Source organism: Amaricoccus macauensis, from assembly GCF_049800915.1.
GTDB lineage: Bacteria > Pseudomonadota > Alphaproteobacteria > Rhodobacterales > Rhodobacteraceae > Amaricoccus > Amaricoccus macauensis_A.
Map to the genome: position 1 here is coordinate 1 of NZ_JBNAFY010000012.1, position 45,082 is coordinate 45,082.

Here is a 45,082-nt window from a genome sequence, read left to right on the forward strand (position 1 = left end):
GGTTCTGTCGCAAACTTTTGTGGTGTCTTTCGCGCCGTCGACTGCGCGGCTATATCCGCCGCGGTGAAGGTCCGGAAAGCGCGTGGGCGGTATGATCGATTTCAAGGGCAGCCATTACCCGAGGGACGTGATCCTGTATGCCGTGTATTTCTACGTCCGCTATGCCGTCTCCTACCGCGATGTCGAGGAGATCCTGCTCGAGCGCGGGGTTCGGGCGGATCATTCCACTCTGAACCGCTGGGTGGTGAAATACGCACCCTTGGTCGCCGAAGAGGCGCAGAAGCGCAAGTCGGCCACCTGCCGGTCCTGGCGCATGGACGAGACCTATATCAAGGTGAAGGGCAAGTGGACCTATCATTACCGGGCCATCGACCGGGACGGCAAGACCCTTGATTTCATGCTCTCGGAGCGTCGTGACGAGGCCGCCGCTTCCGCCTTCTTCGCCCGAACGATCGAAGCCAACGGCTGGCCGGACAAGGTCGTCATCGACAAGAGCGGAGCGAACCTGGCGGGTCTTGAGACCATGAACATCCTGCTGATCCTGAGCGGCTGGTTCTGGCTGATCGAGGTTCTGCAGGTCAAATACCTCAACAACCTCATCGAACAGGATCACCGCTTCATCAAGAAGATCACCCGGCCGATGATGGGCTTCAAATCCTTCGCCGCGGCCCAGGCGACCCTGGCCGGGATCGAGACGGCTCACATGATCCGAAAGGGCCAGCTCGCCGCCAACGGTCAGACCGCCTTTCAGCAGTTCGTCGCTCTTGCAGGATAAGTGTGTCCAGACAAAGGCCTGCCCTCAACCACCACAAAAGTTTGCGACAGAACCCCTGCCGCCTGCTTTCGCGCCGGAATTGGCCGAGCCGGTGGACGGGAACATTTCGCCCGATACTTCCACCGCCAGCCCTTCCTCCACCGCCGCTTCGGTCGAAGGTCGGCTCCTTGGTGTTCCCGCTGGTTATCAAATCGCCCTGGATGCGGCGCCCGGCACTTGGGCCAGCAGCACGCTGACCACGCCATACGGCAGTACTTTGGTCCACGCCGTCCGCAACGAGGCAGGGCGGCACCTGGCCCTGCGCTGCGAACCCGGTACACCGCCGATCCTGATACTGGGTCCGTTCGAAGACGGCGTGCCGGGGCAAGGCGCGCAGATCGTCGTTCTGGGCAACGGCGGCATCGATGGCCGGCTGTTCCAGCAGGGCACGCAATTGATGGGGTTCAACCGTAACTTCCTGGCGGTTGGCGTCACCAATCAGCAATTCCTTGACGCTTTGCGGCGCGGCAACACGGTCGAGCTGCGTCTGGACCAAAGTGGGACCGAAGCCTTTGGGTTAAGCGGCTCATCGAGGGCCATTGAGGAAAGCAGTTGTACCGTCCCGCGCTCGGCCGCCGGGCTTTACCCTATAGGATGGGAAACCACCCGCCACGATCCGTGGCGGGTCGGGCAGGCGCAGCTTCGCAATGGGACGATTATCGATGCTCTGTTTCTGCCAATGGTTCAGGGGATGGCTCCGCATCTGGCGCTGACCTGCGACCGGCGGCTAATCTCCCAAAGCCGGGTATCTCCTTATGGCGGCATCCTCTCCGGCGAGATGGTGCTCTCGACCACTGGCGCAGAGGATGTCAGTTTTCCAATCCAGTTCGAGGCGCAAGGCCATTCGGCACAGTCCCCGGTGCTAGATGAAACCCTCCTTGATGCCATGGCACACGCTGACACCATGTCGCTGACCTTCGATGTGAATGCGGAACCCGGCACGTTCACGACGGTTGTAACCACGATGGCAGGCTTTGCCGAAGGGTTGCCTCAACTCGCTTGCCAGGCACCACCAGGAGCAGCCCTCCCGGATGGCGGGCGCGATCTGACCGGCGCGGGAGAATGGTCGGTCCTCGACATGTCCCGGCCCGGCGAAGACCCCTATCATCTGGCGGTTTTCGAGGCTGAGGGGGCTCCAACGCTGTTTTTGACCTGTCGCGGCGCACCAAGCATTGTTGGAAATTTTACATCCGGCCCATCCGGGCCGGAGCCACATCTGCGCCTCCAAATTGATGGCGACCCTTCCAGAACCATGGATGGCGTCTTCTACGTAGATCGTTATGGCATGGCGCATATGGATGAAGGGCGCGAGAGTTTCGGTTCGATGATCCTGCAAGGTTCCACCTTGCGCATCACGAACCTTAGCGAACCGAACGAGTCGTTTCTCTATCCGCTCAATGGGTTGCCTGATGCGATTGCCGCCTTGCCGCCGCCATGTCGATTTTAACGCAATCCTGCATAGTTTGACGACGGGCCTATAGAAACGGCACCGGCTCTGAGAAACCGGTGCCGTTCGATGTGGCGCGCCGGGAGGGAGGTGGCGCTTATTAACGGGTGGCCCTCAATCACCAATCGGCCGCCCAAGATGGTGATACTGCCAGAAGACTTGACGGAAATACAGAAATCGTTCGACAACTAACCGTTTTTGACAATCAATTTCCTGCCTCCGACATCATGAGTTTTCGTTTAGGTCTTTCGATTACGCCGAAGGCGATAGGCTGGTGCCTTGTCGATCTCGATGCTGCTGGCCGCGCAACCTCGATCCGCGATCTCGGGACACGGGTATTCTCGCCGAACGATGCCGCAGGACGAGACCCGGCGAATGGAGAGTCGCTTGCCGCACAACGACGCGAGGCGCGCCGACAGCGGCGGCGTCACAAGCGGCGCAGACTACGCAAACGGCAGCTGATGCGGTTGCTCATCAAGGCCGGTCTGATGCCGGCCGACGAAGGTGGGCGAAAACGACTGGAACTGCTCGATCCCTACGAGCTTCGGGCACGCGCGGTGACGGAAGCGCTCTCACCCCATGAGGTCGGCCGGGCGGTGTTCCACCTCGGCCGACGCCGGGGCTTCAAATCTGGCCGGATGGAACAACAGGACAGTCACAGCACCGCACGGCGCGAAGCCGCTGCCCGGCTGGAGACAGCGATCGAGAATACCGATGCCCCGACGCTCGGTGCTTTTCTGGCGGATCGTCACCGACACAATCAGACGAACCGGCAGGGGAAGACCATGCCGGTTCGCTTCCGTCCCCGGAGCGAGAGCGAGGGGCCGTTGTGGATGCCGCGCCGGGACATGACGGCAGCGGAGCTGGCCGCAATCTGGATGGAGCAGCGCAGGCACCGACCGGAAATTTTCACGGATTCGCTGCATGGCCGGATTCATGCCGTGCTGCTGGACCAGGCTGCGCCCGCCCGCGCGCCGGTTGGCCGATGCCGGGTCCGACCCGATGACGAGCAGGCCTCGCGTGGCCTGCCTTCGGTCGAGACCTTCGAGCTGCTGTGTCAGCTGGCATCGCTTGAGCTGGACCGTGGCACAGCCGGATACAGGCGATTGCGGGTGGACGAACGAAACTGCCTGAGAACACTGATCGAAGAGCGGCGGGGAACCGTCGGGTTCCCCGCCATGCGGAAACGGCTGGGGATCTCCGATACGTGCCGTTTCACCGCTGAGCGACAGGGGTTGCGCGGCATCGAGCCGCCGCGCCTGACGCATCGGCTGGGCGCGATCCTTGGCCCTCGCTGGCACAGTATGCCGCTGGCGACACAGAACGACCTGGCGGCTCTGCTCGTGGAAGCGGAAGACGATGAAACCCTGACCGGCCATTTGCGGGAAAGGTATGGCTGGCTCGATGAAAAGCGCTGCGCCAAACTCGCCGAGCTATCCCTGCCCGGCGGGCACAGCGCCTTCGGCCGTGCGGCCATTGACGAGCTGCTGCCCCTGCTCGAAAACCAGACAATCGAGCGAACGGACCCCGATACCGGACGGCGCTACAAAAGTCCGGTGACACTCAACGAGGCCCTGGCGCTGCGCGGATGGACGACAGACACCGATCCGGAGCGCCATAGCCGCCTGCCGCCCTATGGCGATGTAGCCGCGATCCGGGGCAGCCTGGTCAACGGGCGTGTCCGTGACCCCAGCCTGCATGTCGCGCTCGGCCAGCTCCGCCATGTGGTGAATGCACTCATCGACTTCCATGGCGCACCCGAGGGCATCGTCGTGGAAATCGACCGCGAGCTGAAGCTGAGCCGACAGGCGCTGCTCAAGCGGAGAAGCGCCGCCCGGAAGGCCAAGAAGAGCGAGGCGGCACATGAAGCGTGGCTGCGCGCGCAGGGGCTGCCGGAGAGTTGGGAACACCGGCTGATGCTCCGGCTCCATGACGAGCTGCCCGAGGGCCGAAAGCTCTGCATCTATACCGGTCGGGCGCTGGATCGTGCCAACCTGTTCGACGGCACAGTCGCAGTTGATCACATCCTGCCAATGGCGCTGACGCTTGATGACAGTCTCGCCAACAAGGTGCTGTGCTGCCGGTCTGCTTGGGCGGTAAAGCGAGGCCAGCTCGTCGTCGAGGCCTTCGGCGGCGCATCGAGCGCGATCTTCGGGGAGATCATCGCACGGGCCGATGCGCTGCTGCCGGACAAGGCATGGCGGTTTCGGCCGGATGCGCTGGAACGCCTCGGGAAATCCGGCGAACCCCTCCTGCGGCATCTGGCGGACCGCCAGCATGTCGCCCGCATGGTCCGGACCTATCTTGAGACGGTCTGCCCCTTTCCAGCGACGGTCGCTTCTACCGGACGGCTCCGCCGCTGGCTCGAACATGGCTGGGGCATCGCCGATCTGCCCGAGCGGCAGGACTGGGGTCTGCGCGAACATGCGGCTGATGCGGCCATAGCCGCCTGCCTCGACGGCGGGATATTGCAAGGGATCGCGGCCGCATTCGAGGGCGGCGCGGCGTCAACGATCCCCGAGCCTTTCTCCGGGTTCTCGGCGCAGCTCCAGGACGAGCTGGGAACCGTGATCGTCAGCCACCGGCCGGATCACGGCGTGAGCGGCGCTCTGCATCGTGAAACGGCCTTTGGTCAGGCCAATGATGAGATTGACGGCAAACGATTCAACCTCGTCACGCGGAAACCTGCCTCGTCGCTTTCTGCCAGGGACATCGCGCGTATCCGCGACCCGGCGCTGCGGGCAGAGCTTTCGGATGCGCGGGAGAAAGGCACAGCGTTGGCCGGTATCCGGCATGTGCGTGTGCTCGACCTCGGGGACACGATCACCGTCAGGCATGGTCCGGATGGGCGCTTCGAGAAGGCGTTTCAGCCCCATGGCAACCACTGCATTTCAATCTTCGAGCGACCAGATGGCCGTTGGGAGGGCAGGGCGGTGACGCTGTTCGAAGCGGCCCGACACACCGGCGAACGGAACCATGCCGAACATCGGCGACCGGTCATGCGGTTGCACAAGGGCGACATGCTGCGCCTCTCTGAAGAGGACGGCGCGGCAACCTTCTGGGTGGTGCGCAAACTCGATCCTGCAAACAATCGGGTCGGCCTGGTCGCACATCACCGCATTGGACCCTTCCCCTCCACGGCCTACCGGCAGGTATCCTACAACGGGCTGAAGGCGCTCGAAGCGGCGCTTGCCGGGATCTCGATTCTTGGGAAAACTTCGCGCGGCTGAGCCGGGAAAAAGGAACGGGCACCGACGCGATGCCAGTGCCCGTTATCCAAAATGCGGGTCAGCCGATTGGCGATGGAGGGCCAGCCGCAATCCGCCTTCTTGCTTGGAAAGCCCGACAACATAGCATAGCAGGTGGGTCTGCTGGCAAGGCTGCAAGCATACTATACTTCTATTTTCGACCGCTGATGACCGAATAGCGCCCGTCAGCCGTCAGGAAACGCTGCGACGGCATCCCGGTTGGAGGCGGCGGCACTAAGCCGCCAGCCTCTTGGCTGCGATGCGGTGATAGTCCGCATCCAGCGGATCGGGCAGGTCCTCGAGCTCGACAGCATCTTCTGCCCCTGCGGCTGCGGCGAGATGGTGAAGGTCGGTGCCGAACGCACCGAGCGGCGCGATGTCATTCCGGCACGGCTGCGCGGGCTGCCGACCGAGGCGCTGGTGGCGCACAACATGGTCTCGATGCCAAAATGACCACCGCGCTCCTCGCCCGGCTCACCCATCGCTGCCACATTCTCGAAACCGGCAACGACAGTTGCCGCTTCAAGGCCAGCGCCGAGGCAGCATGAACCAGCAAGGAGAAATGACCGGCATCGACCGCCTCCTGAGCCGGGCACGATAGACTGCAGGCGGGGCAGTTCTCGAAGGAGATCAACAGCCGGTCCTCCGATCGCTGGCTGGCTCACATGTTGGGATAGTTGGGCCCGTCGCCGCCCTGTGGGGTTGTCCAGGTGATGTTCTGGCTTGGATCCTTGATGTCGCAGGTCTTGCAGTGGACGCAGTTCTGGAAGTTGATCTGGAACCGCGGGCCCGCCTCGCCCTGGGTCACCTCGTAGACCCCGGCCGGGCAGTAGCGCTGCGCCGGTTCGTCGAATGTGGGCAGGTTGACCCGGATCGGAACCGTCGGGTCGGCCAGATGCAGGTGGCAGGGCTGGCTTTCCGCGTGGTTGGTGGCCGAGAAGGCGACGTTGGTCAGCCGGTCGAAGGACAGCACGCCATCGGGTTTCGGATAGTCGATCGGCGGGAACTCCGCCGCCCTGCCCGTGGACATCGCGTCGGTCTTGCCGTGGGCGAGCGTCCCGAGCGGGTTCCAGCCGGTCAGGCTCGCCACCCACATGTCGAAGCCGCCGAGCCCGAGCGAGGCCTTGAGCCCCCAGCGCGACCACAGCGGCTTGACGTTGCGCACGGGCCGCAGATCCTGCGCGATCGGGCCTGCGCGCACGGCCGCGTCATAGGCCGTCAGCCGGTCGCCCTGCCGGCCGGCGGCGATCGCGGCCCGGGCCGCCTCGGCCGCGGCCTTGCCCGACTGCATCGCGTTGTGGTTGCCCTTGATCCGGGCGACGTTCAGCAGGCCCGCCGAGCAGCCCAGCAGCGCGCCGCCGGGGAAGGCCAGATCGGGGATCGACTGCCAGCCGCCCTCGCTGATCGCGCGCGCCCCATAGGCCACGCGTTTGGCGCCCGCGAGCAGTTCGGCCACCATCGGGTGGTGCTTGAAGCGCTGGAACTCCATGTAGGGATAGAGGTGCGGGTTGGCGTAGTCGAGATGGACGACGAAGCCGAGGAAGACCTGGTTGTTCGCCGCGTGGTAGATAAAGGACCCGCCGCCGGCGTTCGAGCCGAGCGGCCAGCCCATGGTGTGGATCACCCGGCCCTCGCGGTGCTTCTCCGGCGCGACCTCCCAGATCTCCTTCATGCCGAGGCCGAACTTCTGCGGCTCATGGCCGTCCGAGAGGCCGTAATGGGCGATCACCTGCTTCGCGAGCGAGCCGCGCGCGCCCTCGCCCAGCAGCACATACTTGCCGCGCAGCTCCATGCCGGGCTCGTAGGCCGGGCCGGGGCTGCCGTCGGCCTCCTTACCGAACTCGCCCGCGACCACGCCCGCGACCTCGCCGCCCTCGCCAAAGACCAGTTCCGAGCAGGCCATGCCGGGGAAGATCTCGACCCCCAGTTCCTCGGCTTGCCCGGCCAGCCAGCGGCAGACATTGCCCATCGAGACGATGTAGTTGCCGTGGTTGTGCAGCAAGGGCGGCATCGGCCAGGTCGGGATCGCCCGCTGCCCGGTCTCGGTCAGCCGGAAGAAGCGGTCCTCGGTGACCGGCACCTCGAGCGGCGCGCCTTTCTCCTTCCAGTCGGGGATGAGGGCCGTCAGCCCCGAGGGATCGAGGATCGCGCCCGAGAGGATATGCGCGCCCACCTCGGAGCCCTTCTCCAGCACCACCACCGAGAGTTCGGGATCGAGCTGCTTCAGCCGGATCGCCGCCGACAGGCCCGAAGGCCCGGCGCCGACGATCACCACGTCATAGTCCATCGCCTCGCGTGCGATTTCGCTCATTGCAGCCATCCTTCCAATGCCTGTGCCAGGTGCGCCGCGCGGCCTGATTTCACAACTTCTCGGTAAGTTCTGGCAGCGCCTGGAACAGGTCTGCGACGAGGCCGTAGTCGGCGACCTGGAAGATCGGGGCTTCCTCGTCCTTGTTGATCGCCACGATGACCTTGCTGTCCTTCATCCCCGCCAGGTGCTGGATCGCGCCCGAGATGCCGACGGCCACATAAAGTTCGGGGGCCACCACCTTGCCGGTCTGGCCGACCTGCCAGTCGTTGGGGGCAAAGCCCGAGTCCACGGCGGCGCGCGAGGCGCCCACGGCGGCGCCGATCTTGTCGGCGAGTGCCTCGATCAGGTGGAAGTTCTCTTCACTGCCCACGCCGCGGCCGCCCGAGACGACGATCCCGGCCGAGGTCAGTTCGGGGCGGTCGGAGACCGCCACCTTGTCCTCGACCCATTCGCTGAGACCCGACGCGCCCGCGCCCGCGACGCTCTCGACCGGCACCGGGGCGCCTTCGCCCGCCGCCTCGAAGGTCGCGGTGCGGACCGTCAGCACCTTCACCGGATCTTTGGACCTCACTGTCTGAATGGCGTTGCCGGCATAGATCGGCCGCTCGAAGGTCTCGGCGTCGACCACCCCCGAGATGTCCGAGATCACCATCACGTCGAGCAGCGCCGCGACCCGCGGCAGGATGTTCTTGGCGTCGGTGGTGGCGGGCGCAACGATGTAGCTGTAGCCGCCCGCGAGAGAGACGATCAGATCGGCGGTCGTCTCGGCCAGCCGGTGGCCGAGGCCCGGATCCTCGGCCACCAGCACCTTCGCCACGCCGTCGATCTTCGCTGCCGCCTCACCCGCGGTGGCCGCCGAGGCGCCGGCACAGAGCACGGTGACCTCGCCCATCTGTTTTGCCGCCGTCGCGGCCTTGGCAGTGGCGTCCCACGCCAGTGCGCCATCCGTCACTTCGGCCAGAAGAAGAACCGCCATCAGAGAACCCCCGCCTCGTCCTTGAGTTTCGCAATCAGCTCGTCGACCGATCCGACCATCACCCCGGCCTTGCGCGCCGCCGGCTCGCCGGTCTTCACGATCTCCAGCCGCGGGCTGACGTCGACGCCGTAATCGGCCGGCGTCCTGGTCTCCAGCGGCTTCTTCTTCGCCTTCATGATGTTGGGCAAGCTCGCATAGCGCGGCTCGTTCAGCCGCAAGTCCGCAGTCACGATCGCCGGCAGCGTCACCTTGATGGTCTGCAGGCCGCCGTCGACCTCGCGCGTGACAACCGCGCTCTCGCCCGCGACCTTGAGTTCCGAGGCGAAAGTCGCCTGCGCCCAGCCGAGAAGGGCGGCCAGCATCTGGCCGGTCGCGTTCATGTCGTTGTCGATCGCCTGCTTGCCGCAGATGACCAGGCCCGGCGCCTCCTCGGCGACGATCTTCGCCAGCAGCTTCGCCACCGCCAGCGGTTCGATGTCGGTGTGCACATCCTCGGTCGCCTCGACCAGGATCGCCCGGTCCGCCCCCATGGCGAGCGCCGTCCGCAGCGTCTCTTGCGCCTGCTTCACCCCGATCGACACCACCACGACCTCGGACGCACCCCCCGTCTCCTTCAGACGGATCGCCTCCTCGACCGCAATCTCGTCGAACGGGTTCATCGACATCTTCACATTCGCAAGATCGACGCCGCTCCCGTCCGCCTTCACGCGGACCTTCACATTGTAGTCGATCACCCGTTTCACGGGCACAATGATCTTCATCGCAGGTCCCCCTCAGAAAAACGCCTGCAGCCCGGTCTGGGCGCGGCCGAGGATCAGGGCGTGGACGTCGTGGGCCCCCTCGTAGGTGTTCACCGTCTCGAGGTTGACCATGTGGCGGAAGACGGGGAATTCGTCCGAGATCCCGTTGCCGCCGTGCATGTCGCGGGCCATCCGGGCGATATCCAGCGCCTTGCCGCAATTATTGCGCTTGATGAGCGAGATCATCTCGGGCGCCATCTTGCCTTCCTCGAACAGCCGGCCGACGCGCAGGCAGGCCTGCAGGCCCAGCGTGATCTCGGTCTGCATGTCGGCCAGTTTCTTCTGGTAAAGCTGCATCTGCGCCAGCGGCTTGCCGAACTGCTTCCGATCAAGTCCATACTGCCGCGCCGCATGCCAGCAGGCCTCGGCCGCCCCCATCGTGCCCCAGGCAATGCCGAAGCGTGCGCGGTTGAGGCAGCCGAAGGGCCCCGCCAGCCCCTCGATCTCGGGGAACATGGCGCTTTCGGGCACCTCGACCCCGTCCATCACGATCTCGCCCGTCACCGAGGCGCGCAAGCTGAGCTTGCCCTCGATCTTGGGTGCCGACAGCCCCTTCATGCCCTTTTCCAGCACGAAGCCGCGGATCGCCCCGCCATGGGCCTCGGACTTGGCCCAGACCACGAAGACATCGGCGATGGGCGCATTGCTGATCCACATCTTCGAGCCGGTCAGCACATAGCCGCCCTCGACCTTCTTCGCGCGGGTCTTCATGCCGCCGGGGTCCGAGCCCGCATCGGGTTCGGTCAGCCCGAAACAGCCGATCCACTCGCCCGAGGCGAGCTTCGGCAGGTAGCGCTGCTTCTGCTCCTCGGAGCCGAAGGCGAAGATCGGATAGATCACCAGGCTCGACTGCACCGACATCATCGAGCGATAGCCCGAGTCGATCCGCTCGACCTCGCGCGCGACAAGGCCATAGGACACATAGCCCGCGCCGATCCCGCCATAGGCCTCGGGCAGCGTCACGCCCAGGAGGCCAAGCTCCCCCATCTCGGCAAAGATCGCCGGATCGGTGGTTTCGCTGCGGAAGGCCTCGCGCACCCGCGGCGCCAGTTTCCCCGCGGCATAGGCCCGCGCGCTGTCACGGATCATCCGCTCTTCCTCGGAAAGCTGCAGCTCCAGCAGGAACGGGTCGTCCCATTGCAAGGTGTTGGTATCTTTCATTGATGTCATCCTTCAAGAAGTTGCGGGATCAGACCCGTTCCAGCAGCAGCGCGGCACCCTGGCCGACGCCCACACACATCGTGGCCAGCGCATAGCGCCCACCCTTGCGCGACAGTTCCAGAGCGGCCGAACCGGCGAGGCGGGCCCCGCTCATTCCCAGAGGGTGGCCGAGCGCGATCGCGCCGCCATTGGGATTGACCCGCGGATCGTCATCGCCAAGACCAAGCCCGCGCGTCACCGCCAGGGCCTGGGCGGCGAAGGCCTCGTTCAGTTCGATCACATCCAGATCGTCGAGCGTGATACCCGTCAGTGCCAGGAGCTTCTGCACCGCCGGCACCGGGCCATAGCCCATCAACCGCGGCGCAACGCCGGCCGAGGCCGCGCCGACGATCCGCGCCAGCGGGGTCAGGCCCTGGGCTTTTGCCGCCGCCGCGCTGGCGACAAACAGGGCGGCCGAGCCATCGTTGACGCCTGAGGCGTTGCCTGCGGTCACCGACCCGTCGGGGCGGGTGATCGGGCGCAGTTTCGCCAGCGCCTCCAGGCTCGTCTCGCGCGGGTGTTCGTCCTGCGAAACTTCGGTGGTCTTGCCGCGACCGAGGTCGACCGTCACCGGGACGATCTCGGCGGCCAGCCGCCCATTCTTCTGCGCGGCCGCCGCCAGCGACTGCGAGCGCAGCGAGAAGGCGTCCTGGTCCTCGCGGCTGATACCGTGCTCGTCGGCAAGGTTCTGCGCCGTCTCGGGCATCGAATCGATGCCGTATTGCGCCTGCATCTTCGGGTTCACGAACCGCCAGCCGATCGTGGTGTCGAAGACCTCGTTCGACCGGCCCCAGGCCGAGGCTGCTTTCGGCATGACGAAAGGCGCCCGCGTCATGCCTTCGACACCGCCCGCGACGGCCAGTTCCATGTCGCCGGACCGGATTGCGCGCGCCGCAGCGGCGACCGCCTCCAGCCCCGACGCGCAGAGCCGGTTCACGGTGACGCCGGGCACCGTCTCGGGCAGGCCCGCCAGCAGCAGCGCCATGCGCGCCATGTTGCGGTTGTCCTCGCCCGCCTGGTTGGCGTTGCCGTACCACACCTCTTCGATCGCAGCCGGATCGAGGCCCGGATTGCGCGCAATCAGCGCGCGAAGCGGCACCGCCCCCAGATCGTCGGTCCGCACCGGCGCCAGCGCGCCGCCATAGCGGCCGATCGGGGTGCGGATGTAATCGCAGATGAATGCGTCACTCATGTCGTCCTCACGTCTTGTCCAAGTTCGTCCTGATCCGCCCTTGCCCGGGCAGACGATGATTCAGCCGGTCGCCACAGCCGCGACGATGACCGGGCGTGGGTGTCACAGGCGGTCTGCGAAAAATTCCAGAAGCTTGTTTTTCAAAACTTTTCCGGTGGGTGCGGCGGGCAGTTCCGTGGTGATGACAATGCGGGCCGGACGCTTGTACGGCGAAAGCCGATCAACGACGTGCTCCACCAGTTCGGCTTCGGTGACGTCGCTCTCATGCACGACCTGACAGAACGCCAGGACGTCTTCGTTGCCTCCCTCGACGGTGCGTCCGACCACGGCGGTCTGCACAACCTTGGGATGGTCGTTCAGCGCCGCCTCGACCTCGGGCGGATAGACATTGAAGCCACCGCGAATGATCAGTTCGCGAGACCGTCCGACGATATGAAGATTGCCGTCCTCGTCGATACGACCGAGGTCGCCCGTGCACAGGAAGCCGTCGGCATCAAAGGCGTCGCGCGTCGCCTCGGCGTTGCGAAAGTAGCCGGGCGTCACATGCGGTCCGCGTGTCAGCACCTCACCCACGCCGTCGGCGCCGACATGTCCCAAGCGAAGTTCGACATTCGGCAAGGGCCGGCCCACGCTGACATCCGGTACGCCGATGGGATTCGTCGTGAGCGTGACACCGGCCGAGGTTTCCGTCATGCCGTAGCCGTTCTGCAGCGCGATCCCATAGAACGCCTCTGCCTTGCGCTTCCATTCCGGATCCAGCGGTGCCGCGCCCGAGGAGACATAGCGCAGGCGCCCGACCGGGGCATGGTCCAGTTCGCGCTTGGCGGCTTCGGCCATGATCAGGGCGTGGATCTGGGGGACGGCCGGCAGGACCGTGACTCCCTCCAGCAACGCATCGATGACTGCCGGCGCCGAGAAGCGAGACATGAGCCACAGGGTGGCACCCGCCGAAAGGCCGCCCACGCACATCGAGGTCAGGCCGAAGACATGCGTCATGGGCAGCACTCCGAGGATCAGATCCCCCGGGCCCATGCCACGCATCAGCGCCGACATCTTCCCGCCATAGAGCAGGTTCGAATGCGACAGCATCACACCCTTGGGCGTGCCGGTCGTGCCGGTGGTGTAGAGGATCACCGCGATCTGCCCTGCGCCGTCGCGGACAGGTTCGGGGGTTGAAGACATGGCGCGCGGTGAAATGTACAGCGTGCCCAGGGGCGTCTCCCATTCAACCGCATCCGCGACTTCGGCATGGGTGCGCGCGGGGCCCGACACATTGCCCAGATAGACGACAAGCCGCGGGTCTGCATGGCTGGCGATGCGGTGAAGCTCGTGTTCGGTCATCCGTGCATTCACGGGCACCGCGATGGCGTCCAGCCGGGAGGCCGCGAGAACCAGCCCGACCTGTGCGGCCGCGTTCTCCGCCGGGATCAGCAACCGGTCGCCGGCGCGCAGGCCCCGCGCGCTCAATTCTGCACTCAGCCAGTCGACGGCCTGTCCCAGCCGCTCGTAACTGTACTCGGTGCCATCGTGGTCGCGCAGGGCGATGGCCTCCGGCTGTGCCGCCCGTTGCTGGCCGAGTAGGTCGTGGACCCGCCGTTCCGTCATGTATTTTTTCCTCCCCTGTGATCGGTCAGGCGTCGCCGCCGCCGCCGACGTCCAGCGCCGGTGCACGCTTGAAGACGCCGCTTGCTGTCGCGATGAGTGTCCCGTCGTCCTGAACGAGTTCGGCCGCGATGAATTTCAGGGCGCGGCCGCCGCCGACAATGCGCGCGGTGGCCGTCACCATGCCGGGCTTGCCGGCTGCCAGAAAATCCGTGTTCAGCGACACGGTCAGGAACGGCGTGCGCCCGCTGCTGTCCACTGTCAGGCTGGCGGTCACCCCGCAGGCATTGTCCAAGAGCGTCGCGGCGATGCCGCCGTGCAGAACGCCATGGCGGTTGGTGTGCCTTTCATCCACGATCAGGTGGCACCGTGCGCACCCGTCAGGATGACCGACGTCGATCGTGTAGCCGATCAGACGCTGCGCGCCTGTCTCGTCGATGAGAAGCCTGTCGCTCATGCCGCGGACAACGCGATGAAGCGCTCAAGATGATGATCGCTGTCGCCAAACCGGGCATCTGCAGCCAGCAGCCGGCGCACCATCGCGGCCAGTTCGTATTCCTCGGTCATGCCGATGCCGCCGTGAAGCTGCACGGTTTCCTCGGCCACGCGGCGCGCGATCTTGCCGACCAGCGACTTGGCCGCCGCGACATGGCGGTCGCGATCCGCGTCGTCCAGATGGCCGGCAAGGTTCCACACCGCCGAACGCACCTGTTCGACCTCGGTGACCAGATCCGCCATGCGATGCTGCACGGCCTGGAACGATCCGATCGGGCGGCCAAACTGCTTGCGGGTCTTCAGATACTCGGTTGTCAGCTCGGTCGCGGCTTCCATCACGCCAAGGGCATCGGCACAGACCGCCAGAATGGCCGCCGCGACGGGCCGGGCCAGAAGGTCGCTGTCGCCGATCCGGCGCGCGGGTGTCTTCACCAGCCTGACCTCGCCGGCCCGGCCGCCAGCCATCAGCGGATAGCTGGTGACGGTCAGGCCCTCGGCATCGCCATCGACCAGATACAGCCCATCGGTCGCGCTGACGACGAGATGGGTTGCTGAATCCGCCCCCGAGACCATGGACTTCTCGCCGCTGAGCAGGGAATCCCGGGCCACCGTCGCCACCGTGCCATCATAGCGCTGCCCCGGCTCGTCCAGGCCGACCGCGACCTTTATCGCGCCGACCGACGCCTGCTCGGCCAGCTCGCTCTCGCCGGCCAGCGCCAAGACGCCGGCGCCAAGCACGACCGAGTCCAGCAGCGGGGTCACGGCAAGCGCTCTGCCCAGCGTCCGGAACACCATGAGGATATCGGCGCCGGTGCCGCCGAACCCGCCATCCGCTTCCGACAGCAGCGCGGCCCCCGCGCCAAGATCCATCAGCGCCGCCGGATCCTTGTCCCGGGCAAGCGTGCGCGAGAGGCTGTCGCCCAGCATCGTCTGTTCTTCGGTAAAGGTGAATTGCATCAAACTGGCTCCTTCAAAGACCGAGGATCTGCTTGGCGATGATGCTGCGCTGCACCTCGCTGCTGCCGCCGTAGATCGACAGCTTGCGGTTGTTCAGATAGGCGCGGGTCGCCCCGGCGGCCTCTGCCGGGCCGGGCACGGTATTCTCGTTCGCGCCCTCGATGCTCTCGGAGGGGAAGGCCAGCGCCCACGGCCCGACGGCGCGCCGCGTCAGGTCGTTGATCGACTGCCGGATCTGAGTGCCCTTCAGCTTCAGCATCGAGCTTTCGGCACCCGGGACCTGCCCCGCCGCGGCCTGCGCCAGCATCCGCAGGTTGGTGGTCGCCATCGCCATCAGTTCGATCTCGACCTCGGCGATCCGGGCCGCAAAGATCGGGTTTTCGATCAGCGGCTTGCCGTTGGCGACCTGCGCGCGCGCGATCCGCTTCAGAGCCGCCAGGCCGGCGGTTGCAAAGCCCACGCCGGCGATGTTGGTGCGCTCATGGGTCAGCAGATACTTGGCGTAGGTCCAGCCCTCGTTCTCGGTGCCGACCAGGTTTTCGACCGGCACCCGGACGTCGTCAAAGAACACCTCGTTCACCTCGGGCGTGCCTTCCAGCAGCACGATCGGGCGGACCGAAATGCCGGGCGTGTTCATGTCGATCAGCAGAAAGCTGATGCCTTCCTGCGGCTTGCCGTCGGTGCGGGTGCGGACCAGGCAGAAGATCCAGTTGGCGTGCTGCCCGAGGGTGGTCCAGGTTTTCTGCCCGTTGACGATATAGTGGTCGCCGTCGCGCACCGCGGTCGTCTTGAGCGAGGCCAGGTCCGATCCCGCGCCCGGTTCGGAATAGCCCTGACACCACCAGTCCTGGCCGTTCAGGATGCGCGGCAGGAACGTGTCCTGCTGCTCCTTGCTGCCGAACTTCTGCAAGACCGGGCCAAGCATCGCGATGCCGAACGGCAGGACGCGCGGCGCAAAGGCGGTCGCGCTTTCCTCCTCAAAGATGTGGCGCTGGATCGCGGTCCAGCCGGCGCCGCCGAACTCCTTGGGCCAGTTGCCGGCCAGCCAGCCGCGTTCGTTCAGAACGGCATGCCATTCCTCGATCTCGGCCTTGGTCAGCTCCTGCTGCAGGCGGACCTTTTCGGACAGGCGCTTCGGCAGACGCTCTGCCAGAAACTGGCGGATCTCGGCACGAAACTGCTGGTCCCTGGACGAGAAGCTCATGTCCATGGTTGTTTCCTCTCTAGGTTTTCGATGTGAGCGTCGGTTACTTCCCGTCCACGTTCAGGTCCGAGAAGCTGCGCCCTTCGTTGGCAAGTCGGTCCAGGAGCGGTGACAGCTCCCAGAAATACGGATCGTCGGCGGCATAACGGCGGATGTTGGCGACGATGTGCGCCAGTCCCGCCGCGTCGGCCCAGTGCATCGGGCCGCCCTTGTATCGCGGAAAGCCATAGCCATGCAGCAGCACGGCATCGATGTCGGAGGGTTTGGCGGCGATGCCTTCGTCGAGGATCTTCGCCGCTTCGTTCACCATCGCCGCCATGTAGCGGTCGCGGATTTCCTCATCGTCAAAGCCGCGCGGCGTCAGCCCCAGGTCGCCCCGAACCTGCGCGACAAGCGGCTCGACCTCGGGATCGGGCCGGCCTTTCGGCGACTGCTCGTCATAGAGGTAATAGCCGCGCCCGGACTTGCGGCCCAGATGCCCGGCCTCGACCAGACGATCGGCAAAGACGGGGACACGTTCACGCGGGTCCCGGGTCGCCGCCTTGCGCTGGCGCGTGGCATAGCCGATGTCCAGCCCCGCCAGATCGCCGACCTGATAGGGCCCCATCGGGAATCCGAGCCCGATGATGGCGCGATCCACCTGGAACGGCGACGCACCGTCCAGCACCATGTGATCGGCCGCGGTACGATAGGCCAGCATCATGCGATTTCCGATGAACCCGTCGCAGATGCCCGAGGGCACGGCGATCTTGCCCATCGACTTTGCCAGCGCGAAAGCGGTTGCCACGACGTCCCTGGCGGTGGCGTCGGCGATGACGATTTCCAACAGCCGCATCACATTGGCGGGCGAAAAGAAGTGCAGCCCGATGACATCCCCGGGCCGGCGCGTCGCCTGGGCGATCAGGTTGACGTCCAGATACGAGGTGTTCGTCGCCAGGACCGCGCCCTCGCGGCAGACCTGGTCGAGTTGACGGAAGACCTGCTGCTTGACCTCCATGTTCTCGAACACCGCCTCGATCACCAGATCGACATCCGACAGGGCGGCATAGTCCGAGCCTGTCCGGAAGCGGTCGCGCAGCATCGCGTCGCGGTCGGCCTGCGAGAGCTTCCCGCGCCTGACCGCGCCATCCTGCATCCGGCCGATGCCCGCGGCAGCCTTGTCGGCGGCAGCCTGATCGCGTTCGATCAGGGTCACGTCGAGACCGGCGCTCAACGCCGCGGCAGCGATGCCCTGGCCCATGGTCCCGCCACCGATAATGCCGATGCGCGCAAAACTGCGGGGCCGGGCATCTGCCGGCATCTGTCCCGCGGCGCGCTCGGCAAAGAACGCGTGGATCAACGCGGCGCGTTCTGGCGTCTGCATCAGCTCCAGAAAGGCCGCGCGTTCGTGCTGCATGCCCTCGGAAAAGGGCATGGCGAGGCCCTCCACCATGGTGTCCAGCGCGCGCAGGGGCGCCACCTGGCCACGGGCCGCCGCGCCGACCCTGGCGCGCAGGGCCGCCAATGCGTCGTCGGCGATGGTCGGCGCCGGCACTTCCGAAAGACGGCGGGGCGCGCGATCGTCGTCCAGCCACCGTTGGGCTTCCTCGGTGCCGGCCGTCCGCGCATCTGCGGCGGCGGCGACGGCATCGAGAATGCCCAGATTCCGGGCTTCCCGGGCACCGATCTGGCGGCCCGACGTGATCACCTCGGCGGCCTTTTCGATGCCGATGGCGCGGGGCAGGCGCTGCGTCCCGCCGGCGCCGGGCATGAGGCCCAGGGTGACCTCGGGCAGGCCAACGCGGGTTCCTGCGAGCGCAACGCGACCGTGCGCCCCCAGGGCGACTTCCAGCCCGCCGCCGAGCACGGTTCCGTGCAGCGCCGCGATGACCGGCTTTTCGCTGGCCTCGATTGCGGCGATCACATCGGGCAGGAGCGGGGGGCGTGGCGTCTTGCCGAATTCGGAAATATCCGCGCCGGCAATGAAGGTCCGACCCTCGCAATACAGCACGGCCACCCGCGCATCATCGGCGGCAAAAGCCTCGATCGCATCGACCAGACCCTGGCGCACCGCTGCCGACAGGGCATTCACGGGCGGATTGCTGACGACAATATACCCGATCTGTCCGGCAGCCTCATAGCGTACGACGCTCATCATCAATCCTCGTAGTCAAACTTGGGCGTCTGGCCGGTCAGACGCTCCAGCGTCAGAACGGCTTCGCGAAGTTTCGGGCCGACCTCATGTTCAAATTGCGCCACCGACCCTTCGGAGATCGGTGCGCCGCAGCTGAAGACCACGGGCTCGTCCAGCTCGGCCGCGCGGAACGGCACCGACACCGAGCGGTAGGTCTTCGTCGGTGCCGAACCGCCGGGGTTCAGGATGAAGCCCCGTTCCGCCAGTTCGGCCCGTGCCTGCTGGTATTCCTCGGGCAGAAGGCGGTGGTTCCCCAGGGGCTGCAGCTTGTGGTCGATCTCGGCGAACTCGGCCGGCGACAGGGCACCGGCAAAGGCCATTGCCGTCGAGCGCTGCTGCAGCGGCAGGCGATGGCCCACTTCCATCCACCGCGAATAGACATTCGTCGGCTTCCACGTCCGCACGACGATCATCCGGTCGAAATTGCGCACGGCCAGCAGGACCAGTGTGCCGCTCTGGGTGGCCAGCTCGTTCATCAATCCCTCTGCCGGCTCGATGAACGACAGCGAGCTGGCCGCGACGTGACCGACCGCGACGAGCGAAGGCCCGGGCCGGAACCGGTCTTCCCCCTCGGCTCGGGTGAGATAGCCCAGTTCCCGCAGCGTCCATGTCAGCCTCGAGATCGTCGATTTCGGCAGGCCGCAGCGCGCGGCCAGCTCGGCATTGGTCAGACCGTTGTCCGTGGTGCGGAAGGCGCGGAGCACGGAGAGGCCGCGTGCCAGGGTCGTCGCCATGCGGGGATCATTTCGTTCCATCGTCTCACAACCCGTTCAGTATCAACGTCGAGATGATAGGAAAGGCGATCAGGAGCGCCAGCACGACAATGTCCATTGCGAGAAAACGCAGCACGCCGCTGAAGATGTCGTCCACCTTGACGCTCTGACCGGTCACGCTGCCGATGACAAAGACATTCAGGCCCACCGGCGGTGTGATCAGCCCGATTTCCAGGAGTTTGACCACAATGACCCCGAACCAGATCAGGTTCATGTCCATGTGCTCGACCAGCGGGATCACGAAGGGAAGTGTCAGCACGATGATGCCGACGGGGTCCAGGAGCATGCCGAGGAAAAGGTACAGCAGGACGATTGCGACCATCAGCATGAGCGGCGAAAGGTCCATACCCGCCACCCACCCCGCCACTGCCGCGGCCGAGCCGGTCAGCGCGACAAAGGAAACGAAGATCTTGGCGCTGGCAGCGATCAGGAAGATCGCGGCGGTCTGCACCAGGCTGTCACGCGTTGCCGACCACATCTGACGCAAAGTCAGGGTGCGCTCGAATATCCCGATCAGGGCGGTCAGCACCACGCTGACTGCAGCGGCTTCGGTTGCGGTAAAGAAACCGCCGTAAATGCCGCCGATGATCACCGCGAACAGGACCACAGCCGGCCAGGCAGCGATCGCCGCGCGCCGCCGTGCGCCCGGGGGCAAGGGCGTCGGGTCGACCGGGGCCGCTTTCGGATCGCGCGCGACCCACCAGCTGATGACCGCCACATAGCCCGCCAGTGTCAGCAGACCCGGAAGGATGCCGGCAAGGAACAGCTTGCTGATCGAAATTTCCGTGAAAATTCCGTACAGGATGAACAGGACCGAAGGCGGGATCAGCGAGCCCAGAGTACCACCCGCGGCCACCGAGCCGGTCGCAAGACGCCGGTCATAGCCAAGGCGCAGCATTTCGGGCACGCAGATCCGTCCCATGGTCGAGGCGCAGGCGACCGAAGAGCCCGAGATCGCCGAGAACCCGGCACAGCCCATCACCGACGCGATACCAACACCGCCGGGCATGCCGCGGAGCCAGACATTGGCCGAATTGTAGATCCGCGTCGTGATCCCTGCCTGATAGGCGATATTCCCAAGCGCGACGAAAAGCGGGATCATCGACAGGTCGTAGCTGTGGATCAGCTCGAAGAAGCTGTTTACCACCATCGAACTGGTCGGATTGAGCGCCCGCTCGGGCATCCAGTTGCCGCCACGTGTCGCGAAGACAAGGAACGATCCGAGACTGGCCACGCCGGCCAGGACGAAGGCGATGGGGACCCGCATCGCCAGCAGAACGATCACCAGAACGAATGCGTAGATGCTGATGCTCGAAGGATCCATCTAGATCGCCTCCTCATCGATATGGCTTTCGATCCGCACCGTGCCGGTGCGGCGCAACTCGATGAAATCTTCGACGGCAATGAGCGCCAACCGGATCGCCATCATGACCAGGCCGATCAGAAAGACCGCTTTCATCGGCCAGCGCTTGATACCCAGAATGCCGTCGTAGAATTCGCCGGACGACCAGGACGACGCCAGACTGCGATAGCTGGCGTAGATCAGCGGCACCATCGCCAGCAGGGCGAAGACCCAGCCGAAAACAATCAGCGCACCACGCAGGCCGGGCGACGCGCGGTCCGTGACGAATGTCACCGCAATATGGGCCCGGTGGGTCGTGGCCGCGGCCATCGGCAACAGAATTGTCGGGATCATCAGTTCGCGCACGATGATGACGACATCCGGCAAGGAGGTCCCGAAGACCTGCCGGGAGACGACGGCGGCCGTGATGAAAATGGCAAGCAATATCGCGGACAGCGTTGCGAATTCAAGCATGAGGCGTTCGATGGCCTTCATGGTCTCTGCTCCTCCCATGTGGAACGGATCGTCGGCACCCCTCCCGGGCGCCGACGTCTTTCCGGCTTACCTGGGGTTCCAGGGATATCCCTGCTCATCGCGCTGCTTGGCATAGACGCCGATCAGTTCGATGTAGCGGTCGACGAGCGCCTGGCCATTCAGCCCGGCCGCGTCGGCCCGGGCGATCCACTCGTTGACATAGGGCGCGCCAGTGGCCGCGAACCTGGTCTTGTCTTCGTCCGACAGCTTGTAGATCGGGGTGCCCTGATCGACCAGAATCTGCAGCGATCGCTCGTTGGCGGCCTCCACCAGACGGCCGTAGTGATCCGCCAGTCCCTTTCCGGCCGCCATGAGGGCATCCTGCTGCCCGGGCGACAGGCTGTCGTAGGTTTGCTTGTTCATGAGCACGCCGAGCGAACCGATCTGGCCGAAGTCGACTTCTGTAAAGCTGTCCAGGACTTCGTTGAATTTCAGAGATTCGATCAGATAGGTGTAGGTCTGCGTACAGTCGATGACGCCGGTTTCGAGACCCTGATAGGCTTCGTAGACAGACATATCGACCGGCGTTGCACCAAGATCGTGGAACATCTTGCCATAAGCGCCGACGCCGCGGACTTTCACCCCCGGAAGGTCGTCCAGCGACTTGATTGCCTTCCCCTTGCAGCCGACCTGCACCGGCGAGGTCGTGAACGTGCCGACATAGACCAGGTTTTGCGCCGCAAGGTTCTGAACGATCGTTTCGTCGGACCGCATGATCTCGTCGATTGCGCGCATGCCGACCCACGGATCGGAATTGGGCAATGGAAGATCGGCGAGACCGTAAGCGATCATGTCCTGCGGGAAATAGGCGCCGATGACGGTTCCCATGTCCGCAACACCGTCACGGATCGACTGGACCGCGACCTTGTCTGAAAACAGCGCGCCCCCCCAGTTCACATCGATCAGGAGATCGCCGTCGGATTGACGGGCAACCTCGTCAACCAGCCACTTCGTGGCTTCGGCACGCACGCCGCGATTGGGGCCGCCTTCCGAGTAAAACAATGTGGTTTGCGCGCTGGCGGCACCGGCCATCAGCAAAAGGGCAGTCGTCGCGGCTGTCTTTGACAGGCGTTGCATGGCGTTCCTCCTCCGTCTGATCGCGACCCGCTGCGCTTCGTATGGCGCAGACAATGGCCGTGATTCGTCCTGTATTTTAGTATGTAGCATAGTGTTCCATAGAATAGAATACAGTTGCGATATGCGGTCTTCCATCTGTACATTGCCGCCTGGATACCCCCGCCCGATGAGGGAGCCGGGGAGTCGCTGAGGAGGGGACATGGACAGAAGCCGTCGCGCTGTGCTCGCGAACGTCACGGCGTCGGTCGCAATCGTGCTGGTGATCCTGAGCACCATCCTTTCGGTTTTCGTGCCTGTGCCTGCGCCGGGGGTCATCTCGGCAGTCGGCCTGACGGTCTATTTCTCGTTGTGCTGGCGGCGTTTCAGTGGTGCGGCATGGCTGACCTTGAGCCTCTGTGCGCTGCTGCTGACTGCGGAACTGCTCGTTGGCGTTCGGCCCGAGGCCCTGATCGAGGGGATGAACCGGATGGGGTTCCTGGCGGCCTTCCTGGCGGTCATGGGCATGCTGCGCGTCGCCGCAAGCAACGACCCCGAGATACGGCGCGCGGGAGAATACCTGACCGGCCAGCCTCCGGGCCACCGCTACATCGCCATGACCTTCGGCGGTCAGTTTCTCGGCATGCTGATCAATTTCGGCGGACTGGCGATCCTTTTGGAAATGACCCGGCGCGCGATCGACACGCAACGCGGCGCGGTTCCCGAGACAACCCTCGAATGGCGGCTTCGGCGAATGACGACGGCGACGCTACGCGGCTTTTCCCTGCTGCCCCTGTGGTCGCCCATCGGCATCGGCGTGAACGCCCTGCTTCTTGCGATGCCGGGGCTGCGCTATGTCGACCTGATCGGCGGCGGGCTGGCGGGATGCGCATTGTTCATAGCCTGGGGCTGGTTTCTGGACCGCATCTCGTCCCCGAGACCGAAATCCCCGCTTGCGCCGCGGACGCCATCCGGCGCTCGGCCGCTTCTGACCCTGGCGGTGCATGTCGTCTTGCTGCTGCTGACCATCGCCGTCATCAGCGCGCTGACCGGCGCATCGTTCCAGTCAGCACTGCTCATCGCCATTCCGATCTACAGCCTGTTCTGGTCGGGTTGGTCCTTGCGCCACACGGTCGGTCCGACCCGTGCCGCAAGACAGATGCTTGCAACAAGTTTTTCCAGTTTCCCGCGCGCAGCGGCCGAGATCGGCGTCTTCGCCTCGGCCGGCCTGTTGTCGGTCCTCGTTCTCGAGGTTCTCCCGGCCGATCTCATCGAACACTTCCTGCATCAGCTCGGAAAGCCGTGGCTGATCATCGTCATGCTCAATTCGGCGTTGTTCCTGCTGGCGGTGATCGGTGTGAACCCCATCATCTCGGCGTCGGTCATGGCCACCATGACAGGTCAGTTTGACATTGTCGGCCTTGATGATGTGCCCGTTGCCCTTGCCCTTGCCGGTGCCTGGGCGGCAGTGATGGGCTTTGCCCCGGCCATGACGACGGTGACATTCGCCGGGTCTCTCATCGACCGGCCGGCATCCACGGTCGGGCCGCTCTGGAACGGGCCGTTCTGCATCTCTGCCTTTGTCCTCTGGACCACGACAATCGCCGCGTGGGTTGCATTTTCCGCCTAGGATGCAGCGCCCCGGCCTTGTCGCGGCAATCGGCGCCAAGGCTGGCGAGCCCTGCCCCGCAGGCTTCCGGCGACGGCTTCGATCTCGGCCCGTCCGAGGACCGGGCAGAGGTTCATGACCGGGCAGGCTTCGGCTGGTGCGGTCAAGGCAGAGACGCCATGGCCGCGGACTGCCGAACAGCGCCACCACGAGACGGACGGCCCCATCCTCGGGCAGATCGACATGCCGAAAGAAGTGCTGCCGCCGACGGCAGGACGCGGCCGAGGTGCCCTGACGTTATCCCCCCGTCATCCCGCCGTCGAGCAGGCTCCTGGCCCGTGCGGCCTGGCGATATTGCGATGGCGTCATGCGCACCACCGCCCGAAACCTGCGGTTGAAGTTCGAGATATTGTTGAATCCCGCCTCGAAGCAGATGTCGGTGACAGGCTTGTCGGTCTCCAGCAACATCTGTCTCGCAGTCCAGATCCGAAGCGAATTCAGATGTTCGGAGAAGGTGTTGCCTGTCTGCGCCTTGAACAGGCGCGAAAAGGCGCTTTGCGACAGGCCGACCATGCGCGCCACGTCCGAAAGCCGGGGGGCGGCGTGAAAATTCTCTCGGATGTACTCCAAAGCCGTCTCCAGCGCCGCCTGGCGCTGGTGGCCCTCGGGGTGGAAATGGTCGCGGAACTCCTTTGTGGCGAGGATGCGGTAGTCGCCCGGCGGACAGGCGGCAAGCCGGGCAAGCAGGTCGAGCAGATGCGCAAACCGTGCCAGGCCCGTGGTCACGCCCATAGCTTCAATTATCCGCCGGCCTTCATCCGCGACCGGTCCGGTGAACTCGATCCCCAGCGCCGCCCGCTCGAACAGCGAGGACAGTTCGCCGAATTCCGGCATCTGTGTCGCTGCGTCCAGAAGCACATTCCCGTCGAACTGCACGACCACATCGCGTTCTGGCAACCGGGTTCCCGCCGGTGCCGGCGTGATCCAGTTGTGCGGCAGGTTCGCGCCGACCAGCACCACCTGACCGGGCTCGAACCCGCCGATGTAATCCCCGACATAGGCGATCCCGGAGGAATAGCGGATCAGGTGGATCTCGAGTTCGGGGTGATAGTTCCAGACCGTCCGCTGCCATGGAAAATCGTCCTGCCGCCACAGGCAGGTCTCGCCCGGCGGAATCGTGATGTGCTCATAGTACGCACTGTTGAACCTGTCTTTGGGCTTTTCATGCATGGTCATCCTGGAATGGCGCCTCTTTTTGGGCAGCAGTGCCGCTTTCCATGCAAGAAAGTATAGATCACGCGCATTTGCTGCGCTAGTCACGCGCGCCGCAGAAGTGGACATTACGCTGGCGTTCGGCGCCCGCACCACTGCGCCGGCCAACGATAAATTGGGAGGAGCCAATGAAACGAACTATTATCGGACTCGCGGATTTGCCGTGAGCCAAGCCGCTCCGGGACAATGAATACCATCTTCCACGAGATCATTCTGATCGGTGAAGCCGACGCCATCATGAGACCGCTGTTCGACCTTCTCTCGGCCCGCAGCCATGAGAGGGTGCGCTACTTCTCGCGCCTTCAGTTGTCTGTCCCGATCCTCGCAAATCACCGGCGTACCTTGATTATCATCGACCTTGATGCCCACCCCTTTCGCGGTGTTGCAGGCCATCAGCAGTTCCAGTCCGGGGGCTGATGTCGATGTGATCGGCCTGACGGGCACCCCGTCCCAGGGGCTGATGCAGTATGCGATCAAGTCCGGGATAGGCGCCATCCTGACGAAACCGGTGTCGCCAAAGCAGTTGCTGGATCGCATCGACCGGATCTTCCGTCGGGAAGTGTCGTGAAATGACAAAAACTCCAATATCTTACAGGTCCAACGGATAATCTGCCTTATGTAAAGTAAGTGATGCCAGAAGCGGTAAACCTTAAGACCCCGCACGGTCAAAGAGACCGGCGGGGCGTGTCGCACCGAGGCATGAACAGAAGTTCGGAGAGGCGGGTGCGACCATACTGTTTATATTGGAAAAACTGCCTACTCGCCAGTTGTCTTTGTTGAGAGACCGCCTCAGGCGGCGGCCTCGTCATCTTCGTCGATCAGTGGCTGACAGCCGTGGAGGTAGTCCACGGCCCGCTGCGCATGGGCAGCGGCCTGAAAGATGAACCGCTTGTCATCCTTCAGCGCCTTGAGCCAGCTGGCGATATAGGCGGCGTGCTCGTCGCGGGGTTCCGGGGCAAGACCCAGGTCGGCGCAAAGGAAGGCGGCGCCGAGCTCGGCCACCAGCTCCTCCTGGGCATAGCCCTCGTCGCCCCATTTCTTGCGGCCGAATTCTCGCTCCAGCCGGGTCGGATGCCGGGTCCAGTGCGACTTATGCCGATATCGGCATAAGACCCATAATGCCGCGTTTTGGATTATGCCGCGCGGACAGCGTATTGCCCTGATCCGTCAGGGGTGCCCGCGCGACAAGGCAGCATAGTCAGAGGTTTTCGAGGAAGCTGAGCAGGTCGTCGGGTGGCTGGTATCTTCCTGCGATTTGGTCGATTGCCTGAGTTCTTTCCATGGCGCGTTCCTTCAACTCGATGTCGGCGTGGAGGTATATCTGGGTCGTTTCCGTGGACTCGTGACCCAGCCACAGCGCGATGACGGTTCGGTCGACGCCGCTCTGGAGAAGCTGCATGGCCGCGGTGTGCCGAAGCACATGCGGCGTTACGCGTTTGGCTCGAAGGGACGGACAGGTCGACGCAGCCGTAGCGACATGCCTGCGAACCAATTGCTCCACGGCGTCCCGGCTCAGCCGTCGACCCGCCTTTCCTACGAATAGCCAGTCATCGTCGTCCGCTTGCCGTTCGTTCAGCCAGCCTGACAACTCGGAACGGCTGTCGGAGCGAAGCGGAGTGGCGCGTGACTTTCGCCCCTTGCCCTTGCATCGGACATGGGCACCGGTCCCAAGCTTGATGTCCCTGATCCTCAGCGAGATCATTTCGGACACCCGGAGGCCGGTTTGCAACATCACGGTCAGGATGGTCCGGTCCCGCCGGCCGAACCACAGGCTCGTATCGGGGGCGCCGAGAAGCGCATCGATTTCGTCACGAAGTAGGAAGTCGACGACGCGCTTCTCATAGCGTTTGGAGGGCATTGCCAGAATTTTCTGGCAATGCAGGAGCAGTTGGGGCTCATTGACGGCGACGTACTTGAAGAACGACCGGATCGCCGCGAGGCGGGTATTTCGGCTCCGCGCCGAGTTCCCGCGCTCCTTCTCGCAGAATGTCAGGAAGCGGCCAATCAACGCGGCGTCGAGATCGCCCACCCGCAGGTCGGTCGGCAGGCGGTCCAGTTCGCGCGTGGCAAACCGCAACAAAAGCCGGAACGTATCCCGGTAGCTGGCGACGGTGTTCGGGCTGGCGTCGAGCTGGCCGAGCAGCCGTTCCGTGAAGAACCGCTGGACATAGACCGGCAGGGGATACGCGGCGATCATGACGCGTATCCCCGGTAACGCCGTTCCGCACGGTCGGCGGCGAGCTGCATCAGTTCCGGGACGGCCTCGATATACCAGTAGGTATATTCCGGTTGGACATGCCCGAGATAGGCGCTCAATTTGTACATCTCGCGGTCGATCTCGCGCCCCTCGCGGAACCATCCGAGGATCGTCCGGACCGCAAACGTGTGCCGTAGATCGTGGATGCGGGGTCCCGTCCCGTGACGTTGATAGAGTTGCGGGCCTCTCAATCCGACTACCCGGCTGATTTCCGCGAAGTTGTACCTCGCTCCGCAATCTCCTGCCGGCGTTCCGTTCTCCTTCAGGAAGAACCGGCCGTCGGTCGGACCGAGGATGCGATCCCGGACCGCCGCATAGCTGGTCAGACGTTCAGTCGTACTTTCATGGATCGGGATCAGCCGGCCGGTTCCGTTCTTGCTCTTTTCGACCTGGAGGAAGCCGCGATCAAGATCCACGTGCTTCCGATCAATGTTCAATGCTTCGTTGATACGTAGCCCGGTGACGGCAATCAGGCCGAACACGGTCTGCCAAACCGCTGAACGGAGACCATAGACCGACGGCAAGGCCGCCGCCGCCGCCACCAAAGATCCAATCTCTTCCCTGGTGTAAATATAAGGGGCGGGCCGAGTGTGCTTGCGGCCCGGGATCAGTTCGGCGGGAAGAACGTGCGTCAGCGCGTCGTGCTCCGCCAGCCACCGGGAGAACCCGCGAACCATGCTGAGCCTGTTGGCCCAGGTGGCATTGCTGGCGGAGCCGTAGGCTGCCTTCCACGTCAGGAATAGGTCCGTGGTGATGTGGCGATCACCACGGTCATCGGCGAAGGCTGTGAACTTGCGCAATACGCGTTCCGGGAACGCCAGGTCGAACCCGAAGCTCCGGCGCAGGGCGAGGTATTGATCAAGCCGCTGGGACAAGGAGATCATCGTACGTCCCCCTCGATCGGCCATGGCTGAGCGAGCCCCCGAAGCGCTTCGACATCATGCTGAGCGTAGATGGTGGTGGACATCTGTGACCTGTGGCGGAGGACATCCCCGATCTCTTCCAAAGACGCCCCCTTGCGTAGCAGGTCCGTCGCTAAGCTGTGTCGGAGGATGTGAGAGCCGATATAGGATTGCGGGGGAGCGATGCCGGTGGCGTCGTAGACATTCTTGAGGATCAAATTCACGATCTGCCCGTTCTTGAAGCGGCTGTACGGGGCCCGGGACAGAACGAACAGGGCGCGGTCGGATCCCCGACGCTCATTCTGGATGTAGTCGACGATTGCTCTGCCCACCTCGTCGGTGAGGGGCATGCGATCATGAAGTTGACGCTTTCCACGGATCAGGATTTCACCGCGCCGCCAGTCGATATCATTTAGCTGGATCGCGACCACTTCCGGGGACCGCAGCCCAAGACGAGAGAGGAGGAGCAGCATCGCATAGTTCCTCCGCCCGGTGTTCGGCGTAACCCTTGCGGCCTCGATGAGGCGCTGAATATCCTCCGGCGGCAGATACCTCGGAATTGCGGTCGGCTTGGGTTGCCGGCTGGGCGGTATGCTTCGCCCGAGATTGCGTTTGGTTTGACCGCTCCAGAACAGGAACACGAACAGATTGCGCAGGTGTGACGGGACCGTCTTCTCCCGCGGTGCTGCCCCGGCCCTCCGGCGCTCCAGGATGAAGGACACGACATCCTCGGGGGTGATCTCGTCCAGATCCCCGAGGGCCGACCCAAACATGTAAGTAAGGAACAGGTCGTAGTACCGAATGCAGTGGTAGATCGTGCTGTCAGCGAGACCGCGCTCCTCATGAAGATAGGCCTCGTATTCCCTCCTGAGACGAGCTCGGCGCGATGTGTCGAGAGAAGAGGGACCCCGTCCGGGTGCGCCGGCATTCTCGATCAAGTAATCGCGGAACCGTTCGAGCCTGTATTTGGCGTGCGTGCGGTCGCCGGACCGGACCTTGGTGACGCATCCTGATATGATCTGCGTGGCCGTAGGATCGTCTAGATCATATATCGCTAGATGTTCTTGTTCGAGGTGCTGCCAGAAGGCGTGGGCGCTATCGCCATATTTACGCACCAAATCAGCGCTGTAGCCCTGACCAGCGATGAATTCGGCAAACGTGCATGCGATAGTTGTAAGTGGTTCGGGCGTTTTCGGTTGCTTCGATGAGGTTTTCAAGGGTGGTCCTCCAGTTTGATGGAGGGCCATCGTAGGCCGGATTTCGCGGAACCGAGGGGGACTACCGCCAGAACCTCATCGGCGGCAGTTTCGTCGCTGTCATGGGTGATAAGCTCGTTTGCGAGACGGCTTGGAGAACCGATTCAGACGTTTGCCGCGCCTTGCTCGAGCGGCGACACCGCGGACGAAGCGGCCGTTCAGAAATCTGAATACAACGGCCTCGTCAGATACCGACTTTTCGCTGATCTCCTACGACGCCAAACAGCAAGAATGGCTCACTTCTGCGAAGCCGCGGCAACGCTCTCCCCCATCGCTCGGAGAGAAGTTGCGGCGTTGTGATCTGCGACAGCTTGCTATATATCAGCGCCCGCTGATATCTTATTCCTTCCAAGTATTGGCGGCAGGCTATGAGTTCGAAGGATAACCAGGAAGAGCGGCACCGGAGGGGGCGGCTGCTTGCGCTCTTGCCGCTGGCGGTGTTCGGCCTGCTGGGTGTGGCTTTCTACTGGGGCCTCTGGAACAACGACGACCGGTTGCCGTCGACGCTGATCGGAAAGCCGATCCCGGAGTTCGCGCTGCCGCCCATCGAAGGGAGGCAGGACGGGCTGTCGTCGGTCGACTTGGAGGGCCAGGTTTCTCTCGTTAATGTCTGGGCGTCGTGGTGCGTCCCCTGCCGCGCGGAGAACCCGCTTCTCGTCGAGCTGGCCGAAGCGGGCATCGTCCCGATCTACGGGATCAACTACAAGGACGATCCCGAAGCGGCGCTGGCATTCCTCGACGAGCTCGGCGATCCCTTCACCCGCATCGGCGCGGACCAATCAGGCCGCGTTGCGATAGACTGGGGCGTCTATGGGGTGCCGGAAACATACGTAATCGATGCCGAGGGGCAGATTGCATACAAGCATGTCGGCCCCTTTGATCAGGCCTCGCTTGAGGAGGACATTTTGCCGGTCGTGCGCCGGTTGCAGGCGGAGAGCGACCCGTGAGGCGGCGTGACGTCCTTGCCGGAGTCCTGGCGCTTGCGGCAAGCCCTGCCTCCGCCCGACCACCGATTCCTGTTCACGGGACTCCTCGTGATCTCCTGTCGCCGCCTTTCGTGGACGGAGATGGGCGGGATCGGACGCTGGCGGATTTTGAGGGACGTGTCTTGCTTGTGAACATTTGGGCGACCTGGTGCCCGCCCTGTCGCGAGGAGATGCCGACGCTCGACGCGCTGCAAGCGCGCCTCGGCGGACCGAATTTTCATGTTCTGCCGCTGTCGATCGATCGGGCCGGTCTCGAACCCGTGCGCCGCTTCTACCGAGAGACCGGCATTCGCAACCTCGATCTCTATATCGCGGAGGATACGCGCGCGATGCTGGCCTTGGCCGTGGTGGGTCTGCCAACAACGATTCTGATCGACCGCATGGGGCGCGAGCACGGGCGCCTCGCAGGCCCGGCCGAATGGAACAGCCCCGAAGCCGTCGCGCAGATAAGCGCTCTTATTAACGAACGGAAACAATAGGACATGGAAAAGCACGACGACCGCACCTGCGGCGCCAGCCGTTCCACTCCGCGCGCACACGTGGCGGCGGTCTCGATCAGCGCGGAAATATGGATATGATTGACCTTTCGGCTCTGGGACTAATGGCGGCATTGCTGGCCGGTGCTGTTTCCTTTCTGTCGCCCTGCGTGCTGCCGCTCGTGCCCGGCTACGTATCCTACGTTGCTGGACGTACGGTCTCCGGCAGCGCAGCGCCTTCGAAGGGGCGGGCCGTCTGGCTCAGCCTCTGCTTCGTCCTCGGCTTCTCTACTATCTTCATCCTGCTCGGCGCCTCAGCGACCGCGCTCGGCCAAACCTTGCTGCGGTGGCGCTACGAACTCAACATCGTGGGCGGCGCTATCGTGATTTTGTTCGGCCTGTTCATGATCGGGGCAGCGCGCCTATCGGCCATGGAGCGCGACCTGCGCTTCCATCTCGACCTGCCGGGCGGGCAACCGGTCGCCTCCTACGTGCTCGGGCTCGCCTTCGGTTTCGGCTGGACACCGTGCATCGGGCCGATCCTCGGCGCCATCCTGACCGCCAGCGCGACGAGCGCGACGATTGGCGAGGGCGTCGCACTGCTTGCCGTCTACTCGGCCGGCCTTGGGATTCCGTTTCTGGTCGTCGCGGGGTTCACCGACAGTATTGCCGGCAGGCTGCGCGGCATCGGTCGTTGGGGTCGGCGCCTGCATCAGGCTGCGGGCGGCATCATGATCCTGATGGGCTTGGCGATGATGACCGGTCGTTTGAGCGCCTTGGCCTACTGGCTGCTGGACACCTTCCCGGTCCTTGGGCGGATCGGATGAACACAATCCAACATTCGGAACATTTACGGCGTCGAGAGTCCAAGATGGCAAAAAACCAAGATAACCGGCAGACCAATCTCAAGCGCGGCATCCGCGTCGAGATCGCCAGCCTCGTCTACAACGTGATCGAGGTCGTCGTATCCGTCACCGTAGGACTTCTGACCGGAAGCGCGGCGCTGGTGAGCTGGGGTCTCGACAGCACGGTCGAGGCTACTTCGGCTGCGACGCTGATCTGGCGCTTGAAGGGTGAAAAGGACGGTGGCGACAAGCGCACGGTCCTGCATCGCAAGAAGGTCGCGCTCTACGTGGTCGCCTGTGCTTTCTGGATCGTCGTCGCGGCGATCCTCTACGAGGCGGTATCCGCGTTCATCTCGCAGGAGGCACCGGGCTTCAATTGGTGGGGTATCGCAATCCTGTGTGCTTCGCTCGTGGTCAACCCGTTCCTCGCTTGGGGCAAGTATCGCTACGGCAAGCGGCTCGATGCACCCGCCCTGAAATACGATGCCAAGGACACCATGATCTGCCAGTATCAGACAATCGTGGTGTTGGCGGGGATCGGTCTGACGCAATGGATGGGCTGGTGGTGGGTTGATCCGGTCGCGGCGCTTCTGATCGTGCCCTACGTTGCGTGGGAGGCGTTCGAGGCCACCAAAGATGCGCGGTCGGTCGATCCGGACGAGGCCGAAGCTACTGCCGACGCCTGACGTTGCGCATGATGAACCGGGATTTAGGCATGGGTGGCAGTTCGCCGGTTTCCAGATCCAGAACCTGATCCGGCACTTCGAAGTTGATGGCGTTCACCAAGAAACTGCAAAACGCCTTCATCTGGCTGATCGCGATCCACTCGCCAGGACAACGGTGGTTCTTGTGGTGATCACCACCGCCCTGCGGAATGAAGTCGTAGGGGTTGTCTTCCCGATCCTGAAACCGCTCGGGCCGGAACTCTTGCGGCGCGTCCCACGAACGAGCGTCGGTATTCGTGCCGTAGAGGTCGAGCAGAACCCTGTACCCTTCGGGGAAGCGATATCCGCGCCACTCGAAATCCCTCTTCACCCGTGCTGCGACCGCGGGAAAGAACGGATAGAACCGCCGGACCTCTTGCACGAAAGGTTCGAACTGTCCCTCGTCGTCCTTCAGCTTTTGCCGCCACTCCGGATGCCGATGCAGGGCATGCGCAGCCTGGGCGATGAACGCCGAGACCGCGACGATCGGGCGTACGACGTTCAGAAGCTCCACGGCGGCCACTTTGGAAGTCAGCAGCTCCCCGTTCAGGTCGCGCCAGGTCGCGACGACATGGGCTGCGCTTTCCTGTCTTGTCTGAAGGCTTCCGTCGCGCACCCGTTCGATAATCCCGGCCGCCCAACGCTCTGCGCGATGCCGCGCCAGACGCGCGCCCCAATGCTTCCAGCCGACGGCCCCGGCGTCCTGGAAAAGCGCCGTCATCTGCGCCGTCCGCGTCTCCACCTCTGCTTCGGGAAGCGGCACGCCCGACCAGTCGCAGGCGATTCTGGTGAGGATTTCGCGCGCTTGGTCGTAGAGAACGACCTCGTCCGCCGCTTCCCAGTCCCGTGCGTAGCGGTCCAACAGGTCCCGCGTCGTGTTTTCGAGAGCTTCGATCCGCTCCGACGCCATGAGTGACATGAACATCTGCTTCCGATGACGGTGGGCCTCGCCATCGAGCCCCTGGATGCCCTTTTCGCCGAGCAGGGTTTTCTGGATACGCTTCGGCATCGAGCCTGCGCGCACGAGCCCATCCTCAGAATAGAAGACCTCCGCTGCTGCGGCGCCTGTCATGCAGATCGTCTTTTGAAAGAGGATGCGGGTTTCGAACAGGTCTGTGTGGAGCGCGTGGCAGGTTTCCGCGATGAACCCATACGGATTGCTCAACAGAGAGAGGGTGCTGTCGAAGCCTTTTGAGGATGGAATGCTGGACATTGATTACTTCCCCGTAGCGCTCTCTTTGCGGTGGTTCTGTCCGGGTTTGATCTTCGCCGACCGAAAGCTGTCCCGGAATAGCAGGGCCGCGCCACAGAAGATCGCAACATCCGCAAGGTTGAAGGACGGCCAGTGGTATGACCCGTAATGGAAGTCGAGAAAGTCCGGAACGGCCTGATAGCGCACGCGGTCGAGAACATTGCCGAGCGCACCGCCGATGATCAGACCGAGGGCGGCGGCCGTCAGCCTGTCCGGCGCGCGCCACAACCAGATCAGCAGCCAAGCCACGATCACGGCAGCAAGTGCGATGAGACCCCACCATGGCACGACTCCGCCGAGCATACCGAAGCTGACCCCATCGTTCAGAACCCGCACGAGATTGAGGAAGGGCAGAACCTCGACGCCGCGCTCAAGCGCCGGGGTGTTCAGGGCAAGCGCCTTGGTGCCCTGATCGAGACCGAACGCCGTGACGGCGCAGATCGCGCCCAGAACGCGGCCGTTCATGCCGCCGTCTTCAGATCGGCCCGCGCGTCGCGGATGATTGACCAGGACGAATGCAGGAACAGCCCTGCGATGCCAAAAGCGACGATGAGGTCTGGCCACGAACTTCCCAGCCACCATACAAGGCCCGCCGCGATAACGACGGCCGCGTTGCCGATGGCGTCGTTGCGCGAGAACAGCCAGACGGCCCGCATATTCGCGTCGCCCTTGCGGAACCGCAGCAGCGGCAGAACGGAGATAACGTTGACGACAAGGGCGATCATGCCGAGTAGGCCCATGAGGCTCGCATCGGGCGCCGTCTGCTCGAAGACCCGCACGATCGTCGTGCCGAGGACGCCAAGACCGAGCAAACCGAGGAAGATGCCCTGAATCAGGGCCGACCGCGCCCGCCATGCAAGGCTCCAGCCGATGGCCAGGAGGCCCAGGAACGTGATTGCGCCGTCACCGATAAAGTCGAGCGCGTCGGCCTTCACCGCCTGCGATCCGGCGATGAACCCGCCGACCATCTCGATGACGCCGTAACCGACATTCAGGATCACGACGATCCAGAGGGCGCGCCGGTAGGCGGGGTCCTGATGGGCCGGGTTCGGCGGGATGTCTCCATCGCCCTCAATCCTGTCGAAACCGTAGCCGGTCACGGCAACGGCCTTTTCGATGTCAGGCAGGCGCGCTTCGGGGGCGTTCAGTGTCATGATGTGGGTCGCCGCCGACACCTTCACATCGTCAGGTGCGACTCCGGCCGAGTGCGCCGCCCGCTCGATCTGCGCGGCATCCTTCGCGCAGTCCATACCGGAAACCCGGTAACGGACGGGCGGGGCATCTGCCGTCGATCCGGCACTTTCGGTGTTGGCCATGGTCGCGCTATTCCTGTTAGGATCGATTGAAGAACGACATATCAGCGGGGAATGATATGGTGCAAATCGTCGATGACCGCAAGAGTGCGACCATCGAGCGACGGGCGAAGCTGTTCCGCGGCTTCGCGGACCCGAGCCGCCTGGCCATCCTCGGTGCACTTTGCAACGGGCCATTGGCCGTCCACGAGCTCGTCGAGCGGACGGAACTATCGCAACCCAACGTCTCCAACCACCTCAGATGCCTGCTGGACTGCGGGCTTGTCGCGAGCGACCGCGATGGGCGCTTCATCCGCTACCGTATCAGCAGCCCGCGCATCACGGTCCTTCTGAGCGATGTGGACGCACTTCTCGACGTGGTTGCAGAGGGTGTTGAGGCGTGTGACAACTATCGTGGGGCATAAGAGATTGAAGTTAAACGGACTCCGTTGGGAACGACGCAACCCTTCCAGTGACAGGGTATCACTGTGAGACGCCGAGAGTTTCTTAGCCTCGCCGCAGCCTCCCTCGCGACCCCTGCACTGAATATCAGCCGGGCGTGGGCCGCCGAGCCCGGCGCGCCCTTGCTGATACCGGAAGTCATGGACATCGCCCCCGGCGCAGGCAACGCACTCGATGCGAGACGCGGAACACGTGACTTCATCGCAGGTGCGGCGTCGGAAACCTGGGGGTACTCGCAAGAATACCTAGGACCGCTGCTGCGGTTCCGGCGCGGGCGCATCGCAAACATAAGTGTCACGAACCGTCTCGATGAACCGATCACGGCTCACTGGCACGGCATGCACGTGCCGGGCTATCTCGACGGTGGGCCGCAACTTGCTTTCGGCCCGGGCGAGACCTGGGCGCCGGAGCTGCCGATCGATCACCCGGCGGCGACGCTGTTTTACCACAGCCATATTCACGGGCGCACAGGCCCGCAGGTCTATCGCGGGCTGGCGGGCATGATCATCATCGACGACCCCGGCATCAAGGACCCTCTGCCGCACGACTACGGCGTAAACGATTTTCCACTCATCGTGCAGGATCGCCGCTTCGACCGGTCAGGCCGTATGATCTATGGTCTCGGCATGATGGATCGGATGCACGGGTTTCGGGGGGACCAGATCCTCGTCAACGGTGTGGTCCGTCCCAAGCTTACAGTTCCGGCGGGTCTGGTGCGTCTGCGTATCCTGAACGCTTCGAATGCACGCGTGTATGATTTCCGTTTCACCGATGGCAGGCAGTTCCACCAGGTCGCGAGCGATGGCGGCCTTCTGGACCGCCCGCTTGCCATGGCCAGCCTCCAACTTGACGGCGCCGAACGGGCCGAGATCGTGGTCGATTTCTCGGACCGGTCACCTGTTTCTCTCGTCTCGCGCGACATCAGGATGGGTGGCATGATGAACGGGGGCATGATGGGTGACTGGGGCGGCTCCATGATGATGGGCGATAGAGGCATGATGGGAGATCGCGGTAGGATGGGCGACCGCGGTATGATGGGGATGGGTGGAAACAGTGGTACGCCGCTTGAAATCATGTCCTTTGATGTGGGCGAAGCTGCGCCCGCCGGCCCCACCCGCCTGCCCACCTCGCTGCCTTCGGATGCCCCTGCACTCGGCGATCCGGTCCGCAGGCGCGATTTCACCCTCAACATGCACACTAGGGGCATGATGCGCGGCGGCATGATGGGTGGCGACGGTCAGATGATGGGGATCAACGGCGAACCTTACGTCATGGACCGCATTGATGAGACCATCCGCGCAGGCGAAACCGAGCTTTGGCGCATTAATACCGATATGATGATGCGGCACACGTTCCACGTTCACGGGACTTCCTTTCGGGTCGTGAGGCAGAACGGGCGGCCGGTCGACTCGGCACGGATCGGTTGGAAAGATGTCGTTCGTGTGCAGGGTCCGACCGAAATCCTGCTGAGGTTCGACAAGCTGGCCTCGGAAGAGACACCATTCATGTATCACTGCCACATCCTCGAACACGAGGATGTGGGCATGATGGGGCAGTTCACAGTTACATAAAAGAACCCCACCTGCCTGACACCGTTTCACATGGGCGTTATCGAGAGCTAACGTCTTCTTGCAGCGTTCTATCAGGTGCCGGTGCCGCCTTGTTGAAACGTATCGCGGATTACGTCTAGACCCGAACGGAAAACATCTCGCTAAGCTGCGGGTCCGCCGAAGCGGCCGTTCATTCGCTCCGCATCATTGGTCGGTGAGGGCTCTTCGGCAGCCCTCGCCGCGCGCTGTCCGAGTGACCGGTGTCGGCTTAGCGTAGGATTTCACACTCTCCCGCAAACGACCCGGTTCACTGCCCTCCTCGACCAGAACCTTGTAACCTGAGACCGATTCCGCCTGTTGGCGTGTAGAAAACCAGCCCGGCGTCCGATCGGATTGCATGCGGAACTTCAGGCCCTGTTCACGGGCCTCGGCTTCGTCCAGCCCGACCCGGGCGAGGGGCGGCAGGGTGAAAGCGACAGACGGAACGCCATCGTAGTTCGGCGTGCTGTGATTTCCCTCAAGCAGGTTCGCCGCGACCACCTTGCCGTCGTGATTGGACACAGGCGTGAGAGGCGGCCCCATTTGCGCCGTATCACCGGCCGCATAGACGGCCGGGTTCGACGTGCTTTGCAGGTATTCGTTAAGAACCAGTTTGCCCTCTTGTAGTTCTACGCCTCCGGCCTCGAGATCGAGCGCCGCGAAATCAGGCTTGCGGCCCGCGGCGTGGACGACAAGATCCGCTTCAAAAGTCTTCGAGCCCCCCTCGCCGCCAGTCGTGATGCGGAAGGTGTCGCCGGTCTTCTCGACGCGCTCTACCTCGGTGTTGGTGTGCAGCGTGACGCCGATCTCGTCGTATTTTTCCATCAGCCACTCGACCAGGTCCGGATCGAACCCCTTAAGCATCCTCTCGCCATGCTGGAGGATCGTTACCTCGGCCCCGGCGCGCGCGGCGATGTGCGAGAACTCCGCAGCGATGTAGCCTCCGCCAACCAGCACGATCCGGCGCGGAAGGCTTTCCATTTCGAGGAAACCTTCGTTGTCGATCAGATGCTCTTCGCCGGGTATGCCCAACTTCATCGGCTCCGCTCCGGTCGCCAGAACAATGTGTTTTGCTTCCAGCGTCTCCCCTTCGACCTCAACAGAGTTCGGGCCAACGAAGCGCGCCCGTCCGTGGAAAGTCGCGATGCCGCTTTCGGAGAAACTCTTTTCCTTCTTCCCAGGCACCGGATCGGTGAAGCCGCGTTTGAACTCCAGCAGGTCGCGCCAATCGATCTGCACGTCGGCCTCGACACCTTTGCCCCGCATTCGTCGCGCGTGGTCAGCGGCAGAGGTGCCTCCGATCAGCATCTTCTTGGGGTCGCAGCCGCGTAGGGCGCATGTGCCGCCATAGGGACGGAAATCGGTCACGGCAACGCTGCGGCCCGCGGCGCTGACACGCTTGGCCACCGTAGTCGCGGCAGTGCCGCTGCCGATGACGATTACGTCGTAGGTCTTGCTCATGACATGTCTCCTTGTGCTGATACCAAGTGTCGTCCCGCGCCCCCGTGACGATGTGTTTGCTTCAGCTTGGAAATAGCCTGATGGGCGCGGTCAGCATGGCGCGGTGCAGAGCCTGCGGAAAAAGCAGTTCCATCGTGCCTATCGAGGTCGATGGTGCTGTTGGATGGCGCCGTAGGCGCGCATGCCCATGAGATATTCCGCCCTTGGCTCCAGCCTCTCCCCGTAGACGGACTGGAGCCAAGGGAGAAACCGTTATCCGGCGCAGCAGCTGAGCATGGCCACATCCTTGTCGAAGGTCTGCGCGGCGAGCTTCAGACCTTCGACGGTTGTCAGATAGGGGAAGATCGTTTCTCCGAGCGCCTTCGTGGTCATGCCCGCCTTCAGCGCCATAGCCAGCGTCTGGATCGTATCGGAGCCTTCGGGTGCCACGATCTGCCCGCCGAGCAGCCGATCCGTTCCTCGGTCTGCCACGAGTTTAATGAGGCCGCGCGTATCACGTGCCGCCTGGGCCCGCGGCACCTGGTCGAGGGGCAGCACCGAGGTCTTCACCTCGTGTCCCGCATCGCGCGCCTGCTGCTCGCTGAGGCCAACGCCCGCCACCTGCGGGTCGGTGAACACGACCCAAGGCATCGCGGTGTTGTCATAGTGCTCTATGCTGTCCGCCACGGCGTTGCGGGCAGCGATCTTGGCACCGTAGGCCGCCATGTAGACGAATTGATCGCGGTCGGTCACGTCGCCGGCCGCAAAGGTGCCGGGGCGCGACGTCTGCATGTCGGGCCCCACAACAATCCCGCCACGGCTGTCTGTCTGCACGCCCGCAGCCTTGATGCCGAGGCCTTCGGTATTGGCCTGTCGACCGGCAGTCACAACGATCCGCTCGGCCGTGACATCCTGTGTGATCCCTTCCTGCGAGGCTCGCAGGGTGGCGCCGTCGTCCGAGGCGCTGACGCTATCGTATTGCAGGCCGGTCAGGAGGGTAACGCCCTCGGCTTGCAAAGCCTCGCCCAGGGCCTCAGAGACCTCCGGTTCGGCTCCCGGTAGTAGACGCGAGCGGGCCACGAGGGTCACCTTGACTCCAATTCGGGACATCATCTGCGCCAGCTCTGCGCCGATATACCCAGCACCGATGAAGATAAGGCTTTTCGGCAGAGTCTCGAGTTCGAGAAGCGAGGTGCTGTCGAGCGGTTCAACATCCTCGATCCCGCGGATCGCCGGGAGAAGCGAACGGCTTCCCGTGGCGATCAACGTCCTGGGGGCTGTGATCCTGCGTCCGCCCACCTCGATGCCGCCATCGACCAGTGTTGCCGGTCCCTCGTCAATGTAGTCGATCCCCTCGTATGCCTGCAGAAGATCTGCGTATTTTTTCTGGCGCAGCGTCGCCACGAGGTCATCCTTGCCGGCGATCAGCGCGGCCCAGTCATCGACCTGAACCGAGCCGGAGAGCCCAGGAAAACGGGCAGCGGCCTTGGCGCCATGCACGGCCTCGGCGGCACGTATCATCGTCTTGGACGGCACACAGCCGACATTGACGCAGGTCCCCCCGATCGTTCCGTGGCCGATCAAGGCTACGCGCTTGCCTGCTTCGGCTGCGGTGATCGACGCGGAGAAGCCAGCAGACCCCGCCCCTACGACGATCAGATCGTAAGCTCCGCTTTCGTTCGAGCAGCAGTCTTTCATGGTTCAACTCACTTCCGTCGTCGGGTCGGCCTTCGGCTTGGCGAAGATCAGATAAAAAATGGCGCCGGTCGCCAGCAGAGGCGTGGCCATCGAGAACAGGCCGATGAAAAGGCCGGCAGGAGAACAACAGGCAGCCGCCATCATGGTCGGACCTCCTTTGCGTTGCGATTGAGGTAGAGAGCGTAAGCACCGGTCAGCGCTGCGGCGAGGAGCGTAAAGGTCACCGCCCCGCGAAACTCCAGGAAGATGATCAATATCGAGAGCAGCACCGCGATGAGCGTGGCCCAGATCTTGGGGGACGGCCCAGGCCGCGCGGCACGCAACCACAGAGCTTGAGCGACCACCGCAAGGCTGACGAACAGCAACGGGAACAGCGCGTAATCCAGCCATCCCGTCACCGCCGACAGGCCTGCGCCGGCCAACACGACAACCAGAAGCGGCGTGAAGCAGCACAATGCTGCAAAAAGGGCGCCGCCAAGGCTGCCCTTCAGCAGACGGTTCCCCTGGACCTTGTCCGGCTGCTCTGACAGTCGATCCGGATTATCGAGGTCCTGCCTCATGAGCCCTCACCACTCATCGGATTTGCAAGTAGCGCTGCCGGGTAGCCGTTTTCTTCGACCGCCGCGATAAGGGCGTCGGTGGAGGTCGCTTCGTCGTCAAAACGGACCGTATATAGCCCCTTGCTCGCGGCCTTGCCTTCGGCGAAGTCCTCAATCACCACGCTTTCCACGGATTTCAGTGAGTTGCCGACAATGAACGAGCACGAGGGGCAGGTCAGTCCGCCGACCTCGAGGCGGACGACCTGCTCGGCGGCGAATGCGGGGGCAGCGATCAGCGTGGACAGCGCCAAGATGCCGGACAGGAAGTGTTTCATGTCAAGGCTCCTTCAGAACGAGAGTATGTAGGGGGAGACGTAGGGAAACAGCATGGCGATCAGGATCACCGCGGCAGCGCCCCAAAGAACGGCGCGCATCGCGGTTCGGTTCATCGGCCGTGCACAGGTGCCATCGGCGCAATGGACCGGCCGATAGGCCTTATAGAAACCGTAGCTCAGGAACGCAGCGGCAACTGCGAACGTATACCATTTGTAGGCGTAGAGCGCGCCCATCTGCGCGATGAAGACACCGCTGACGCCAAAGCTGACCAGCACCAGGGGCAAGATGCAGCAGGACGTCATGGCCAGGGCCCCAAGGGCGGCAAGCGTGGTGGCCGTCCAGCCGCGGTTCTCATTGGCGTCTGATGTTTCACGTGGCGGTGCAGGGTCCGTGGTGTCCATGCGGGGTCTCCTTGCGATCATCTGGCAGGAGACATACGGTCTGTAGTAGATACAGGCTCAAGAGGTATTCTGATGATCGAAGGTCACGCTCACGTGAAGCCTTTGCAGCGGGCTGCCCTCGCACGGGCAACTGGATGCAACCTTGAGACCATCCGTTACTACGAAACGATCGGCGTCATGCCAAACCCACCACGAGACGCCAACGGCTATCGCAGCTACAGCGAGGAACATGTGCGGCGGCTGCGCTTCGTCATGCGCAGCCGTGATCTCGGGTTCTCTCTCGAGGAAATCCGGGGATTGCTCAGCCTCGTCGACAGCCACAGCCAGACTTGTGCCGAAGTGGAGGGTATTGCCTCAGCTCACCTTCGTGATGTCCAGGATAAGATCGCTGACCTACAACGGATCGAGAAAGTACTGAGCACCACCGTAGCTCAGTGCAGCGGAACCGACGCCCCAGAGTGCCCCGTGCTCGACGCATTGCTGGATTGAACGCCCGCTGTTGCTGCATCCGTGGCCTACGTCGTGTTCTCCTCGCGCTGCTAACCCAAACACAGGTAGCGTTCGAAAGGTCGGACCATTGCGTCGGCGGCTAGCGGCGCAATCATAGATAGCTGACATTCATACCGAATGCAGCGATGTGTAGGCTGGGGCTCTCCGCGAACCTTCGCCGCGCGGCCCACGAATGGCCGCTCTGGCATCTGACTATGCCGCCTTGTCGCGCGGGCACCCCTGACGGATCAAGGCATTCCGCTGTCCGCGCGGCATAATCCAAAACGCGGCATTATGCGTCGCCTCATGCGCCAGGGTGGCATAGTAGGCTGCCGGGTCCTCGAAAGCCTCGAAGGGCGGCATCTGCACGTAGTCGGGCTGCAGCGCATAGTAGGCGCGGTTGCCACCGTGACGGATGTCGGCGCCAGTGGCGGCGAAGAAGGCCTCGGCCGCCACGTCGCGCTCAATGCCCTCGGGCATCTGCTGGGCGGTGGCATAGTAATGCTCGGGCAAGCCCTCGACCTGCTCGACGTTGAAGACCGTGTAGGCCTTCAGGAAGGGGATGGCGACCTCACGCTCTTCGCCTTTGTCGTCCGTCTCGGTGCGGCGGAGCTTGTCAGCATAGACGACGGTCTCTCCCTTCGAGCCCTTGCGGACCTGGCCGCCGAGTGCCTGCGCTTGGCGGTAGGTCATCCAGATCGGGGCGGTGTAGCCGGTGGCCACCGAAGCGGCCCAGAGCAGGATGATGTTCAAGCCGCGATAGGCGACGCCGTTGTGGCGGAGCGGCCTCGTGATGCGGCCGGCGAGATGTTCCGCGTTCCAGGGCTGGTGCCAGGTGCGGACCCCGGTTTCGAGATCGGCGATGATCTTGTTCGTCACGCGGGTGTAGATGTCGGGTTTCTGAGCCATGTTGACCTCCTTTCGGCTGGTCCCGTGCGGGACGCGGAGGTCAGGGGCGGGCGCCTCAGAGCCGGCCGGGCATGGTCAACACGGGGAGCGGCCAGGGACGCAGACGCGAATGGAGCGGGCAGGCCATTGCGCGGGCGGCGGCGCCCGTCACATTCCGCGGTCCCTTCCCTGCACGGGCCGGGCGACAGGAGCGGCAGAACAGGCCAACCCGACTCGGTGTGTGAAGTGACGAAAGATCAGGCGGCGAGATCGAGGCCGTCTTCAGTGAGCCAGCCCTCAGGATCGTAGAGCGACCGGCAGCGATAGGCCGTGCCCAGACGGCGTGGCGCGGTCAGACGTCGCCGCAGCACCTGCCGCACTCTGGCCCGCACAGCCCCAATCTCATCGACCGCATAGCGCAGGTTCCGACCGGGGGCTCCAATCCGGCCGAAGGTGACCTCGACGACAAACATGCCGAACAGATCCCGAGAGACGACGACATGATAGGCGCGCGCGAGGTTGCACGCCGGCAGTCTGGCTTCCAGGTCGCACTCGAACAGGGTCATGTGCCTGGCCCATCTTCAACGGCGCTGCGACCGCCCGGTAGATGCCGATAGAGCGTGGACGGTACGACGCCGAGACGCTTCGCCACCTGCTCCATGGTGATCTCCGGATCACGCAGCAGCGCCCGCGCATGCGCGAGGTCCTCGGCCGACAGTGCCGGGGGCCGTCCCCCGAGCCGGCCACGGGCCTTGGCCGATGCCAGTCCGGCCATGGTGCGCTCTCGGATGATCGACCGCTCGAACTCGGCCAGCGCGGCGAAGATGTGGAAGACGAGGCGCCCGCCGGAGGTGGTGGTGTCGATCGCCTCGGTGATCGACCGGAAGCCGATCCCCCTGCCCTCCAGTGTCTCGACCGTCTCAATGAGCTGTTTGATGGATCGTGCCAGACGATCGAGCTTCCAGACCACCAGCGTGTCGCCATCGCGCATATACTCGATCGCCGCTGTCAGCTGTGGTCGGTCGCGCTGTGCGCCCGAGGCCTTCTCTTCGAAGACCTTCTCGCAACCGGCCGCCTGCAGCGCGTCGAGCTGCAGCTCGGGCTTCTGGTCCTGAGTGGAAACGCGGGCATAGCCGACAAGCACGGGCAATCCTTCCGAAAACTCATCTACATGATAGCTTTTCGGAGGCTACGTTTCAAGATATAGTTTTCGGAGACATGCCCGCATGAGAAAGCCCGCAAGAAGCAGGCTGTCACGGAATATCCGAGAAACGACCGTTTTCGAGAGGTTCGACTAGTGACTTCGGCAGGATTGCGGGCGGTTATGGGTTCAGCCCCTGATCCGATGAAAAACTAGGCTAGTTGCGAACCGTTCTTATCAGAAGCGGTACGGAAACCGCATTTCCCCCGTTTCGCGTCATCAGGATGTTGCAGCCCGGGGTTCTGTCGCAAACTTTTGTGGTGGTTGAGGGCAGGCCTTTGTCTGGACACACTTATCCTGCAAGAGCGACGAACTGCTGAAAGGCGGTCTGACCGTTGGCGGCGAGCTGGCCCTTTCGGATCATGTGAGCCGTCTCGATCCCGGCCAGGGTCGCCTGGGCCGCGGCGAAGGATTTGAAGCCCATCATCGGCCGGGTGATCTTCTTGATGAAGCGGTGATCCTGTTCGATGAGGTTGTTGAGGTATTTGACCTGCAGAACCTCGATCAGCCAGAACCAGCCGCTCAGGATCAGCAGGATGTTCATGGTCTCAAGACCCGCCAGGTTCGCTCCGCTCTTGTCGATGACGACCTTGTCCGGCCAGCCGTTGGCTTCGATCGTTCGGGCGAAGAAGGCGGAAGCGGCGGCCTCGTCACGACGCTCCGAGAGCATGAAATCAAGGGTCTTGCCGTCCCGGTCGATGGCCCGGTAATGATAGGTCCACTTGCCCTTCACCTTGATATAGGTCTCGTCCATGCGCCAGGACCGGCAGGTGGCCGACTTGCGCTTCTGCGCCTCTTCGGCGACCAAGGGTGCGTATTTCACCACCCAGCGGTTCAGAGTGGAATGATCCGCCCGAACCCCGCGCTCGAGCAGGATCTCCTCGACATCGCGGTAGGAGACGGCATAGCGGACGTAGAAATACACGGCATACAGGATCACGTCCCTCGGGTAATGGCTGCCCTTGAAATCGATCATACCGCCCACGCGCTTTCCGGACCTTCACCGCGGCGGATATAGCCGCGCAGTCGACGGCGCGAAAGACACCACAAAAGTTTGCGACAGAACC

Annotated in this window: 45 protein-coding genes and 2 pseudogenes; 15 read left to right on the top strand and 32 right to left on the bottom strand. The window is 63.7% G+C overall.

The window, feature by feature from the left end:
* The first annotated feature begins 91 nt into the window (after positions 1-91).
* The 5 genes and pseudogenes from ACP15W_RS20450 to ACP15W_RS20470 all read left to right on the top strand — a co-directional run.
* Positions 92-775 (top strand): IS6 family transposase, encoded by a 684-nt coding sequence (locus ACP15W_RS20450; RefSeq protein WP_424934706.1) that lies wholly within the window; start codon positions 92-94, stop codon positions 773-775.
* A 91-nt stretch (positions 776-866) separates the two neighbouring features.
* Entirely contained in the window at positions 867-2,261 is a 1,395-nt protein-coding gene (locus ACP15W_RS20455; protein ID WP_424934735.1) for a hypothetical protein, read from the top strand.
* 227 nt (positions 2,262-2,488) lie between these two features.
* A complete protein-coding gene (cas9, locus tag ACP15W_RS20460) occupies positions 2,489-5,491 on the top strand; it encodes a type II CRISPR RNA-guided endonuclease Cas9 (protein ID WP_424934736.1) in 3,003 nt (1,000 codons plus the stop codon).
* 294 nt (positions 5,492-5,785) lie between these two features.
* A pseudogene (locus ACP15W_RS20465) lies at positions 5,786-5,947 on the top strand (IS66 family transposase); the annotation flags it as partial.
* Between the two features lie 2 nt (positions 5,948-5,949).
* Positions 5,950-6,057, top strand: a pseudogene (locus ACP15W_RS20470) (ATP-binding protein); the annotation flags it as partial.
* Positions 6,058-6,170: 113 nt separating this feature from the next.
* Here ACP15W_RS20470 and ACP15W_RS20475 read toward each other — a convergent pair.
* The 14 genes from ACP15W_RS20475 to ACP15W_RS20540 form a co-directional block, all read right to left on the bottom strand.
* Complete coding sequence (locus ACP15W_RS20475) at positions 6,171-7,820, bottom strand: electron transfer flavoprotein-ubiquinone oxidoreductase (RefSeq protein ID WP_424934737.1); 1,650 nt, start codon at positions 7,818-7,820, stop codon at positions 6,171-6,173.
* A gap of 49 nt (positions 7,821-7,869) precedes the next feature.
* Positions 7,870-8,796 carry an electron transfer flavoprotein subunit alpha/FixB family protein gene (locus tag ACP15W_RS20480; protein ID WP_424934738.1) on the bottom strand — a complete coding sequence of 309 codons (927 nt, stop codon included), beginning with the start codon at positions 8,794-8,796 and terminating at the stop codon, positions 7,870-7,872.
* A complete protein-coding gene (locus tag ACP15W_RS20485) occupies positions 8,796-9,557 on the bottom strand; it encodes an electron transfer flavoprotein subunit beta/FixA family protein (protein ID WP_424934739.1) in 762 nt (253 codons plus the stop codon). Before ACP15W_RS20485 ends, ACP15W_RS20480 begins: the two co-directional genes overlap by 1 nt.
* A 12-nt stretch (positions 9,558-9,569) precedes the next feature.
* Positions 9,570-10,757 carry an acyl-CoA dehydrogenase gene (locus ACP15W_RS20490; RefSeq protein WP_424934740.1) on the bottom strand — a complete coding sequence of 396 codons (1,188 nt, stop codon included), beginning with the start codon at positions 10,755-10,757 and terminating at the stop codon, positions 9,570-9,572.
* A 28-nt stretch (positions 10,758-10,785) separates the two neighbouring features.
* Positions 10,786-11,988: a 3-oxoadipyl-CoA thiolase gene (pcaF, locus tag ACP15W_RS20495; protein ID WP_424934741.1), complete on the bottom strand. Its 1,203-nt coding sequence runs from the start codon at positions 11,986-11,988 to the stop codon at positions 10,786-10,788.
* A gap of 102 nt (positions 11,989-12,090) precedes the next feature.
* Complete coding sequence (locus tag ACP15W_RS20500; RefSeq protein ID WP_424934742.1) at positions 12,091-13,593, bottom strand: class I adenylate-forming enzyme family protein; 1,503 nt, start codon at positions 13,591-13,593, stop codon at positions 12,091-12,093.
* Between the two features lie 25 nt (positions 13,594-13,618).
* A complete protein-coding gene (locus ACP15W_RS20505; protein WP_424934743.1) occupies positions 13,619-14,047 on the bottom strand; it encodes a PaaI family thioesterase in 429 nt (142 codons plus the stop codon).
* Positions 14,044-15,042, bottom strand: coding sequence for an acyl-CoA dehydrogenase family protein (locus tag ACP15W_RS20510; protein WP_424934744.1), 999 nt, complete (start codon positions 15,040-15,042; stop codon positions 14,044-14,046). The genes ACP15W_RS20505 and ACP15W_RS20510 overlap by 4 nt, the downstream gene beginning before the upstream one ends.
* Positions 15,043-15,055: 13 nt before the next feature.
* Positions 15,056-16,252, bottom strand: a complete 1,197-nt coding sequence (locus ACP15W_RS20515) for an acyl-CoA dehydrogenase family protein (RefSeq protein ID WP_424934745.1) — start codon at positions 16,250-16,252, stop codon at positions 15,056-15,058.
* Positions 16,253-16,289: 37 nt separating this feature from the next.
* Positions 16,290-18,383 carry a 3-hydroxyacyl-CoA dehydrogenase NAD-binding domain-containing protein gene (locus ACP15W_RS20520; RefSeq protein ID WP_424934746.1) on the bottom strand — a complete coding sequence of 698 codons (2,094 nt, stop codon included), beginning with the start codon at positions 18,381-18,383 and terminating at the stop codon, positions 16,290-16,292.
* Positions 18,383-19,153 (bottom strand): IclR family transcriptional regulator, encoded by a 771-nt coding sequence (locus ACP15W_RS20525; protein WP_424934747.1) that lies wholly within the window; start codon positions 19,151-19,153, stop codon positions 18,383-18,385. Before ACP15W_RS20525 ends, ACP15W_RS20520 begins: the two co-directional genes overlap by 1 nt.
* Before the next feature lie 25 nt (positions 19,154-19,178).
* Positions 19,179-20,516, bottom strand: a complete 1,338-nt coding sequence (locus tag ACP15W_RS20530) for a TRAP transporter large permease (protein ID WP_424934748.1) — start codon at positions 20,514-20,516, stop codon at positions 19,179-19,181.
* Positions 20,517-21,029 carry a TRAP transporter small permease gene (locus ACP15W_RS20535; protein ID WP_424934749.1) on the bottom strand — a complete coding sequence of 171 codons (513 nt, stop codon included), beginning with the start codon at positions 21,027-21,029 and terminating at the stop codon, positions 20,517-20,519. It lies immediately after the preceding gene.
* Between the two features lie 66 nt (positions 21,030-21,095).
* On the bottom strand, positions 21,096-22,145 hold the full coding sequence (locus ACP15W_RS20540) for a C4-dicarboxylate TRAP transporter substrate-binding protein (RefSeq protein ID WP_424934750.1): 1,050 nt from the start codon (positions 22,143-22,145) through the stop codon (positions 21,096-21,098).
* A gap of 199 nt (positions 22,146-22,344) precedes the next feature.
* Between ACP15W_RS20540 and ACP15W_RS20545 the strand changes: the two genes are divergently transcribed.
* Positions 22,345-23,751, top strand: coding sequence for a hypothetical protein (locus ACP15W_RS20545; protein WP_424934751.1), 1,407 nt, complete (start codon positions 22,345-22,347; stop codon positions 23,749-23,751).
* Between the two features lie 276 nt (positions 23,752-24,027).
* On the opposite strand, the gene ACP15W_RS20550 is transcribed toward ACP15W_RS20545, so the two are convergent.
* A complete protein-coding gene (locus ACP15W_RS20550; RefSeq protein WP_424934752.1) occupies positions 24,028-24,960 on the bottom strand; it encodes a helix-turn-helix domain-containing protein in 933 nt (310 codons plus the stop codon).
* 228 nt (positions 24,961-25,188) lie between these two features.
* On the opposite strand from ACP15W_RS20550, the gene ACP15W_RS20555 reads away from it, so the two are divergent.
* Positions 25,189-25,419, top strand: a complete 231-nt coding sequence (locus tag ACP15W_RS20555) for a hypothetical protein (RefSeq protein WP_424934753.1) — start codon at positions 25,189-25,191, stop codon at positions 25,417-25,419.
* Between the two features lie 7 nt (positions 25,420-25,426).
* Positions 25,427-25,570, top strand: coding sequence for a hypothetical protein (locus tag ACP15W_RS20560; RefSeq protein WP_424934754.1), 144 nt, complete (start codon positions 25,427-25,429; stop codon positions 25,568-25,570).
* Positions 25,571-25,791: 221 nt separating this feature from the next.
* Here the strand turns inward: ACP15W_RS20560 and ACP15W_RS20565 are convergent, their stop codons facing one another.
* From ACP15W_RS20565 to ACP15W_RS20580, 4 genes are read right to left on the bottom strand one after another with little or no spacing between them, the layout of a single operon-like run.
* Entirely contained in the window at positions 25,792-26,166 is a 375-nt protein-coding gene (locus ACP15W_RS20565; RefSeq protein WP_424934759.1) for a zincin-like metallopeptidase domain-containing protein, read from the bottom strand.
* Between the two features lie 34 nt (positions 26,167-26,200).
* Complete coding sequence (locus ACP15W_RS20570; RefSeq protein ID WP_205620784.1) at positions 26,201-27,199, bottom strand: tyrosine-type recombinase/integrase; 999 nt, start codon at positions 27,197-27,199, stop codon at positions 26,201-26,203.
* Positions 27,196-28,143: a tyrosine-type recombinase/integrase gene (locus ACP15W_RS20575; protein ID WP_205620785.1), complete on the bottom strand. Its 948-nt coding sequence runs from the start codon at positions 28,141-28,143 to the stop codon at positions 27,196-27,198. The genes ACP15W_RS20570 and ACP15W_RS20575 overlap by 4 nt, the downstream gene beginning before the upstream one ends.
* The gene (locus tag ACP15W_RS20580) at positions 28,140-29,378 is read right to left on the bottom strand and encodes a tyrosine-type recombinase/integrase (RefSeq protein WP_205620786.1); all 1,239 of its coding nucleotides are present in this window, start codon (positions 29,376-29,378) and stop codon (positions 28,140-28,142) included. Before ACP15W_RS20580 ends, ACP15W_RS20575 begins: the two co-directional genes overlap by 4 nt.
* 407 nt (positions 29,379-29,785) lie before the next feature.
* Between ACP15W_RS20580 and ACP15W_RS20585 the strand changes: the two genes are divergently transcribed.
* The 4 genes from ACP15W_RS20585 to ACP15W_RS20600 all read left to right on the top strand — a co-directional run bounded on the left by ACP15W_RS20585 (position 29,786) and on the right by ACP15W_RS20600 (position 32,410).
* A complete protein-coding gene (locus tag ACP15W_RS20585) occupies positions 29,786-30,364 on the top strand; it encodes a DsbE family thiol:disulfide interchange protein (protein WP_051487970.1) in 579 nt (192 codons plus the stop codon).
* 110 nt (positions 30,365-30,474) lie between these two features.
* Entirely contained in the window at positions 30,475-30,882 is a 408-nt protein-coding gene (locus tag ACP15W_RS20590; RefSeq protein WP_262504532.1) for a TlpA family protein disulfide reductase, read from the top strand.
* A gap of 95 nt (positions 30,883-30,977) precedes the next feature.
* A complete protein-coding gene (locus ACP15W_RS20595; protein WP_043847339.1) occupies positions 30,978-31,706 on the top strand; it encodes a cytochrome c biogenesis CcdA family protein in 729 nt (242 codons plus the stop codon).
* Positions 31,707-31,750: 44 nt separating this feature from the next.
* Positions 31,751-32,410, top strand: a complete 660-nt coding sequence (locus ACP15W_RS20600) for a cation diffusion facilitator family transporter (RefSeq protein WP_081749901.1) — start codon at positions 31,751-31,753, stop codon at positions 32,408-32,410.
* Here the strand turns inward: ACP15W_RS20600 and ACP15W_RS20605 are convergent.
* Genes ACP15W_RS20605 through ACP15W_RS20615 form a run of 3 tightly spaced genes read right to left on the bottom strand, consistent with a single transcriptional unit; the run spans position 32,394 to position 34,996 of the window.
* Complete coding sequence (locus ACP15W_RS20605; protein WP_043847341.1) at positions 32,394-33,641, bottom strand: cytochrome P450; 1,248 nt, start codon at positions 33,639-33,641, stop codon at positions 32,394-32,396. The two genes, ACP15W_RS20600 and ACP15W_RS20605, sit on opposite strands and share 17 nt — an antisense overlap.
* Positions 33,642-33,644: 3 nt before the next feature.
* Positions 33,645-34,145: a signal peptidase II gene (gene lspA, locus ACP15W_RS20610; protein WP_043847342.1), complete on the bottom strand. Its 501-nt coding sequence runs from the start codon at positions 34,143-34,145 to the stop codon at positions 33,645-33,647.
* Positions 34,142-34,996 carry a cation transporter gene (locus ACP15W_RS20615; RefSeq protein ID WP_424934755.1) on the bottom strand — a complete coding sequence of 285 codons (855 nt, stop codon included), beginning with the start codon at positions 34,994-34,996 and terminating at the stop codon, positions 34,142-34,144. The genes lspA and ACP15W_RS20615 overlap by 4 nt, the downstream gene beginning before the upstream one ends.
* 56 nt (positions 34,997-35,052) lie before the next feature.
* On the opposite strand from ACP15W_RS20615, the gene ACP15W_RS20620 reads away from it, so the two are divergent.
* Together ACP15W_RS20620 and ACP15W_RS20625 are read left to right on the top strand one after the other, a co-directional pair.
* Positions 35,053-35,397, top strand: coding sequence for an ArsR/SmtB family transcription factor (locus ACP15W_RS20620; protein WP_043847344.1), 345 nt, complete (start codon positions 35,053-35,055; stop codon positions 35,395-35,397).
* A 63-nt stretch (positions 35,398-35,460) separates the two neighbouring features.
* The gene (locus ACP15W_RS20625) at positions 35,461-37,005 is read left to right on the top strand and encodes a multicopper oxidase domain-containing protein (protein ID WP_131618216.1); all 1,545 of its coding nucleotides are present in this window, start codon (positions 35,461-35,463) and stop codon (positions 37,003-37,005) included.
* A gap of 183 nt (positions 37,006-37,188) precedes the next feature.
* Here ACP15W_RS20625 and ACP15W_RS20630 read toward each other — a convergent pair whose 3' ends face one another.
* From ACP15W_RS20630 to ACP15W_RS20655, 6 genes are all read right to left on the bottom strand, one after another.
* On the bottom strand, positions 37,189-38,484 hold the full coding sequence (locus tag ACP15W_RS20630; protein WP_092696185.1) for a dihydrolipoyl dehydrogenase family protein: 1,296 nt from the start codon (positions 38,482-38,484) through the stop codon (positions 37,189-37,191).
* Positions 38,485-38,736: 252 nt separating this feature from the next.
* Complete coding sequence (merA, locus tag ACP15W_RS20635; RefSeq protein WP_043847346.1) at positions 38,737-40,161, bottom strand: mercury(II) reductase; 1,425 nt, start codon at positions 40,159-40,161, stop codon at positions 38,737-38,739.
* Positions 40,162-40,164: 3 nt separating this feature from the next.
* Positions 40,165-40,305, bottom strand: a complete 141-nt coding sequence (locus tag ACP15W_RS20640; protein WP_157835930.1) for a hypothetical protein — start codon at positions 40,303-40,305, stop codon at positions 40,165-40,167.
* Positions 40,302-40,721 (bottom strand): mercury resistance system transport protein MerF, encoded by a 420-nt coding sequence (gene merF, locus ACP15W_RS20645; protein WP_051487972.1) that lies wholly within the window; start codon positions 40,719-40,721, stop codon positions 40,302-40,304. Before merF ends, ACP15W_RS20640 begins: the two co-directional genes overlap by 4 nt.
* Positions 40,718-41,035, bottom strand: a complete 318-nt coding sequence (locus ACP15W_RS20650; protein ID WP_043847347.1) for a hypothetical protein — start codon at positions 41,033-41,035, stop codon at positions 40,718-40,720. Before ACP15W_RS20650 ends, merF begins: the two co-directional genes overlap by 4 nt.
* 12 nt (positions 41,036-41,047) lie before the next feature.
* Entirely contained in the window at positions 41,048-41,437 is a 390-nt protein-coding gene (locus ACP15W_RS20655) for a mercuric transporter MerT family protein (RefSeq protein WP_043847349.1), read from the bottom strand.
* Positions 41,438-41,509: 72 nt separating this feature from the next.
* On the opposite strand from ACP15W_RS20655, the gene ACP15W_RS20660 reads away from it, so the two are divergent.
* A complete protein-coding gene (locus ACP15W_RS20660; protein ID WP_177190541.1) occupies positions 41,510-41,926 on the top strand; it encodes a MerR family transcriptional regulator in 417 nt (138 codons plus the stop codon).
* A 213-nt stretch (positions 41,927-42,139) separates the two neighbouring features.
* On the opposite strand, the gene ACP15W_RS20665 is transcribed toward ACP15W_RS20660, so the two are convergent.
* From ACP15W_RS20665 to ACP15W_RS20680, 4 genes are all read right to left on the bottom strand, one after another.
* On the bottom strand, positions 42,140-42,835 hold the full coding sequence (locus ACP15W_RS20665) for an ArdC family protein (protein ID WP_424934756.1): 696 nt from the start codon (positions 42,833-42,835) through the stop codon (positions 42,140-42,142).
* Positions 42,836-43,071: 236 nt separating this feature from the next.
* Positions 43,072-43,380, bottom strand: coding sequence for a hypothetical protein (locus tag ACP15W_RS20670; RefSeq protein WP_424934757.1), 309 nt, complete (start codon positions 43,378-43,380; stop codon positions 43,072-43,074).
* Positions 43,377-43,958, bottom strand: coding sequence for a recombinase family protein (locus tag ACP15W_RS20675; protein WP_424934758.1), 582 nt, complete (start codon positions 43,956-43,958; stop codon positions 43,377-43,379). The genes ACP15W_RS20670 and ACP15W_RS20675 overlap by 4 nt, the downstream gene beginning before the upstream one ends.
* 349 nt (positions 43,959-44,307) lie before the next feature.
* The gene (locus tag ACP15W_RS20680) at positions 44,308-44,991 is read right to left on the bottom strand and encodes an IS6 family transposase (RefSeq protein ID WP_424934706.1); all 684 of its coding nucleotides are present in this window, start codon (positions 44,989-44,991) and stop codon (positions 44,308-44,310) included.
* Positions 44,992-45,082 lie beyond the last annotated feature (91 nt).

Coding starts and splice junctions, on each gene's coding strand:
- ACP15W_RS20450 (WP_424934706.1), top strand. CDS start 92: ATGATCGATTTCAAGGGCAGCCATTACCCGAGGGACGTGATCCTGTAT.
- cas9 (WP_424934736.1), top strand. CDS start 2,489: ATGAGTTTTCGTTTAGGTCTTTCGATTACGCCGAAGGCGATAGGCTGG.
- ACP15W_RS20475 (WP_424934737.1), bottom strand. CDS start 7,820: ATGAGCGAAATCGCACGCGAGGCGATGGACTATGACGTGGTGATCGTC.
- ACP15W_RS20480 (WP_424934738.1), bottom strand. CDS start 8,796: ATGGCGGTTCTTCTTCTGGCCGAAGTGACGGATGGCGCACTGGCGTGG.
- ACP15W_RS20485 (WP_424934739.1), bottom strand. CDS start 9,557: ATGAAGATCATTGTGCCCGTGAAACGGGTGATCGACTACAATGTGAAG.
- ACP15W_RS20490 (WP_424934740.1), bottom strand. CDS start 10,757: ATGAAAGATACCAACACCTTGCAATGGGACGACCCGTTCCTGCTGGAG.
- pcaF (WP_424934741.1), bottom strand. CDS start 11,988: ATGAGTGACGCATTCATCTGCGATTACATCCGCACCCCGATCGGCCGC.
- ACP15W_RS20500 (WP_424934742.1), bottom strand. CDS start 13,593: ATGACGGAACGGCGGGTCCACGACCTACTCGGCCAGCAACGGGCGGCA.
- ACP15W_RS20505 (WP_424934743.1), bottom strand. CDS start 14,047: ATGAGCGACAGGCTTCTCATCGACGAGACAGGCGCGCAGCGTCTGATC.
- ACP15W_RS20510 (WP_424934744.1), bottom strand. CDS start 15,042: ATGCAATTCACCTTTACCGAAGAACAGACGATGCTGGGCGACAGCCTC.
- ACP15W_RS20515 (WP_424934745.1), bottom strand. CDS start 16,252: ATGGACATGAGCTTCTCGTCCAGGGACCAGCAGTTTCGTGCCGAGATC.
- ACP15W_RS20520 (WP_424934746.1), bottom strand. CDS start 18,383: ATGATGAGCGTCGTACGCTATGAGGCTGCCGGACAGATCGGGTATATT.
- ACP15W_RS20525 (WP_424934747.1), bottom strand. CDS start 19,153: ATGGCGACGACCCTGGCACGCGGCCTCTCCGTGCTCCGCGCCTTCCGC.
- ACP15W_RS20530 (WP_424934748.1), bottom strand. CDS start 20,516: ATGGATCCTTCGAGCATCAGCATCTACGCATTCGTTCTGGTGATCGTT.
- ACP15W_RS20535 (WP_424934749.1), bottom strand. CDS start 21,029: ATGAAGGCCATCGAACGCCTCATGCTTGAATTCGCAACGCTGTCCGCG.
- ACP15W_RS20540 (WP_424934750.1), bottom strand. CDS start 22,145: ATGCAACGCCTGTCAAAGACAGCCGCGACGACTGCCCTTTTGCTGATG.
- ACP15W_RS20545 (WP_424934751.1), top strand. CDS start 22,345: ATGGACAGAAGCCGTCGCGCTGTGCTCGCGAACGTCACGGCGTCGGTC.
- ACP15W_RS20550 (WP_424934752.1), bottom strand. CDS start 24,960: ATGCATGAAAAGCCCAAAGACAGGTTCAACAGTGCGTACTATGAGCAC.
- ACP15W_RS20555 (WP_424934753.1), top strand. CDS start 25,189: ATGAATACCATCTTCCACGAGATCATTCTGATCGGTGAAGCCGACGCC.
- ACP15W_RS20570 (WP_205620784.1), bottom strand. CDS start 27,199: ATGATCGCCGCGTATCCCCTGCCGGTCTATGTCCAGCGGTTCTTCACG.
- ACP15W_RS20575 (WP_205620785.1), bottom strand. CDS start 28,143: ATGATCTCCTTGTCCCAGCGGCTTGATCAATACCTCGCCCTGCGCCGG.
- ACP15W_RS20585 (WP_051487970.1), top strand. CDS start 29,786: ATGAGTTCGAAGGATAACCAGGAAGAGCGGCACCGGAGGGGGCGGCTG.
- ACP15W_RS20595 (WP_043847339.1), top strand. CDS start 30,978: ATGATTGACCTTTCGGCTCTGGGACTAATGGCGGCATTGCTGGCCGGT.
- ACP15W_RS20600 (WP_081749901.1), top strand. CDS start 31,751: ATGGCAAAAAACCAAGATAACCGGCAGACCAATCTCAAGCGCGGCATC.
- ACP15W_RS20605 (WP_043847341.1), bottom strand. CDS start 33,641: ATGTCCAGCATTCCATCCTCAAAAGGCTTCGACAGCACCCTCTCTCTG.
- lspA (WP_043847342.1), bottom strand. CDS start 34,145: ATGAACGGCCGCGTTCTGGGCGCGATCTGCGCCGTCACGGCGTTCGGT.
- ACP15W_RS20615 (WP_424934755.1), bottom strand. CDS start 34,996: ATGGCCAACACCGAAAGTGCCGGATCGACGGCAGATGCCCCGCCCGTC.
- ACP15W_RS20620 (WP_043847344.1), top strand. CDS start 35,053: ATGGTGCAAATCGTCGATGACCGCAAGAGTGCGACCATCGAGCGACGG.
- ACP15W_RS20630 (WP_092696185.1), bottom strand. CDS start 38,484: ATGAGCAAGACCTACGACGTAATCGTCATCGGCAGCGGCACTGCCGCG.
- merA (WP_043847346.1), bottom strand. CDS start 40,161: ATGAAAGACTGCTGCTCGAACGAAAGCGGAGCTTACGATCTGATCGTC.
- ACP15W_RS20640 (WP_157835930.1), bottom strand. CDS start 40,305: ATGATGGCGGCTGCCTGTTGTTCTCCTGCCGGCCTTTTCATCGGCCTG.
- merF (WP_051487972.1), bottom strand. CDS start 40,721: ATGAGGCAGGACCTCGATAATCCGGATCGACTGTCAGAGCAGCCGGAC.
- ACP15W_RS20650 (WP_043847347.1), bottom strand. CDS start 41,035: ATGAAACACTTCCTGTCCGGCATCTTGGCGCTGTCCACGCTGATCGCT.
- ACP15W_RS20655 (WP_043847349.1), bottom strand. CDS start 41,437: ATGGACACCACGGACCCTGCACCGCCACGTGAAACATCAGACGCCAAT.
- ACP15W_RS20660 (WP_177190541.1), top strand. CDS start 41,510: ATGATCGAAGGTCACGCTCACGTGAAGCCTTTGCAGCGGGCTGCCCTC.
- ACP15W_RS20665 (WP_424934756.1), bottom strand. CDS start 42,835: ATGGCTCAGAAACCCGACATCTACACCCGCGTGACGAACAAGATCATC.
- ACP15W_RS20670 (WP_424934757.1), bottom strand. CDS start 43,380: ATGACCCTGTTCGAGTGCGACCTGGAAGCCAGACTGCCGGCGTGCAAC.
- ACP15W_RS20680 (WP_424934706.1), bottom strand. CDS start 44,991: ATGATCGATTTCAAGGGCAGCCATTACCCGAGGGACGTGATCCTGTAT.